Annotated in this window: 37 protein-coding genes and 1 riboswitch (1 of these 38 running past the window's edge); of the genes, 20 read left to right on the plus strand and 17 right to left on the minus strand. The window is 37.5% G+C overall.

Translation table 11 applies throughout. The annotated features are described in order from the left end of the window. From IE155_RS14420 to recG, 8 genes are all read left to right on the plus strand, one after another. Positions 1 to 2,112 carry the final stretch of an ATP-binding hybrid sensor histidine kinase/response regulator gene (locus IE155_RS14420; protein ID WP_189378950.1) on the plus strand. 4,551 nt of this gene lie to the left of the window's left edge, so the window shows 2,112 of its 6,663 coding nt (coding positions 4,552–6,663); its start codon lies off the left edge, out of view; its stop codon occupies positions 2,110 to 2,112. A gap of 32 nt (positions 2,113 to 2,144) precedes the next feature. Then, positions 2,145 to 3,107 carry a GGDEF domain-containing response regulator gene (locus IE155_RS14425; RefSeq protein WP_189378951.1) on the plus strand — a complete coding sequence of 321 codons (963 nt, stop codon included), beginning with the start codon at positions 2,145 to 2,147 and terminating at the stop codon, positions 3,105 to 3,107. Between the two features lie 221 nt (positions 3,108 to 3,328). Beyond that, the gene (gene gmk / locus IE155_RS14430; RefSeq protein WP_189378952.1) at positions 3,329 to 3,958 is read left to right on the plus strand and encodes a guanylate kinase; all 630 of its coding nucleotides are present in this window, start codon (positions 3,329 to 3,331) and stop codon (positions 3,956 to 3,958) included. 53 nt (positions 3,959 to 4,011) lie between these two features. Beyond that, positions 4,012 to 4,290, plus strand: a complete 279-nt coding sequence (rpoZ, locus tag IE155_RS14435; RefSeq protein ID WP_189378953.1) for a DNA-directed RNA polymerase subunit omega — start codon at positions 4,012 to 4,014, stop codon at positions 4,288 to 4,290. Positions 4,291 to 4,475: 185 nt separating this feature from the next. Continuing rightward, positions 4,476 to 6,584 (plus strand): bifunctional GTP diphosphokinase/guanosine-3',5'-bis pyrophosphate 3'-pyrophosphohydrolase, encoded by a 2,109-nt coding sequence (gene spoT, locus IE155_RS14440; RefSeq protein WP_189378954.1) that lies wholly within the window; start codon positions 4,476 to 4,478, stop codon positions 6,582 to 6,584. 35 nt (positions 6,585 to 6,619) lie between these two features. Then, complete coding sequence (ridA, locus tag IE155_RS14445; protein ID WP_189378955.1) at positions 6,620 to 7,009, plus strand: deaminase RidA; 390 nt, start codon at positions 6,620 to 6,622, stop codon at positions 7,007 to 7,009. A 94-nt stretch (positions 7,010 to 7,103) separates the two neighbouring features. After that, a complete protein-coding gene (gene trmH, locus IE155_RS14450; protein ID WP_189378956.1) occupies positions 7,104 to 7,811 on the plus strand; it encodes a tRNA (guanosine(18)-2'-O)-methyltransferase TrmH in 708 nt (235 codons plus the stop codon). A 30-nt stretch (positions 7,812 to 7,841) separates the two neighbouring features. Further along, positions 7,842 to 9,938, plus strand: a complete 2,097-nt coding sequence (gene recG, locus IE155_RS14455; protein WP_189378957.1) for an ATP-dependent DNA helicase RecG — start codon at positions 7,842 to 7,844, stop codon at positions 9,936 to 9,938. Positions 9,939 to 9,987: 49 nt separating this feature from the next. On the opposite strand, the gene IE155_RS14460 is transcribed toward recG, so the two are convergent. The 3 genes from IE155_RS14460 to IE155_RS14470 form a co-directional block, all read right to left on the minus strand. Next, a complete protein-coding gene (locus tag IE155_RS14460) occupies positions 9,988 to 12,984 on the minus strand; it encodes a M6 family metalloprotease domain-containing protein (RefSeq protein ID WP_189378958.1) in 2,997 nt (998 codons plus the stop codon). Positions 12,985 to 12,986: 2 nt separating this feature from the next. After that, the gene (locus IE155_RS14465; RefSeq protein ID WP_189378959.1) at positions 12,987 to 13,322 is read right to left on the minus strand and encodes a hypothetical protein; all 336 of its coding nucleotides are present in this window, start codon (positions 13,320 to 13,322) and stop codon (positions 12,987 to 12,989) included. Positions 13,323 to 13,389: 67 nt separating this feature from the next. Continuing rightward, positions 13,390 to 13,614, minus strand: a complete 225-nt coding sequence (locus IE155_RS14470; protein WP_189378960.1) for a hypothetical protein — start codon at positions 13,612 to 13,614, stop codon at positions 13,390 to 13,392. Between the two features lie 134 nt (positions 13,615 to 13,748). Here IE155_RS14470 and ubiE point away from each other — a divergent pair, with 134 nt between their 5' ends. From ubiE to IE155_RS14495, 5 genes are all read left to right on the plus strand, one after another. Next, positions 13,749 to 14,537: a bifunctional demethylmenaquinone methyltransferase/2-methoxy-6-polyprenyl-1,4-benzoquinol methylase UbiE gene (ubiE, locus tag IE155_RS14475; RefSeq protein WP_189378961.1), complete on the plus strand. Its 789-nt coding sequence runs from the start codon at positions 13,749 to 13,751 to the stop codon at positions 14,535 to 14,537. A 3-nt stretch (positions 14,538 to 14,540) separates the two neighbouring features. Then, a complete protein-coding gene (locus IE155_RS14480) occupies positions 14,541 to 15,185 on the plus strand; it encodes a ubiquinone biosynthesis accessory factor UbiJ (RefSeq protein WP_229817334.1) in 645 nt (214 codons plus the stop codon). 5 nt (positions 15,186 to 15,190) lie between these two features. Next, a complete protein-coding gene (ubiB, locus tag IE155_RS14485; protein WP_189378963.1) occupies positions 15,191 to 16,756 on the plus strand; it encodes a ubiquinone biosynthesis regulatory protein kinase UbiB in 1,566 nt (521 codons plus the stop codon). A 26-nt stretch (positions 16,757 to 16,782) separates the two neighbouring features. Further along, positions 16,783 to 17,556, plus strand: coding sequence for a sulfite exporter TauE/SafE family protein (locus IE155_RS14490; protein ID WP_189378964.1), 774 nt, complete (start codon positions 16,783 to 16,785; stop codon positions 17,554 to 17,556). Positions 17,557 to 17,661: 105 nt separating this feature from the next. Continuing rightward, the gene (locus IE155_RS14495; RefSeq protein ID WP_189378965.1) at positions 17,662 to 18,042 is read left to right on the plus strand and encodes a hypothetical protein; all 381 of its coding nucleotides are present in this window, start codon (positions 17,662 to 17,664) and stop codon (positions 18,040 to 18,042) included. Positions 18,043 to 18,053: 11 nt separating this feature from the next. Here the strand turns inward: IE155_RS14495 and IE155_RS14500 are convergent, their stop codons facing one another. From IE155_RS14500 to IE155_RS14530, 7 genes are all read right to left on the minus strand, one after another. Next, a complete protein-coding gene (locus IE155_RS14500; protein WP_189378966.1) occupies positions 18,054 to 18,800 on the minus strand; it encodes a HesA/MoeB/ThiF family protein in 747 nt (248 codons plus the stop codon). After that, the gene (thiE, locus tag IE155_RS14505; RefSeq protein WP_189378967.1) at positions 18,791 to 20,320 is read right to left on the minus strand and encodes a thiamine phosphate synthase; all 1,530 of its coding nucleotides are present in this window, start codon (positions 20,318 to 20,320) and stop codon (positions 18,791 to 18,793) included. Before thiE ends, IE155_RS14500 begins: the two co-directional genes overlap by 10 nt. Before the next feature lie 22 nt (positions 20,321 to 20,342). Further along, entirely contained in the window at positions 20,343 to 21,137 is a 795-nt protein-coding gene (locus tag IE155_RS14510) for a thiazole synthase (RefSeq protein ID WP_189378968.1), read from the minus strand. 12 nt (positions 21,138 to 21,149) lie between these two features. Next, positions 21,150 to 21,344 (minus strand): sulfur carrier protein ThiS, encoded by a 195-nt coding sequence (gene thiS / locus IE155_RS14515; protein ID WP_189378969.1) that lies wholly within the window; start codon positions 21,342 to 21,344, stop codon positions 21,150 to 21,152. Further along, complete coding sequence (locus tag IE155_RS14520; protein ID WP_189378970.1) at positions 21,325 to 22,518, minus strand: FAD-dependent oxidoreductase; 1,194 nt, start codon at positions 22,516 to 22,518, stop codon at positions 21,325 to 21,327. Before IE155_RS14520 ends, thiS begins: the two co-directional genes overlap by 20 nt. 8 nt (positions 22,519 to 22,526) lie before the next feature. Continuing rightward, a complete protein-coding gene (gene thiC / locus IE155_RS14525; RefSeq protein ID WP_189378971.1) occupies positions 22,527 to 24,476 on the minus strand; it encodes a phosphomethylpyrimidine synthase ThiC in 1,950 nt (649 codons plus the stop codon). A 75-nt stretch (positions 24,477 to 24,551) separates the two neighbouring features. Further along, positions 24,552 to 24,651, minus strand: a riboswitch (TPP riboswitch). A 91-nt stretch (positions 24,652 to 24,742) separates the two neighbouring features. Next, on the minus strand, positions 24,743 to 24,979 hold the full coding sequence (locus IE155_RS14530) for an RNA recognition motif domain-containing protein (RefSeq protein ID WP_189378972.1): 237 nt from the start codon (positions 24,977 to 24,979) through the stop codon (positions 24,743 to 24,745). A gap of 316 nt (positions 24,980 to 25,295) precedes the next feature. Here IE155_RS14530 and IE155_RS14535 point away from each other — a divergent pair, with 316 nt between their 5' ends. After that, complete coding sequence (locus tag IE155_RS14535; RefSeq protein WP_189378973.1) at positions 25,296 to 27,077, plus strand: putative bifunctional diguanylate cyclase/phosphodiesterase; 1,782 nt, start codon at positions 25,296 to 25,298, stop codon at positions 27,075 to 27,077. A 60-nt stretch (positions 27,078 to 27,137) separates the two neighbouring features. Here IE155_RS14535 and IE155_RS14540 read toward each other — a convergent pair whose 3' ends face one another. Next, positions 27,138 to 28,988, minus strand: a complete 1,851-nt coding sequence (locus tag IE155_RS14540) for a choice-of-anchor I family protein (RefSeq protein ID WP_189378974.1) — start codon at positions 28,986 to 28,988, stop codon at positions 27,138 to 27,140. A gap of 183 nt (positions 28,989 to 29,171) precedes the next feature. On the opposite strand from IE155_RS14540, the gene IE155_RS14545 reads away from it, so the two are divergent. Continuing rightward, positions 29,172 to 30,575 carry an alanine/glycine:cation symporter family protein gene (locus IE155_RS14545; protein ID WP_189378975.1) on the plus strand — a complete coding sequence of 468 codons (1,404 nt, stop codon included), beginning with the start codon at positions 29,172 to 29,174 and terminating at the stop codon, positions 30,573 to 30,575. On the opposite strand, the gene IE155_RS14550 is transcribed toward IE155_RS14545, so the two are convergent. Continuing rightward, positions 30,545 to 31,384: a PE-PPE domain-containing protein gene (locus tag IE155_RS14550; protein WP_189378976.1), complete on the minus strand. Its 840-nt coding sequence runs from the start codon at positions 31,382 to 31,384 to the stop codon at positions 30,545 to 30,547. The two genes, IE155_RS14545 and IE155_RS14550, sit on opposite strands and share 31 nt — an antisense overlap. A gap of 59 nt (positions 31,385 to 31,443) precedes the next feature. Next, positions 31,444 to 31,866, minus strand: coding sequence for a nuclear transport factor 2 family protein (locus IE155_RS14555; RefSeq protein ID WP_189378977.1), 423 nt, complete (start codon positions 31,864 to 31,866; stop codon positions 31,444 to 31,446). Positions 31,867 to 32,013: 147 nt separating this feature from the next. Here IE155_RS14555 and IE155_RS14560 point away from each other — a divergent pair, with 147 nt between their 5' ends. Beyond that, positions 32,014 to 32,247, plus strand: a complete 234-nt coding sequence (locus tag IE155_RS14560; RefSeq protein WP_229817335.1) for a cysteine-rich CWC family protein — start codon at positions 32,014 to 32,016, stop codon at positions 32,245 to 32,247. Between the two features lie 15 nt (positions 32,248 to 32,262). On the opposite strand, the gene IE155_RS14565 is transcribed toward IE155_RS14560, so the two are convergent. Continuing rightward, positions 32,263 to 33,045, minus strand: a complete 783-nt coding sequence (locus IE155_RS14565) for an AraC family transcriptional regulator (protein ID WP_189378978.1) — start codon at positions 33,043 to 33,045, stop codon at positions 32,263 to 32,265. A 222-nt stretch (positions 33,046 to 33,267) separates the two neighbouring features. Here IE155_RS14565 and IE155_RS14570 point away from each other — a divergent pair, with 222 nt between their 5' ends. Continuing rightward, positions 33,268 to 36,138 (plus strand): insulinase family protein, encoded by a 2,871-nt coding sequence (locus tag IE155_RS14570; protein WP_189378979.1) that lies wholly within the window; start codon positions 33,268 to 33,270, stop codon positions 36,136 to 36,138. Positions 36,139 to 36,235: 97 nt separating this feature from the next. On the opposite strand, the gene IE155_RS14575 is transcribed toward IE155_RS14570, so the two are convergent. Further along, entirely contained in the window at positions 36,236 to 37,081 is an 846-nt protein-coding gene (locus IE155_RS14575) for a pirin family protein (RefSeq protein WP_189378980.1), read from the minus strand. A 63-nt stretch (positions 37,082 to 37,144) separates the two neighbouring features. Then, complete coding sequence (locus IE155_RS14580; RefSeq protein ID WP_229817336.1) at positions 37,145 to 37,570, minus strand: DoxX family protein; 426 nt, start codon at positions 37,568 to 37,570, stop codon at positions 37,145 to 37,147. Positions 37,571 to 37,685: 115 nt separating this feature from the next. On the opposite strand from IE155_RS14580, the gene IE155_RS14585 reads away from it, so the two are divergent. The 3 genes from IE155_RS14585 to IE155_RS14595 all read left to right on the plus strand — a co-directional run bounded on the left by IE155_RS14585 (position 37,686) and on the right by IE155_RS14595 (position 41,133). Then, positions 37,686 to 38,582 (plus strand): LysR family transcriptional regulator, encoded by an 897-nt coding sequence (locus IE155_RS14585; protein WP_189378981.1) that lies wholly within the window; start codon positions 37,686 to 37,688, stop codon positions 38,580 to 38,582. 136 nt (positions 38,583 to 38,718) lie between these two features. After that, positions 38,719 to 40,563 carry a M61 family metallopeptidase gene (locus IE155_RS14590; protein ID WP_189378982.1) on the plus strand — a complete coding sequence of 615 codons (1,845 nt, stop codon included), beginning with the start codon at positions 38,719 to 38,721 and terminating at the stop codon, positions 40,561 to 40,563. 135 nt (positions 40,564 to 40,698) lie between these two features. Next, positions 40,699 to 41,133 (plus strand): hypothetical protein, encoded by a 435-nt coding sequence (locus tag IE155_RS14595; protein ID WP_189378983.1) that lies wholly within the window; start codon positions 40,699 to 40,701, stop codon positions 41,131 to 41,133. A 16-nt stretch (positions 41,134 to 41,149) separates the two neighbouring features. On the opposite strand, the gene IE155_RS14600 is transcribed toward IE155_RS14595, so the two are convergent. After that, positions 41,150 to 41,344: hypothetical protein (locus tag IE155_RS14600; RefSeq protein ID WP_189378984.1), on the minus strand; the 195-nt coding region annotated here is incomplete at its 5' end.

A 41,344-nucleotide genomic window follows, 5' to 3' on the forward strand; every position in this document is an offset into this window, starting at 1 on the left:
CGTACAAATTTAAATGGTGCTCAAAAGGATTATTTAGAAAAAATCCAAGATTCATCAAAATCTTTGCTTGAGTTAATTAATGACATTCTAGACTTTTCAAAAATTGAAGCTCAAAAAATGAGCCTAGAACGAGTAACATTTTCACTCTCTGATATATTACAACGCGTGGTAAATGTATGTACGTATAAAGTACATGAAAAAGGTTTAGAGTTTGTAATTGATATTAACAATAACGTCCCTCAAACTTTAATTGGCGACCCTTTAAGACTGCAACAAATAATTATTAACCTTGCCAATAACGCCATTAAATTCACTAATGAAGGTTCAATCCACATTCATATTGAAAAATTAAACAGTAATAAAGTCATCACAGAATTAAAATTCTCTGTACACGATACCGGCATAGGCATGACGGATGAACAAACAAAGCGTTTATTTGAATCATTTTCTCAGGCCGATGACTCTGTTACCCGAAAATATGGTGGCACTGGCTTAGGCTTAGCAATCAGCAAACAATTAGCTGAATTAATGGATGGAAAAATTTGGGTAGTTAGTGAGCATAATAAAGGCTCTAGTTTCAGCTTTACTGCAAAATTTGAGCAGTGCTCTCAGCAAAGCAATGCTAAGTTAACTTTCAATAGACAAGCGCTTTCTAGCCTAAAAGTACTTGTTGCTGATGATATTGATATTACTCGCAAAGTACTATTAAACGCCCTTTCACACATAGGCATTCAAGCTGACGGTGTAAATGATGGACAGCATGCGCTTGAGCAAGTACTATCTGCCGAAAAATTAGCCCAGCCTTATGATTTAGTGCTTATGGATTGGAAAATGCCGATAATGGATGGCATTGAAGCGGCAAGAAAGATACAACAACAAGCACAAGGCAAGCCCCCACATATTTTGATGGTTTCTGCATATGACAAAGACGAAGCTAAACGCTTTGCAAAAGATGTTGAAATTGAAAAATTCATAGAAAAACCAATCGAACAATCCGTTTTAGTTGACTCTATTATTGAGCTATTAAGCAAAGAAAGTCAGCCAATTCAAGCGCTCGATGTTGAACACCAAGTCATTATTCCTGATTTAAGTGATTTCAAAGTGTTACTTGTTGAAGATAACCTAATTAATCAACAAGTCGCTAAAGAATTTTTAGCAGATACTGGCATTTCTATTGAATGCGCTGAAAATGGCGTAATTGCCTTAGAAAAGTTAGCGATAGCCCCTTTTGATATTGTGTTAATGGATATTCAAATGCCTGAAATGGATGGATTGACGGCGGCAACTGAAATACGTAATACACTTAAATTAATAGACCTTCCTATTATTGCAATGACAGCCCATGCTATGGAGGGAGATGTTGAAAAAAGTATTATTGCGGGCATGAATCAGCATTTAACTAAGCCGATAGAACCTGAATTGCTATATCAAACCTTAACGCATTATTTAATTGCAAATAAATTATCAGCTAAAAACAGTGATGAAAAACCAGAAATTGCAAAAGACATGCATAAGTTACAGCTACTTAAAGATAATACGACCCTACATGTTGATGAGGCCGTAAAGAAAATTCAAGGAAAACGCGCCTTATACCTCCAATTAGTAAAAGACTTTTGGCATAAATATCAAACATTAGCACATGATATAAGTGAGCTTTATAAAGCCCATCAACAAGAAGAATTTTATCGCAGAATTCACTCCTTAAAATCCACAGCCCAATATATTGGAGCTTACGAACTATCACAATCAGCTAATATGCTAGAGAGTGAATTAAAAAAACAAGGTGTACATATTGAACTGAAATTGAACGAAGTCTGCACTCATATTGAATATCTTATTGCACAATTAAATCGTGTTTATCAACAGGAAAAACGTCCTGAAGCGACTGAAATACTTAATACAAGTCAAGCTAAAGTATTTATAGAGCAATTAAAACCGTTACTAAATAATGCCGATATAATTGCTGAAGAGGTTTCACAGCAACTTTATCAGTTAGCTGAAAGAACAGAATATCATAGTGAGATAGCTCACCTTCATGCATTAATTAATGATTACGACTTTGGGGAAGCCATGGATGCTTTAATTCAAATTGAAAAATCTTTAAGTAATTAACAACTTAACAATATCGCATAAAAGAGATTAATATGACTCAAGGACAGGATAAAGTAGGCCAAAGACGCGCCGTTGATAAACATTTCACAATACTGTGTATTGATGACGAAAGTGTAAATCTGAAAATTCTCGCCTCAATTTTTAAAGAGCATTATAAAGTTGTAGCTTGTAAAAGTGCACATCAAGGACTGAAAATAGCCTTAGATATTATTCCTGATTTGATTTTACTCGATGTATTAATGCCAGAAGAAAATGGTTTTGAGTTAATTCAATCAATAAAACAAGAGGACAAAATAAAACACATTCCTGTTATTTTTATTACGGGATTACAAAGTGCTGAAGATGAAGAAAAAGGTTTAACACTTGGGGCTTGCGATTACATTCAGAAACCCTTTAATTATGGCATTGTTCGCGCAAGAGTAAACACTCACCTCGAAATCATAAGACAACGTGAATTACTGGAGCGGTTTGCAAATTTTGACAGCTTAACTGAACTGCCCAATCGGCGAAAATGGGAAAAAGATATAAAAGAGCAATGGATATTTGCTATTGAAGCCAAGCAAGGCATTGTCATTGGAATAGCTGATGTTGATTGTTTTAAACTATATAATGACACTTACGGCCATCAAATGGGTGATATTGTCTTACGTAAGGTTGCTAATGCTCTTCGTCGAGTGCTTTACGAATACCATGGTGATATATATCGCTGTGGCGGAGAAGAATTCTACTTTTACTTACCTGTTAACAAAAAAAATAATATTCAAACTATTTTAGCTGAATGTATTGAACAGGTGCATTTACTCAATATTCAGCACTCAACCTCTATTGCCTGCTCACAAATTTCAGTGAGCATTGGCGCAGCACAAATATCACCAACCTACAACACAGCATTAGAAAGCGTTATTAAAAAAGCAGATGATAAACTTTACCAAGTAAAAAACAGCACACGTAACGCCATTGCTTTTACCGAAATAACATCAGATATGACAGAATAGAAAACAGACTAATCTGTGGTTCGAAATTAATGACTTAGAGCCTATCGATTTTTTGTGGATGAATTTTGCTTGAAAAAACGTTTAGGTGCACCAAACAAGGCGTGGTCTAGTCAATTTGCTAAAATTTCAGTATAGTGCGCGACTTGTTTATTATTGATTAAAGATTATATTCAGTTATCTATTTCTTTGAATATAATACATATGCCGTTAGGAGAAACATCGTGGCCACCCCTGGTAATTTATTCATACTGTCAGCCCCTAGTGGTGCGGGTAAATCGAGTCTGATCACTGCTTTATTAAAACAACCGAATAAACGAAAGCTACAAGTATCTGTTTCTCATACCACAAGAGAACCAAGACCAGGTGAAATCAATGGCGAACACTACCACTTTGTTTCAGTAGAAGATTTTAAGAAAAGCATTGAACAGAAGCATTTTTATGAATGGGCTGAAGTATTTGATAATTACTACGGTACCTCAGAAGTAGCTATTGATGAGCAACTAGCAAAAGGAATTGATGTTTTCCTTGATATTGATTGGCAAGGTGCGCAACAGGTTCGAATGAAAAAACCTGACGTTACCACTATTTTTATCAGTCCCCCATCAAGAGCCACCCTGGAAGATAGGTTGCGTAAACGAGGTCAAGACAGTGAAGAAGTCATTGCACAACGTATGGCACAAGCACAATCTGAATGTTCTCATTTTCAAGAATTTGATTACATCATTATCAATGATGAATTCGAACAAGCTTTAGCTGATTTAGTGACTATTGTCGAAAATCAACGCTTAAAACGTAGTCAACAAGTAGAAAATCATAAAGATTTATTCAAAGATCTATTGGCTAACGATTAAGCACATAGTAAACTACGCAACTATTTTATAAAAATTGAAGTTGGAGTGACCAAATGGCTCGCGTAACTGTTGAAGATGCCGTAGATAAAATCGGTAATCGTTTTGACTTGGTGTTGGTAGCATCTCGTCGTGCTCGTCAAATTGCAACGGGTGGTAAAGATCCATTGGTTGAAAGAGAAAACGATAAGCCAACCGTACTAGCATTAAGAGAAATTGAAGAAGGGTTAATAACGTCTTCAGTGATGGATGTTTCTGATCGTCATGAGCAAGTGCAACAAGAATCAGCTGAATTAGCTGCTGTTGCGGCTATTGTTGGTGGAAACAGCCAATAATTTAGTGATGCAGAAAACCAATAAACGCGTAATTTACCTATAAGTAATTGCGCGTTTTTTATTTTAACTATTTAAATAACCGTAATATACCCGCTAATTGATTCATTCAGGATCTTTAAAATATTGGCTTTCTATTTAAATACACGTATTCTTTAATTAAAACTACCCTCATCAAGGAAAAGCTGGTGTACCTTTTTGAACCATTGAAAGAAATTGTTTCAAGTTACTTGTCAAAAGTACAAGTCGACTTATTAAAACAAGCCTACATTGTGGCAAGAGATGCCCATGAAGGGCAAATGCGTTCAAGTGGTGAACCTTATATTACCCATCCGGTCGCTGTTGCACATAATCTAGCTAAAATGAATCTTGACCATGAAACGCTCATGGCTGCCCTTTTACATGATGTTATTGAAGATACACCTGTCACTAAAGACGAACTTGCAGAATTATTTGGTCACACAGTAGCAGAGCTAGTAGAGGGTGTAAGTAAACTTGATAAACTCAAGTTTGATAACAAAGAAGAAATGCAAGCAGAAAACTTTCGTAAAATGATCCTTGCCATGGTGCAAGATATACGGGTTATTCTGATCAAATTAGCTGACCGTACTCATAATATGAGAACTTTAGAGTCGTTAAGACCTGATAAACGTCGCCGTATCGCACGTGAAACCCTAGATATTTACGCACCCATTGCTAATCGCCTTGGTATACACGACATAAAAAATGAACTAGAAGTCCTCGGGTTTGAAGCGCTTTACCCTATGCGCGCGCGCGCACTAAAATCCGCAATTAAGCAAGCACGTGGTAATCGAAAAGAAATCATTAACAACATCCGTGAAGAAATTGAAGCGAGATTAGAAGAAAGTGGCATTTCTTCTCAAGTCATTGGTCGTGAAAAACATTTGTTTTCTATTTATCGAAAAATGCTAAATAAAGAATTAATGTTTAATGAAGTTATGGATATTTACGCTTTTCGTGTCATTGTTGGCGATAAAATTGACGACTGCTACCGCGCATTAGGAGCAGTGCACAACTTATTTAAACCAATTGAAACTCGCTTTAAAGATTATATTGCTATCCCTAAAACTAACGGTTATCAATCTTTACACACTTCGTTAGTTGGCCCTCATGGTATTCCGGTAGAAATTCAAATTCGCACCCATGATATGGATCAAATGGCTGACAAAGGAGTGGCGGCACATTGGTTATATAAACAAGATGGTGATGACAGCGGCACCACAGCTCAAATGAAAGCACGCCGTTGGATGCAAAGTTTATTAGAGCTCCAACAAAGTGCCGGTAGCTCTTTTGAATTCATAGAAAATGTAAAATCTGATTTATTTCCTGAAGAAATATATGTTTTTACGCCTGACGGGAAAATTATTGAATTACCCATGGGAGCCACTTCGGTAGATTTTGCTTACGCTGTACATACAGATGTTGGTAATTCCTGTGTTGGTGTGAAAGTCGATAGAAAACCTTTTCCTCTTAATCAACCTATTGATTCGGGTCAAACAATTGAAGTAATAACCTCGCCTTCAGCTCGACCAAATGCCACTTGGCTCAACTTTGTTGTTACAGCCAAAGCCCGTTTGCAAATTCGTACCTATTTACGTTCACAAGAACAAAATGAATCTCTTGCTCTAGGTCGACGATTGTTAAGCCACGCGTTAGGTAAAGTAAAAATAACCGAAATCAGTCAGGAGAAGATTGATCAAGTTGTACGTGAAACCAGTAATAAATCGTTTGACGAACTGCTTGTTAATATTGGTTTAGGAAACGCCCTAAGTATCGGTATTGCCCGTCGACTAACGGATGAGTTTACCGAAGACAATATTTTAAACCACTCAACCAGTAAAAATAAAATGCCAATCAAAGGCACTGAAGGCATGCTCGTCACTTACGGTAAATGCTGTCGCCCTATTCCTGGTGATGCCATTTTAGCTTATTTGAGCCCTGGAAAAGGCTTGATAGTACATCAGCAAGGTTGTCGCAATATTAAAGGTCATCAAGAAGGCCAACTGTTTCCAGTGAAATGGGATACTGATATCGAACGTGAATTTATTGCAAAACTTCGCATTGAAATTGTAAATCATCAAGGTGCATTGGCAAAATTAACCAATGTTGTCGCTAAGGCAGGCTCAAATGTACACACGCTAAATTCAGGTGAAAAAGATTCTGGTATTTATGCCGTTGATATGGAACTTACCTGCTTAAACCGTGTACATTTAGCGGGCATCATTCGAAAAATCAAAGTAATGATTGACGTTCAACGCGTCGTTCGTAATAAATAACTCATCAAAGATAAGATACGGAAGTAAGGGTATTAATGAAAACGATTATTAAAACGAATAAAGCACCTAGTGCTATTGGCACTTATAGCCAAGCCGTCAAAGTAACCAATACGGTTTATTTATCAGGCCAAATTCCACTAATTCCAGAAACCATGGAAGTTATCGAAGGCGACTTTGCCGCACAAGCTGATCAGGTATTTAAAAATCTTGTTGCGGTTTGTAATGCTGCTGGTGGCGATATTAACGATATGGTTAAAGTAAACATATTTATGACTGACCTATCAAACTTTGCCACTGTTAACGAAGTTATGAGTCAATACTTTAAAGAACCGTATCCGGCACGCGCTGCTATTCAAGTATCAAGACTGCCGAAAGATGTCGCTATTGAAATCGACGGTATCATGGAAGTACCAAACGTTAGCTAAACCAATATACACAACGTAGACTCAATTAAAAAAGTAACATCAATACGTCAAAGATACTTTGGCGTTAACGCATACTAACGAAAGCGAACAATTTATGACACCAGAACGACTGCAACGAATAAACACCATGCTAGATCATCGTCAACCCGATCTAACGGTATGTATGGAAGGTGTTCATAAAACGCATAATTTAGCTGCCGTTGTTCGAACTGCCGATGCAATAGGCGTTAGTGATGTTCATGCTGTCTGGAAAAATGAACGTATGCGCGTTTCAGGTGGCAGTGCTGCGGGTAGTCAAAACTGGATTGATGTTCACAATTATACCAAAACAGAAGATGCCATCGCCCAGCTAAAAGCGCAGAATATGCAAGTATTAGTGACTAACTTGTCTGACACCGCGGTTGATTTTAGAGAAATAGACTACACCAAACCTACTGCCATTATATTAGGTCAAGAGAAGTTTGGCGCTTCAGAAACAGCGCTGGCTTTAGCTGATCAGGATATTGTGATCCCTATGGTCGGTATGGTTCAGTCACTTAACGTGTCTGTAGCGTGTTCTGTCGTTCTTTACGAAGCCCAACGTCAGAGACAACTGGCGGGCCTTTACAATGAACCACGCATTAGCGAAGCACGTCGTCAACGTTTTCTATTTGAAGGTGGACACCCTATTTTTGCCCAAGCTTGTAAACGTAAAGGGCTTCCTTACCCTCAAATAGATGAAAATGGACAAATTATTGCTTCTGATGACTGGTGGAAAAAAATGCAGATGACCAAAGAAACTTGGCAAGATTTAGACAATTAACACTATTGGACTCTTTTTAAGGACGCTAAAGTGAATGAGCTAGAAGGATTAAATAATCTCGCTCGAATTTCTATTTCAACACTCAAAGGTGTTGGACCAAGTATGGCCACAAAGTTAGAAAAAGTAGGCTTGTATTCGGTACAAGATTTGCTTTTTCATTTACCTCTGCGCTATGAAGATCGTACTCGAATAACCACCATTAGAGATTGTATCCCTGGTATTTTTACTAATATTATTGGTGAAATTACTAATAACCAAATTATTCAGGGTAAACGTAGGATGATGCTGGTTACCATTAACGATGGTACAGGTATTGTCAATTTACGATTCTTTCACTTTTCAGCCGCTCAACGAAATAATTTAGCTGTTGGTATGCAGATTCGCTGCTATGGTGAAATAAACCGCGGCGCGCGGAGCTTAGAAATTGTTCACCCCGAATATAAACCTTTAGATCAAGATCAACCCTTAACCCCAGTGGAAGAAACACTGACACCTGTATATTCAACGACAGAAGGGCTTCGGCAAATCTCATTGCGTAATTTAACCGAACAAGCGTTAAAGAGGTTAGCACGTGGTGATATTGAAGAGCTCTTGCCCAATGAAATGCTTTTTGAAAGTTATTCCCTTAAGCAAGCATTAGCACTAATTCATCGCCCTCCTCCTGATACCTCAGTTATTTTATTAGAGCAAGGCAGACACCCAGCACAATTACGCTTAATAAAAGAGGAGTTATTAGCACACAACTTAAGTATGCTAAAGCTCAGACACAATAGTGATATTCATCAAGCCGTCTCATTAAGTGTGAATATTACATTAGAACAGCAATTTTTAGCTGCTTTACCTTTTACACCGACTAACGCACAAAACCGAGTAGTATCGGAAATAAGACACGATTTAGCTAAAAATATGCCTATGATGCGATTAGTTCAGGGTGATGTAGGATCAGGGAAAACGTTAGTAGCGGCTTTAGCCGCTATAACAGCTATCAGCCAGAATACGCAGGTAGCGTTAATGGCACCCACAGAAATACTAGCTGAGCAGCACGCTATTAATTTCCAACTCTGGTTCCAACCCCTTGGTATTACTGTTGGCTGGCTTGCAGGGAAAACTAAAACTAAAGCCCGCAATATGGCACTTGAACAGCTAGCCAAGGGGGAAATTCAATTATTAGTTGGCACTCATGCCTTGTTTCAAGAACAAGTTAACTTTAAAAACCTAGCCTTAATAATTATTGATGAACAACATCGTTTTGGGGTTCACCAACGCCTATCATTACGTGAAAAAGGTGCTTTTGACGGTAATTATCCGCATCAGTTAATTATGACCGCAACCCCCATCCCTAGAACCTTAGCAATGACAGCCTATGCAGATCTGGATACTTCGGTTATTGATGAATTACCGCCGGGAAGAACACCGATAACCACAGTTGCACTACCTGACAGTCGCCGTGAAGACGTTATAGCACGTATACATCAAAGTTGTTTAAACGAAGAACGCCAAGCCTATTGGGTATGTACGTTAATTGAAGAGTCTGAAGTATTGCAATGCCAAGCAGCAGAAGACGCTGCGATTTACTTACAGGAAAGTTTACCCGAACTTGCTATTGGTTTAGTACATGGCAGAATGAAAGCTGTTGAAAAGCAAGAGGTTATGGAAAAATTTAAACGGGGTGAGTTACATTTACTGGTAGCAACAACCGTTATCGAGGTTGGCGTTGATGTGCCCAATGCAAGTTTAATGGTTATTGAGAACCCTGAACGCCTAGGCCTAGCTCAATTACATCAGCTACGTGGTCGTGTAGGTAGAGGCTCGGTTGCCTCTCATTGTGTTTTAATGTACAAATCTCCTTTATCTAAAACTGCGACTAAACGCTTAGCGGTATTGCGCGAAAGTAACGATGGTTTTGTTATTGCACAAAAAGATTTAGAAATTAGGGGCCCAGGAGAGTTACTTGGTACTAAACAAACAGGCTTAGCAGATCTTAAAATTGCCGATTTAGTAAGAGATGCAGACCTAATTCCCCAGATACAGCAAAACGCATACCTGTTATGGAAACAGCATCCAGATCAAGCCATAAAATTAATCAATCGATGGCTTGCAAATAAAGAACATTACAGTAACGCTTAATACAAAAATGGCTACCTTAAAGTAGCCATTTTATACACATTCAACCGTGTTATTTCCGTATTTTTAAACGTACACCTAACAACAATGCCATTAAAGAAAAAATACCTAAACTTCCACCGCCTGACGACGATGTATCAGTTTTTACTGGTGGAACAACAACCGGCGCTGCAGTTACGGTTACTGATGTAGTACTCTCGACTTCAGTACCTTTATCATCTGTTACTTTTAATATCACGTCATACGTGCCTGCAGAGCTGTAAGTATGATTTGGATTTTGTAGTGAACTCGTTCCCCCATCACCAAAATCCCATAAATAAGATACACTGCCTTCACCGCCAGTTGACGAACCAGTAAAGCTCACTTGTAAATTAGTTTTAGTAAATGAAATTGAAGATGATAATGGCTCTGCTTGAAGGTCTAGATCCATTGTAATAATTTGCGTTACTGATGTTTCATCTACCACTGATAAAGTAACAATGTATTGGCCAAAAGATTCATAAGAATGAGTGATTTCTGAACCGTTAACAATGTCACTACCATCGCCAACATCCCATCGGTATACAAAATCACCTAGACCACCTGATAATTCTGCCGAAAATACAACCGTTGTTCCATTAATTTGTGGCGTGATAGAACCCGTTATTTTTTCAGCTATAGTAACCGTTTTAGTTAATTCTACTGATTCTGATGCTCGCATATAGGCAACACTAATATCAAATCTACCATCACTTGCATAAGTGTGAGTAACTTCCTGGCCAGTCAAGGTTGTACCGTCACCTAACTGCCAAGTAATCGAACTATCATTATCAATATTATCAGAAGTTAGGGTTAAGGTAATCTCTCGACCATTACGAATAGTTTCTATAAAGTCAGCATCATTTTTTGCAAATTCAATCGTCGCGCTATTACTATTTTCTTCCATAGTAATCACTTCCATTGATAGGCCTAAAGTAGGTAATTGAATACCTGATTCTGGTTGGAAAGGCGACGAATAATCCAATTTATCATCAAATCTCGAAACGGCTGTTAAATGGCTATCACCATTAAAAGCTGTTTGGTCAAATAAACTAAATGCTGCGTCTCTAATTTGCGTTCCGGTATTACTTATACTTCCGTAGCGTTTTATTGGGTTTTGATCACCATCAACTACACCTATAAAAACCTGCCCAGGGTGTGTATTAACATTATTGTCAGAGACATTACTATCTCGATACCACAGCACAACACCCGTATCATAATTTTCACCCGCTAAATACGTATCGGTCCCCTGATAGTTCCTTAGCTGTGCATAATAATTACGTGCTCCACCTTCTTTGCTCCACTCTTCTGAAATAAAGAATCCTCCAGCGAGAGAAATAGCCTCTTGAACTTCAGCGCCATTATTAAAAAGTTCATTTTCTCCGTTGGTAATTTTAATATCATCGACAACAAAACCATAACCACCAACATATAAGTCGGTAATATAGGAAACTTTAATCTCAACTGATTGATTTTCATAAGCCGATAAGTCAAACGTTAAATCAACCCAACCTAGCTTGCCTTCAGCACTATCGATACTAAGTGAACTACCTGAAATAAAGTTCTTAACTTCATCGTATTGAGAATTATTAACTTTGGTATGGTTACCAGCAATGACCGTATCGTTAACAGTAACTAAAACATAATCCCAATCTTGTTCTATATCCCAATGAGATTTCATTGATAAAACTGAGCTGCCTTCAGGTAAATCTACATTAAACGAAAGTGTACTATTAAGACCATGCCCTTCAGATGAATAAAATTGGTATGTCCCTGTATATGGCTTATACAATGTACTTTCTTTGGGAAGTGATATTTTAATTTGATTAATATTATTAGCTTCATGATTAGAAGCTGCAACTAAGTCAATATTTTCTAACCTTAAATTATCTAATTCTATAACATGTTGGTTGATCCAATTCCCTCCCAACTTATCTTGTAAAAAGTCTTTCGCAAATGGACTAAAACCAGAAGGATGTGAACCACCATCAACCCAGCTTCCTGATGCCATAATGGACCAATCACCTACCGGTGAACCGTAAAATCCACCCGCGGTATCATATTCGTCAGGGTAACCCAAATCATGACCAAATTCATGGGCTATAACACCAATTCTGGCATCAACGGGGGTAACTGTATAGCCGTAAAGTTTGATATTTGAGCCCTCTATGATAGCAGGGGTACCATTGGCTTCTGTAGATACATATCGATGTGACCAAATGGCATCTGCTCCGATAGAACCACCACCAGCTTCCTCTCCTGTAGCTGAATGAAATACCATAACATGGTCAATAATTCCGTCATTATCTAAATCATAATCACTTAAATTAAGACCCGCTGCAACCGCCTTAGTCACGGCTTCTTTGATCAGCTCGGGGACTGCTTTATCATCATCATTTTCATCATTACCCCCATAATACGCGGCATTATTGTCAGCCATTAACCAAGTAGCATTAGGCCAGTCATTAACTTTTCCATCAAAGTTAAATGAACCACCCGACTCTAAATAATAATATTGACTAGCAGAAGTAATATCTGCATTTAAATTATTAACATCTATTTTATCAAATAAACGTTTCGTATAATGCTCTATTGTATATATGCTTTTATTTGCTTCGTGATCTGGAAATTCAATTAGCAATGCAAGCACATTAACATTGGTGACTTCATTTTCAAGAGCATTGGCTTGTGAACGGGCTTTACTCATCATTTTTGTTGATGGGGAGTCCATTAACTTATAACTCGCGAAGCTTGTTTGTTGCTCTGTCATCATCTTTCTACCAAATGCTCCTGGTAGCGGCTTAGGCTCAAAAGATTTTTTTCCAAGGTATTGATTAAACGCTTGTAGTTTTTCTGCTTCGCTTGCATTAGGCTTTAACTCACCACGTTTTTCAAGCCAATACAAGATACCTTCTTTGTTAATGACTCCAGGATCGGCATGAGATTTTGAGTAATTAGGTAGATCGCTTGAAAAAGCCGAAAGACTTACAGCAGACAATAATAACGTACTAATAATTGTATGTTTCATAATTAACCTTTTTTCCCACAATCGTTAAATGCAGCGTTTTTGTTTCTAATATAGCTATTCACTGCCTTCTCTATTTGCTGCGGGGTCATATCCGCTGTAATTTTTCCAGATTTAAGCAACATCTCTTGTATCTTGCTTTTATCTTTAATCGGAGGTGATTTTTTAATTGAAGATTGGTTTACGCAAGGTAAATTATCAAATGTTTGATCGTTATCATCAGACGCTTTGCTTTCCTCTTTTACCACAGGTTTGCTTTCATGTGTTTCGCTGCTTACGTGAGCCCTATCTTGGCAAGCCGCTAATAAAAGCACCATTAACATTCCACAAAAATACTTCATTACAATCCTTTTTGTTAAAAATATGTTACTAATTTATGGGCAGTATAACCATCATATAAAAAAAATCCTAGTGTAAATTATCCTTATCAACCGACTTGCGAGCTTGCTCATATTCTTGGTAATTTTTCGTATTAAGTTCAGCAAAACACTGTTCCCTTTCTGGTCCTACTTTTGCTCGACAACGCGATTCATTAGTTTCTTGTATCGTGTTATACAATTGCTTATTTGTACAGGCACCCAACAATATTATGCTAAAACATAGTGTAATTTTTAAAACTGAGAAAAGCTGCATAAACATCTCTTAAATTTAAGTTAATTCATTACAATCTAAAAGTATAAAGCCACTTGCTTTATTGATCTAATCGTTTAATTATTCACTCAAAATAAGATAGACTAGTAATAATTTCAACGTTAAGTGAAGAAAACATGTCAGCGCAAGAACAAAGCCCATCATCTCCAGCTCAAAGCAATGAACCAGAAACGACTCATTTTGGTTTTCAAACAGTTGAAACAAAAGAGAAAGAATCTAAAGTAGCGGGTGTTTTTCATTCTGTTGCTCAACAATACGATGTAATGAATGATCTTATGTCTTTTGGCATACATCGCTTATGGAAACGCTTTACCATTGATGCAAGCGGTGTAAGGCCGGGCAACAAGGTACTTGATTTAGCCGGTGGTACCGGCGATTTAACAGCAAAATTTTCTCGTTTAGTTGGCAAAGACGGTAAAGTAGTTTTAGCTGACATAAATAGCTCTATGTTAAAAGTTGGTCGAGATAAATTACGCGATAAAGGCTTAGTACAAAATATAGAGTATGTACAAGCAAATGCCCAATATCTTCCCTTTGAAGATAACTCTTTTGATATTGTAACCATTGCTTTTGGTTTACGAAACGTGACTGATAAAGACATGGCTTTACGCTCTATTTATCGCGTATTAAAACCTGGTGGACGCTTACTAATACTGGAGTTTTCAAAACCGGAACACGAGCTGTTAAATAAAGCGTACGATTTTTATTCTTTTAATATACTCCCCAAAATTGGAGAAATAGTTGCTAAAGATGGTGATAGCTATCAATATCTTGCCGAATCAATTCGTATGCATCCTGCACAAGAGAAATTAAAAAGCATGATGGAGGAAGCAGGATTTGAACAAGCAAACTATAAAAATCTAACCGGTGGTATTGTCGCATTGCATAAAGGTTATAAGTTTTAACTTATGAGCTTTTTAATGCCGCAACAAAAATTATCAATGGCACTTGAATATGTAGTTAATCAAGCATTAACGATTAATAGTGCGCATAAAACCAGCAAGCTCAAATTAACAACTCTTGAACAAAAAACACTCGCGCTGCATTTAACTGAACTTAATTTTCCCTTATGTTTTACCTGCCACCAAGAAAAAATTTTAGTCACCGGCAACATAGACAGCGCTGATTGCACTATAACGACGAGTCTTAAGGCGTTAAAAACAATCAAAGAAAATCATGCCTTAACACAAGCAATTAAAGACGACTTATTAGATATTGAAGGTGATTTAAAAATTGCCCAAGCATTTATGGCCTTGGCTGAGTCTATTGATATTGACTGGCAAAGTGAATTAGCTAAGCATATTGGCGACATTCCGACATATAAATTGACACAATTGGCACATACTATTTCAGATAAATTAATGTTCGCCAGTAAACAAATCAAAGCCGATGCAAGTGAATGGCTTGTACATGAGAAAAGATTATTGGTGACTCATCGCGAATGCCAAAATTTTATTGATGATATTGGTAAAGTTACAGCACAAATCGACAAGTTAAGTCTCCGCATTCAAACACTTGAGCAAATATCAGATAAAACGCAGGAAGAAGTGTAAACCCTATGAGCACTAAGAGAGTTTATAAGATAGTAAAAACCTTTTTAAACTACGGTTTAGACGAATTACTGCCTAAAAAAAGTTTACCTTGGTATGTAAAACTTATTCGCCCGAGTTTGTTTTGGCTACGAAATAAGCACAAAGATAAACCTTTAGCCCTGCGTTTTAGATTAGCAATAGAATCTCTAGGCCCTGTTTTTATCAAGTTTGGGCAAATGCTTTCTACCCGCAAGGATTTACTACCCGAAGACTTTGCTAATGAATTAAGCCTATTACAAGATCAAGTTGGTGCTTTTGACGGTCAACTTGCCAAACAAATTATTATCGATGCTATAGGTCTCGAGACATTCAATTTAGTATTTCAAAATTTTGATTTACAGCCACTGGCCTCAGCTTCAATAGCTCAAGTACATACCGCGACATTAACGACAAACAATGAAGAAAAAGACATTGTTATTAAAGTATTAAGACCTGGCATTGAAAAAACGATTAAAGCCGACTTACAGGTCATGAGTCGTATGGCAAGTGTTATGGCGAGTTGGCTACCTGATGGTAAACGCTTGCGACCTAAAGAAGTTGTTGCAGAATACCGAAAAACTATTTTAGATGAATTAGATCTCAATCGTGAAGCGGCTAATGCGATTCAGCTCAAACGCAATTTTTCTCAAGGAAAAGAACTCGACAATATTTTATATGTGCCCGATATATACAGTGAATATAGCCATAAAAATGTCTTAGTTATGGAACGTATATACGGCATTGGTGTTGGCGAAATTTCAACTCTGAATGATCTAGGCGTTGATATGAAATTGTTAGCAGAGCGTGGTGTTGATGTATTTTTTACTCAAGTATTTCGTGATAGCTTTTTCCATGCCGACATGCACCCCGGTAATGTATTTGTTAATGCTAATGACCCCGCTGATCCAACGTGGATCGCGATTGATTGTGGTATTGTAGGTACATTAAATCGTGAAGATAAACGTTACTTAGCCGAAAATTTTGTCGCTTTCTTTAATCGCGATTACCGTAAAGTGGCTCAATTACACGTTGATTCAGGTTGGGTACCTGCTGGCACTAATGTTGATGAATTTGAATTTGCTATTCGCACTGTTTGTGAACCCATTTTTAATAAACCTTTAGCTGAAATATCTTTTGGTCAAGTATTAGTGAACTTATTTAATACTGCTCGTCGCTTCAATATGGAAGTACAGCCTCAGCTTGTATTGCTACAAAAAACCTTATTATATATTGAGGGATTAGGGCGCCAGTTATATCCACAACTCGATTTATGGCAAACCGCCAAACCATATTTAGAAAATTGGGTAAAAGAGCAAATGGGGTTTAAAGCTGTATTTAATAAAGTAAAAGATAACTTACCTTTTTGGAATGAAAAACTTCCTGAAATTCCCGATTTAATTTACGATTATTTAAAAAAAGATAAGCAGCTTATTCATCAACAACAAGAGATGTTTATACAATTACAATTGCAGCAACAAAAACGTCATAAGCAATTGATACTATCAATTGTATTGGCTACCACTGCAATTAGTGCTGCTATTATTTTTAGCTAACTTAAAAACAACCTGTAATTTAAAATATGCTCAGCTTTATCATCATTGTTGTAGTTAGCTTTCTTGCATCTCTACTCACCTTTTTTTCTGGATTTGGCCTTGGCACCTTGCTTATGCCAATCGTGGCTTTATTTTTCTCTGTCGATGTTGCTATTGCAATTACTGCCATCGTTCACTTGGCAAATAATGCCTTTAAGTTAGTGCTAGTGTGGCATGATATTAATCGTTCAGTATTATTACGCTTTGGTTTGCCAGCTTTGCTTACGGCATTTATCGGGGCATGGATACTGACACACTTTAGCGCTATTAATCTTATTACTCACTACAGCTTTTTTGGATTTCAACGTCAGGTAGCCACTGTTAACTTATTCATTGGCGGCTTAATTATTTTATTACTGATAATTGAATTAACCCCCAAAATATCTCAGCTTAATTTTGATAAAAGATATCTCCCTTTGGGCGGTGCTATTAGCGGTTTTTTAGGTGGACTTTCGGGACATCAAGGCGCATTTCGAAGTATGTTTTTACTTAAAATAGGCTTGACTAAACACGCATATATTGCCACAGGGGTAATGATTGCAGTTTTGGTCGATATCGCCCGCTTATCTATTTATGGATCACATTTTCGCCAAGTAGATGAAATCAATTGGTGGATAGTTGCTAGCGCAGCACTTTCTGCATTTTTAGGTGCGGTTATCGGTAAAAAAGTACTGACGAAAGTTACTGTTCGCTTCATTCAACAACTTGTGTCGGTATTACTATTTACAATAGCCTGTGCTCTAATACTAGGTTTGATATAAACACTTTTTAGCAAGTACCTATTCATTATACAATTGCTAGCTTTTAATAATCTACTTCTGCTATATTTCAAACTATACAGTACAATATTTCCAATGAGTCGTTAAATGTTAGAGCATGGTTACTATACATTAGTAGTTCAAGATAATTTTGTGTTATCACAACTCTTTGGCGCTTGGAATGTTGAACGAACTAAAAATTATGCCGAGCATATGCAAAAAGTCGCATCTGAATTAACAGCAAAGCCTTGGGCTAGAATCGTAAATTTGTCTTCATGGGAAGGCGGAGGTACTGATGTTATTCAACCATTGCAAGACTTACAAAAATGGGCTGAACAAAATAATTGTAAGCATGTAGTATTTATAAATCCGCCTCTTATTCCAAATTATATGCTTCAAAAACACGGTGACCCGTATCATGGTTACAAAATTTTTGAAGATCAAGAAGAAGCCATTAGTTGGGTAAAAGCTGAATTGGACAATCTATAATTGCTCTTATCCTATTCGCCACAACATTCACAGTCTAAATCAGCTTTTAAGCTTATTGACTTAAATTCCATTTTCCATGAGTCAAAACACAATAATTGATTCAGAGTTTGATGTTGATTTAATAGTAACTTAACAACTTCTGCAGCTTGTAAACTCCCCATCACACCAAGCAATGGACTAAACACCCCTAAGCTACTACAACTGCTTTCCACTTGTGTTTTATCAGGTACAAGGCATTGATAGCATGGCGATCGATGTTGTGAAAAATCAAAGCTAATTAACTGTCCCTGCCCCTGAATGGCTGAAGCACTCACTAACTTAGTTTGGGTATTAACACATGCTTGATTAATAAAATGCCGAGCAGAAATATTGTCTGTACAATCAAGCACGACATCAATATTGTTAAGCATCATATTTAAGTTAATATTGAAAACAGATTGGTGAACTGCTTTAACGTTTAGATGTGAATTCATCGCCATTAGTTTTATTTTAGCAACTTCTACTTTGGCACTATGAATATCTTTTTCGGTATATAATATTTGTCGCTGTAAATTACTCAACTCTATTTGATCATGGTCTACTAAAGTTAGCGTACCTACTCCTGCTGCAGCTAAATATTGTGCTGCGGCGCAACCTAGCCCCCCCATTCCCACAATTAATACATGAGCATTCTTTATTGTCGATTGCCCTGATTCACCACATTCATCTAGCATAATATGGCGACTAAAACGCATATATTCTCTATCGGTTAATGACATATTATTAACTCTTGGAAATTTTTAATGGCATCTTCAGGGCTTTCCGCATGGGTAATCGCAGTAACAACGGCAATACTATCTACGCTTGTTGCCAGAACTTCCGATGCATTTTCCAAATTAATTCCGCCAATAGCAACAATAGGAATATCCTCATTCATTTTAACGAGGCGACTTAACGTAGTAATACCCTGTATTTGCCCCGTCATATCCTTTGTTTTAGTCGGAAAAATCGCACCAATAGCAATATAAGAAGGCTGATATTCCAATGCCTGAAAGAATTCGTAATAGCCATGTGTGCTAAGCCCTAAACGCAAGCCTGCGGCTTTAATCTTAGGCAAATCAGCTTTTACAATATCCTCTTGCCCCAAATGAACACCATATGCATGACATTTAATGGCTAACTCCCAGTGATCATTAATAAATACTTGTGCAGTATGTAACTTGCCTAGCTTTACAACTTGTGCAATAGCTTGCTCTAATGAGTAACCTGTTAATTTTTTCTCACGATATTGAATAGTTTGTACGCCAGCAACTAATAAACGTTCAACCCATTCAACCGAATCAACAACGGGATAAAGACCCATTTTTTTCTCATCAATAGATGCAAACTTTTCTGCATAATAACCTATATCAGTGCTAGTGCCTTCCCACTCAAGTTTATTCGCTAAGTTCGAGTTGTTGACTAAAACCTGGGGAAAATACTCAGCATTAGTGGGCCAATTTCCTTGCCAAACCGCCCCATATTGTCCTTTATATTGCTGTGTTCTAGTTAAACCTTGATTAATATAAGCCTTAGCGATCGTTACCGCATCTCGTAATAAATAACCTTGCGCTAAGCAAGCGCTGAGCGCTGAGGCATAGGTACAACCCGTACCATGATCTTGAGTATTACTAATGCGCTTACTCGATAACCAGTAATGGTGTTCACCATCAGTACAATAATCAACACAGCAACTAGTGTCGATGTCAATATGTCCCCCTTTAATCACAACACTACCAACGCCTAAGTCTAATAACGCTTGTGCGGCTCTTTCTAAACACTGCCAAGAAAAGGCATAAACACCCGATAAGTTCTGCATTTCTTTGTTATTGGGTGTTAATACATCAACTAACGGTAAAAGCTTGGTTTTGATCGCCACTAAAATATCTTCTTCCGTTAAATGGTCGCCACTTGACGCAATAGCCACTGGGTCATAAACAACAACGGGGGATTGCTGCCAGTTGCCTTTATAAAAAGCTAACATGTCAGCGATTTGTTCAACTTGTTGAATATTAGTTAATAACCCAATTTTAATAACCTGAGCAGGTAACTCTTGTGCTAACGCGTTAAGTTGGCTCGCCAAAACCTCACTACTCACTGAATTAATTTCTAATACACCTGAAGAATTTTGCGCCGTTACCGCAGTAATAACCGTACATGCTTGCACACCTAAGTTATGTAATGTTTTACAGTCTGCCTGAATCCCCGCGCCACCTGTGCAATCAGACCCAGCAATTGTCCATACAATGGAGTTGTTCATAAAATAATCTTATTCAGTATGTTTAATCTTGATGCCAAAATGGCATCCCCATAATTGGCGTACTCGGCTGAGCTACTTGCCGTTCAGGCATTCGACCCGCTAAATATCCTGCTCGGCCTGCTTTGCATGCATACGAAAATGCACTGGCCATTGTGATAGGATCTGTCGCTTGCGCAATAGCAGAATTTAATAGAATCGCGTCATAGCCCAGTTCAAATGCATGTACTGCATGCGAAGGTAAGCCTAAGCCCGCATCAATAATGAGTGTCGTATCTGGCAAACGATGACGTATCGCAGATAATGCTTGTGGATTAGCTAAGCCTTGCCCTGTACCTATCGGAGACCCCCAAGGCATAATCACTTCACAACCACAGTCTGCAAGTCGACGGCATATCACCAAATCATCAGTACAATAAGGAAGCACTTTAAAGCCGTCTTTTAACAGAATATCAGCCGCAGCAACTAAATTCATTGGATCGGGTTGTAAATTATATTCATCGCCAATTAATTCGAGCTTGATCCAATCGGTTTGAAATAACTCCCGTGACATTTTCGCCAAATTTACAACTTCTTTCATACTATGACAGCCAGCAGTATTTGGTAATAAAGTTAATCCCAGCGACTGTAGTTCTTGCCAAAAAATATTGCCACCATTGTTCTCAGGATTTTGCCTGCGTAATGACACCGTCACAATTTCACTTTCGCTTTTTACTATTGCAGCTTTCATAACATCAAGAGATGGGTAGAGCGCACTGCCAATTAACAAACGACTTGAAAATTCTTGTCCATAAATAATTAACTTATTGCTATTTTTCATTATAAGTCCACATTACCCACCAAAAATAGGCGAAACAATATCAACTAAGTCGTCGGGTTGAACCTGCGTCGTTGCGTAATTTGATTTCGCGACAAACTCACCATTAATAGCAACGGCAAATGGTGCTTTTGCCCCATATTGCTTTATTATTTCAACGAGTTCACTATTATCAACAAGATGCTCAATGTTATTGATCATTATGCGCATACTCATTTCCTCCATTAAAGACAGTAATTAACTTGTGGTCGAATCCGCTATCAGTGACAACATCATCTATTGAAAATTCACTACTTATTTCAGAATAAACCTGCCATTGATCTGCACAAAACGAGTCAAATGAACGCAACAATTGCAAGACTTGTTCGAGAATATAGGGTGTTAGCAAATAGCCGTGGCGATACAAGCCATTAATTTGTATTGATTTATTTAGAACGGTTATTGACGGTTCATTATCAAGTAATGTCGGTCTTAATCCTGTTTGCATAGCTAAAACCTCAGCTTCTGCAAATCCAGAATGCACACTATAAGCGGCTGAAAGCAACTCAAGCACGGAACGAACACTGATAGCTTGTTCGCTGTCAGATTCAATTTCTGTTGCACCAATCACATACTCATTATTTCCTTTAGGTACGATATACAGGGGATAGCGAGGGTGCATTACACGAATAGGATGCAAAAGCTTAACCTGCGGTGCTCGTACTCTAACAACCTCGCCCCTAACCCCTCGCAATGTTGCTTTTGGATCGATCAATTGCTGAGATGCGCCCAACCCTCGACAATCAATCACCCAATCAAACACCTGCTTTTCACCGCTTGGTAAATGAATTGTGTTATCAATTATTCTAGTTGCCGTGTGTTCGAAAAGATTAATGTCGCTCTCTTGAATTTGCTGCGCACTTTGTCGGTACAATGCTTGATTATCAACATGACCTTCAGAGGGTAGAAAAAGCCCTTGATTAAATTGTTGTGCTAGTTCAGGTTCAAGTGCGATTAAATCATCTGCATTCATCTCGGCACTATCAGCTTCATTGTTAGACTTTAGACGTTGTTGGAAATGCGTTAAATTTGACATATCTTGTCGATGAGCGACTACAATCGTGCCTAACTGCCACCAAGCCTGTTTGATTGCCAAGCAAGAAAGGAGTTTAGGCCATAGCGCTAAAGAGCGCTGACCCATCACCGTAATATGTTCACTTGCGGTGACTGACTCAGCTACAGGTGATACCATTGCTGCAGCTATAAGCCCTGTACTTTCAGGGGTTAATAGCGCATTTTTCTCAAATAAACTGACGTTACTCACCACAGTTTTATTTTGCTGGATAAGGAGTAACGCCAACAACCGGCCAACAAGCCCACTACCTACAACCGCAATATTACTCATAACGGCTCCTATTGCGCCGTATGGTATAATTCACTGCCTTTGGCTTTAAACTCTGCCGATTTGTCTTGCATTCCTTGCGTTGCTTGTTGTTCAAGCTCACGGTGATCAAACTCAGCTTTCACATCAACCATTTGAATCTGAATGTCGCCTTCCTGTTTAGCCGCGTACTCTCTAACTTCTTGGCTAATCTTCATAGAGCAAAACTTTGGCCCACACATTGAACAAAAGTGTGCTACTTTTCCTGATTCTTGCGGTAAGGTTTCATCATGGTATTCTCTCGCCCGCTCAGGATCTAACCCTAAATTAAACTGATCATGCCAACGAAATTCGAAACGTGCTTTAGACAAGGCATTGTCTCGAATTTGCGCCCCGGGATGACCTTTTGCTAAGTCGCCAGCATGGGCGGCTATTTTATAAGTAATTAATCCTTCTTTAACGTCCTCTTTATTGGGTAGCCCTAAATGCTCTTTAGGTGTGACATAGCACAACATAGCGCAGCCATACCAACCAATATTAGCGGCACCGATACCTGAGGTAATATGATCATAGCCTGGCGCAATATCGGTTGTTAAAGGCCCTAATGTATAAAAAGGCGCTTCATCACAATGTTTAAGTTGTTCTTCCATATTTTCTTTAATCATATGTAAAGGTACATGCCCAGGACCTTCAATCATCACTTGCACATCATGTTGCCAAGCAATTTTTGTTAATTCCCCTAAAGTACGTAATTCGCTAAATTGGGCTTCATCATTAGCATCGGCAATAGAGCCTGGGCGTAAGCCATCACCTAATGAAAATGACACATCATAGGCTTTGCAAATTTCACAAATATCTTCAAAGTGGGTGTATAAAAAGTTTTCTTTATGATGCGATAAACACCATTTAGCCATAATAGAACCGCCTCGCGATACGATACCTGTTACACGTTTTGCCGTCATCGGCACATAACGTAATAACACACCTGCATGAATGGTAAAGTAATCAACTCCTTGCTCGGCTTGTTCTATTAATGTATCGCGAAAAATTTCCCAAGTTAGATCTTCTGCAACACCATTTACTTTTTCTAAGGCTTGATAAATAGGCACGGTACCTATAGGCACCGGCGAATTACGAATGATCCATTCACGAGTTTCATGTATATAGCGCCCTGTCGATAAATCCATAACCGTATCAGCCCCCCATAAGGTTGACCAAACAAGCTTTTCAACTTCTTCTTCTATTGAAGATGATACGGCTGAATTACCAATATTTGCATTAACCTTAATAAGAAAATTACGGCCAATAATCATAGGTTCGGCTTCAGGATGATTAATGTTTGCAGGGATAATTGCTCGCCCTGCTGCAACTTCTTGACGCACAAATTCCGGCGTAATTTGTTTAGGGATCGCTGCGCCAAAACTATTTCCTGGATGTTGTTGATGTAAAGCGTCCTCCTTAAACTGTTGACGTTTAAAGTTTTCACGAATCGCAATATATTCCATTTCAGGGGTAATAATTCCACGTCTAGCATAATGCATTTGCGTAACATTAGCGTTTTCTTTAGCGCGTCGAACTTTCGGCAAATTTTCAAAGCGTATATGCTCCAGTCCTTCATCTGCTAGTCGTTGTTGGCTGTATCGAGAGCTAATATTGGCGAGTTCATCAGTATCATCTCTTCCTTCAATCCATGATTGACGTAATTTGGGTAAGCCTTTTTGCACATCAACATTTACATTTGGATCGGTATATGGTCCTGAAGTATCGTATATTTCAATAGGCTCGTTAGGCACCAGAATAGGTTTATCTTTAGTGCCGCCAATAAGCGAACCTGATAATGAGACTTTTCTCATCCCTATACTGATGGGATGTAACTGGCCTGATACATATACTTTTTCGGAGTTAGGGAAGCTTTGATTGGCACAATTATCAAGAAATTGTTGTGCCGCTTGGCGATTTTCTTTACGAGTTGGTTTAGTCATTTTCAGCCTTTCAATATTATCTAGGCTATGCAACGCATAGCAAAATATAAAAGACGGAGTGTAGATCTCAGGTAGGGTAACTTTTACCTTGTTTCCTTCGCAGATATTAGTCTGAATCAGGTTCTACGGATCCCGCTTACGCGATCTCAGCCATATGGCACTCCGACAAGAGCCTCAAATGGTAATATAGAACCATCAACACTAGCAAGTGAAATTCTACGGTTATTCAGGTATATGCTATAAACAGTATTGCTAAAACATTTAGGTTATTGTGCGATTTTGACTCTAATTCTATTTTTAGCCACTCGGGTTTCATGTAAAGCGGTAAGGGCACTATTAGCCTCACTTTCATTAGGCATTACAACAAAAGCAAAGCCTTTAGACTTACCTGTTGTTTGATCAAGTACTAGTGTACATTCATTAACAGTGCCGTGAGCGGTAAATAATAAACGAATTTCTTGCTCTGTTGTTGAGCGTGATAAATTACGAACTAAAAGTTTCATATATAGCCATATGTTGTGATTACAGCCTAAATTGTCTCACACTTTGCCAATTGACCAAGCTATTTGTCTATATTTCCTAATATTTCTACTTTATGTAAACACTTTGTAAAGTTTTTTATACCAACGAAACTGACGCTGTCATTCGTTTTGCGAGGGCTTTATTCTATTCTCTTACTTTTCATTTACTTAATTAATTAAAACTCACATCAATGCAATTATGACAAAATGATTGATATTTAACCAATAAGCTTTACAATGCAGTTCCTATTTTCTGAAACTAATCGTCATAGTTTCATAATTGTTGTTAGGTAGTAGTGTGAGTTCTTCAAAAAATCTGGAGCAGCCATGGATTATGGCTATTCAAGAAATAATAGGACTAACTAAGGATGGAAAGTCAACGCAAATCAAGCTCCAAGAGAGAAAAAGTCAGCTAAATTCGACTTTTTCTAGATTGGTGAACTCACTTGATCAAGCAATTATTTTAACGGATATTGATGGTTTTATTGTTGAAATCAGCGATAAAGCTTCTGCATTACTACGCTATACTAGTGAAGATCTCAAAGGCGAAAGCTTACAAAAGCTATATTGTTCCTTGCACAATAAACAGTTTTTCAAAAATACTTGGGCTCATATTAAAAGCACTGAACACACTGAAACTGAACTGTGGTATCAAAATAATGACGCCCAGCTTATTCCGGTTATGCAAACATCTATTCGCCTCGCATCAGTCGCTAACAATATTGATTATTTCATTCATGCTATTGATGATATTTCAGCCAACATTGCCACTCAGAGTAAAATGCAAAAGTTGGCCATGTGTGATCATCTAACTAACTTACCCAATAGACTCAATATATTACAAAAGTTGCGTGATGAAGTTGCACTTTTAACCACAACACAACAAAAGTGTGCCGTGATATTTATTGATTTAGACGGTTTTAGAAAAGTTAATGATGTGTATGATCACGTCACTGGTGATCAATTAATGTTAGCCGGAGTAAAACGCTTACAATCTGTTATTACCAATACATTTTTAGGACGCTTAGGTGGCGATGAGTTTGTCATTATCTACCCATTTGATGATGTACAAAAACTAAACACCTTACTTGATAATATTTTAGCCAGTTTCATCGACCCCTTCGCAGTACAGGACCATGAATTATTTTTAGGTATTAATATTGGCGTATCCATCGCTCCCAACAATAGTAGCGATCCTGAAGAATTAATTAACCAAGCGGATATGGCATTACATGCAATTAAAGCAGGCGAAAAACGCATACAATTTTATACGGCTGACTTTTTACAATGCATGCAACGACAGTTAAAAATTGAACATTGCCTAAAACAAGCAATTGAAACCCAAGAATTAAAAGTTTTTTTCCAACCTAAATATGATCTAACTAATAATAAAATTGTTGGTATGGAAGCTCTACTGCGATGGACCCATCACGAGTTAGGACCAATACCACCTGATGAGTTCATTGCCATTGCCGAAAATGCGGGACTTATTGTTAATATTGGTCGTTATGTATTAAATGCCTGCGCTCAACTCATTAGTAAATTACAAGCAGAAAATAAATTCTGCGTACCTATTGCCGTGAACATTTCTGGCCATCACTTTTCACAAGCAAATGTATTTAAAGATGTTCAACAGGCTTTATTATTATTCAATATTGCACCTGAATATATTGAAATTGAAATTACCGAAAATGTTGTGATGATGGACTATGACATAGTTATTGACCAACTCACTCAGCTAAAAGCATTAGGGGTACAAATTTCAATTGATGACTTTGGCACCGGCCACTCTTCACTAGAGCGACTTGCTAAATTACCGATTGATTCGTTAAAAATAGACCGTTCTTTTGTACTCAATTTAAATGAACAGCCACAAACACAAGCCATTATAAAAGCCGTATTATCTTTGTCTGCCGCCTTAGGTTTAAAGTCTGTTGCCGAAGGTATTGAAACAATAAGCCAAGAACAATTTTTACGCTCCAATGAATGCACCTTAGGACAAGGCTTCTTATTTGCAAAACCCATAGCCGAAGATGAAATGATTGCTTTGTTAAACACGCAGAGTGACATTAAAGACTGAGCTTAAAAATGAAAAACGAAAACCAGCATAGCTATTGGTTTTCGTTTAGTGTTGTTGAATTTACTGCTCTTTAATTTGCCATACGGCGACTGAACCAGAAATTTCATTACCAATAATCAATAATGCTTCGTTGGTTGGGCTTTGCTCTGCTGAGATAAACTTCATACCTTCAGGTGCTAAGTCACCAGTTATATCGGCACCAGCAACTAAGCCTCTATTATAAAAATATTCAACAAAATTAACATTATATGGGTTAGTAACGTTATAAACTAAAATACCACCCATACGCTCTAAACCAATAAAGGCATAGGTTTGAGTACCTATTTTTCCGATAGCTAACGCTTCAGGTTCTGGACCTTTTGCATCTGAGCGTGTGTCACCTTCATTTTCATCTTCATTATTGTTAAATGATTCTCCATGAATTGAAGCAGTAACTCGCTCAATATCGTCACCTGAATCAAATACTTTTAAACCATTATTATCCCAAATGGTAAATGAACGGGCACCATAGGTATAAAGCTTGCTGTATTCATCTTGTTCATTTTTACCTAAAGCATTGGTAACAACTAATCGACCTAAACCATCGTTGCCGCCATTTGCTGATATATAGGCATCTAAATCAGCGCTTACCACACCATAATCTTCTAGATCTTTTGCGCGTACTTCATCAGTAAATGCGATACAAATTTCTTCGCCATCATCCCAGTCATAACTCCCTTGTGGGAAGTCACTTTCACAGGTAGCTTTCCCTGCATCTTCTTCAGCATCACCTTCGAATGCGATATATTCACGACCATCGCCTTCGTTAGCTGATATTGCAAAATTAGCACCCTTCCATGAATAGCTCACGATAGTGTCGGGTTGGTACATACCAAACAAATTCTGGTAGCTTGAAAAATTAATACCACCATCTTTATCTGATACATCCAGTTTGTGTTGGCTCCAATCTTTAAAGCCAAGCCCTTTTATTTGCAACGTATTATCAGCTAGGTTAACAATTGCTATCGCATTATTTTCTTGTAAAGTCACATAGGCAGTAGTGTCGTCTTCAGATATAGCGATATACTCAGGTTCAAGATCTTGAGCAACCGTGTAATTTCTCAGCTCACCTTTAATCATTTGCCCTGATGGGTTTGAAAATTTCATTCCTTGCGCTTCAAGCTCAGATTGCATCTCATTATATTGTGTAAATTCAATACTTATCGCTGTATCAGCTGGTACGCCTGAAGTAATATCAATAACAGAAATAGAACCTTCAGGGTCAATTACATAATCATTTGAAGGCTCACCTTCATTTGCCACTAATACTTTAGTACCCGCATGATTAAAAGTCACATTATCAGGTAAATCACCTACAACAACATTTTTTAAGAAAGCAGGGGTCGCTCCAGAAATATCATAGAACGCTATATGCCCATTAATGCCAGGTGTACCTGAGGCTATGGCAACAGCTAACAATTCATTATTATTATCAATAGCTATGCTATTGGCATCACCATTTAACCCTGCAGTTTCAGGTAAATTTAATGTGTAGATTGACGCTAAGTTTGTTCCTGAAATAATACCTTCACTATCTGCTGCAAGCGCATCGGCATCCAATACATTGGCATCAATCACTTCAACAACCGCCGGCTTAACAGAGCTATTAACTGCATAAATCCAATTTTTAGAGGTTTGGTAAGTGACTATTTCAGCCGCGCCTTCAGGATCATCAGCATTGAGCACTGCGCGTCCTACCAGAGAAATAGCTAAACCTGTTGGAGCATTATTACCATCAATACCGTCAACGCCATTTTGACCATTGCTTCCATCAGCACCATTCATTCCTGCTGCGCCGTCGTCACCATCAAGCGTACATGCTGATACCAACCCCATCAATGACATTGCAATTAATAACTTACTTAATTTCATTCTCTTACCTATTTAATTGTACTAATGATTAATAAAATAGAGGATAGTCAAACAGCTTTTTATGATGATTTAATGACAATAAAATGTCGTTGCGATGACAAACGTAATGCGTTGTAAACTAAATGTTATTGCACTACTATCTAACTATTATCCTAAATACAAACACTGCAATGAGATAATTTAATGGTAATAACTGCTGTCAACCATGTAAATCAATGGCTTTGGGGATCTGGGCAGATACTTATTTATCTTTTAGTGATTGCGGGTTTCTGGTTTTCATTAAAATTAAAGTTCATACAAATACGCCACTTCAAACACATGTTCAGTGTGATGAAAGGCAGTAGTAGAAGTGATACATCAGGGATAAGTTCATTTCAAGCGCTCTGCACCGGACTTTCTGCCCGCGTCGGCACAGGAAATTTAGCAGGTGTTTCTATGGCCATTTCTTTAGGTGGCAGTGGCGCTGTTTTTTGGATGTGGGTTATTGCTCTATTAGGTATGGCAACAGGCTTTGCTGAAAGTATTTTAGGACAGCTTTATAAGATACGCGACGATAAAAAAGAGTTCCGTGGCGGGCCTGCATATTATATTCAAATGGGCTTAAATAATCGTCCGTTTGCAATTTTATTTGCACTTTGTTTATTTCTTGGTTATGGCTTCAGTTTTAGTGCAATGCAAGCCAATACAATTACCGATGCACTCAATCATGCTTTTGAAATTCCAACATTTTATTCAGGTTTAATGATTACTCTACTCGCAGGCAGCATTGTTGTCGGTGGGTTAAAAGGTATTGCCCGCTTTGCTGAATTAGTTGTGCCTTTTATGGGCGTTGCATTTATCGCTACCACTCTAGTTATTACCCTAATAAATATTAGCGCAGTTCCGGCTATGCTAGTCGATATTTTTAGTTCTGCTTTTGGTTTACAGGAAGCGGGTGCTGGTGCCCTTGGCGCAGCCATTAAAAATGGGATTCAACGAGGCTTATATTCCAACGAGGCGGGTGCTGGTAGTGTACCTCATGCATCAGCAAGTGCATCCCCTAATCCTAATCACCCGGTAACCCAAGGTTATGTACAAATGCTGGGCGTCTTTTTAGATACCATAGTGCTTTGTACTTGTACCGCAGTTGTTGTGCTTTTGGCTGATTTACCCATTTCTGGAGAGATGGAAGGCATAAGGTTAACTCAAGATGCTATGACAACCCATTTAGGCGCTGGTGGTGTTTACTTTGTTGCCGCTGCCATTTCACTGTTTGCATTTACTTCTGTTGTTGCAAATTACGCGTATGCCGAAAGTAATTTACATTTATTTAAACTCGACAATACGTTGGGCCGTACTCTTTATACCTGCGCTTATTTAAGCATGGTACTTTGGGGCTCAAGTGCGACATTAAAGCAAGTATGGGCAATGGCAGATATGGCATTAGGCTTAATGACGTTAGTAAATATTACTGCAATAATTTTACTCACCCCCACGATCGTAGCTTTAACAAAAGATTACCAAACTAAATTAGCCGCGAAAAAGTCGCTCGTATTTAAACAAAGCGATATTAAATATCAAGGTAAGACTGAAGATGGCGTTTGGTGATCACTAAGGTGAATTTGTTTTTCAAACCATGAATCACCATAAGTAGCGCCATTCATCATAGGAATTAAGTAATCAGCAATGAGAAAGTGGCCCTTTGCTTGTCTGATAAAAAGCTCGCCGCTATATGGAAAATCTATGTGTTGTAAACCCAACCAAGTAACAGGGTCATCACTATTTGCGAAATGTTCACAATAGATATGTGTCGATAAAACACTGGTTTTAAAACCTGCGCCAAAGGTAATATAGCGAATACGTGACAAATCTTCTTCTGTTGCATTTTTTGCGAGCTCAATTAACGCCGATGTAGAAATTATTGCACCTTGTGAATAAGCCACAATGGTTAATTCTCCCTCTTCTAACAATTGTGCTTCAATCGCCTCAAGCATTCGCTGTGCCACATCAGTTAATACACCAGAGCGTCCTTGATTACATTCAAGTAAATCTTGAAATAGCCCATCAGTTTCATTATAAATTAACGCAACATCCTGCCTAATTGCTTTATTTAAAATATCCGCTTGATGCTTAGCAACAGAATAAGGCGTAACAATACCGTTAATAAAGAGCACTCGCGGTTTTTTATCACTTTTACTCTGTTCAGTCGCTAAGGTAGGTAACTTAGAGGAAACAACAGCTTTTACTTTTTGAACGATTAACTGTTTGCGAAAATTAATTTCACTTTCAGGGTGACGGATAGTCTTAGTATTAAGTAGATCAAGCAAATTAATACCACTATCAAGCACTAAGCGTAAATCATCAAGCAAAGTAGAGCCAAAAGCTTTATCTAAATATTTTTCTATTATCTTATTCATTTACATCTTTTCAATAAAGCAATTAGCAGTTTATCTAGTAAGCCTAATTATTACAGTATTTACTTTTGCACTACTGTATATATTTTATTAACAATCTTCCACTCATCACCAAATTTTAATAATGAAAGATAATCAACATATTTCCAAGTCCCCATATCCCATTCAGCCCTTACTGATGCAGCAGTATTTTCTATATCTACAGCGATAATACTCGTGATGTGTGTCCCAGGCTTATCTTTACTGAAAAACCCTAAAAATTGTTCCAATTCATAAGTTTTAAGCGCCCCGTCTTTAACTCCCTGAATTTTAGCTGTTTCATGGAAGGCTTTAGCAACAATATCAGGATCCCCTAACTTGCTACCGTCTAAATAATAATTAACCGCCTTTTCAACCGATTGCGTTTGCGATATCTCTCCAGAAAGTGTCTTTTCAGCAAAAACATTAAAGCTAAAACAAACAAATAACAGTGCTATAAATTTCATGAATATTCCTTTCAGTAAGACCATTTTATTGATTATAGACACAACTTAATGACTACAATTCTTTTGCAATAAAATAATAGACTAGATTACTCAATATACTATCATTAATCTTTACATTAATGATTACTCTCAAAAAAGGCTTGGCTTATGAGTGATATGTCTCAAAATAGTGATAAAGAAATTGATGACACAACTTGCCCTCTTTGTCGTAACAAAAACTTATGTCAGGCTCATCAACCTGGAGAGTGCTGGTGTTATTCAGCTGAAATACCTCAAGACGTAATTGATATGGTAGAACCACAATTCAAACGAAAAAGCTGTATTTGCCAAAGTTGCATCGAAAGATATAATCTAGCACTCGCTGTCGATGCCTATAAATAGCTAACAACTCAATTATTAACAAATATTTAGATAATTATTGGGCGTAACACCCACTTGTTTTTTAAACATATAAATAAAAGCAGAGCTCGATTCATAACCCAGCATTTTAGCTATTTCATTTATGCTATCGCCAAGCACAATATGCTTTATCGCTATTTGAACATTTAAGCGTTGACGCCAATCACTATACGTCATCCCCGTTTCAATTTTAAATCGACGTGTAAGTGTGCGTGATGATGCACTAACAAACTTACCCCAAGCAATTAAATCGCTTTTAATTGCCGGATGCTTTTGTAGTCGTTCAACAATCAATTTTAAGCGTTCATCTTGAGGATAAGGCAAATAGGTATCTAACCAATCAGCCTGACAAATTCGATCTCTTATCAGCCTTAACAATCGTCCGTCACTTCCTTTCCAAGTGTAATCATTAGATATTGTGCTTGCTTCTAAAGCAATCGCGCTAAAGAAAGCATACCCTTGAAGGGTTACACACTGCTCAGGCGTATTTTCACATTGCTCAGGAGCCAAATAAAAATGAATTAATTGCGTATCTGTTTTAGCGATAACTTCATGTTCTTGTCCCATTGGTACCCAGACTCCCTGATTAGGAGCCGCAATATAACGGCCTTGTGAAGTAATTATCGCAATCACGCCTTTTTGAACAAAATAAAGCTGCCCACGTTTATGCTTATGCAAAGGTATACCCGCTAAACTAGGTATTTCTCGTTTAATAACGACAATTGGAGATTCTTTTTCAGAAACTGAACCGCTTTCATTTTTCCGTAAATTCTCTGGCATATCTTCAACGCTTTTTTAATAAGTGATGATTAACTACATTAAGTGTTAGCCATATTTGCTTAAAATTCAAACTATGACGATTTTTTTGCATTTCGTAGTTCAAACCTTTAAATTTACCGGTTAATTAATTGTTACAAATAGCCCATTCATATTAAAGCGCAATTCACTACACTAGTAGAATTAACTGCCTTTAGTAATAGCATAAATAATAAGTGAATATTGATGAAACCATTTAAACCCACTGCCATTTCCCTCGCTCTACTTTTTTCCTTGGCCGCTTGTCAAAATACGCCTAGTGTTGATAACTCTCCAAATCAATCAATAAGCAGCGAACAAATAATAAAAAGCCAATCAGATCAACGTCAATATCAATATATGTTATTAGACAATGGCTTGAAGGTTTTAATGATTTCAGATCCAACCACCGAAAAATCGGCCGCGGCTATGGATATATCAGTAGGTGCATTTCATTCGCCGGAAGGCCGTGAAGGACTTTTACATTTTCTTGAACATATGTTGTTTTTGGGCACTGAGAAATACCCTGATGCTGGTGAATATAATAAATTTTTGAAAGAAAACGGCGGTTCATCAAATGCCTACACAGCCCCTGAAGATACTAATTACTTTTTTGATGTGAAAAATGAAGCCTTTGACGAAGCTCTTGACCGTTTTGCCCAATTTTTCATTGCACCAACAATGGAACGTAGCTTTGTTGAACGCGAAAAAAATGCCGTAGACTCTGAATATTCAGTCAAAATAAAAGAAGACAGCAGACGTATTCGCGAAGCTAGCCGCCAAGCAGTTAACAATGCGCATCCATACAGTAAATTTAGTGTAGGTAACTTAAACACTTTAGCAGATCGCGAAGATGAAGACGTTTACGATGCATTACTAAAAGCATACAACGAGCATTATTCTGCGCACCGTATGTCATTGGTAGTATTAAGCAACAGTCCTCTTAGCGAAGTCGAAACTATGGTACGTAGTAAATTTTCGGCAGTTAAAAATAATGGTAAAGCTAAACCAGTACTAACTCGGGAATTATTAACAGAAAAAGAAAAAGCGACGCGTGTAACCATCGAACCTTTACGAGAAATGCGCTTATTAACACTCACTTTTCCTATTTCAGACACTCATCAATATCGCGCTAAAAAGCCTTTAGCTATTGTTTCTCATTTATTAGGGCATGAAGGTGAGAACTCATTATATTCTCGATTAAATAAACAAGGGCTTATTGAGTCACTGTCAGCTTACAAAAGTGACTCAGAAGCAATGGATGTTTTTAAAATCAGTGTTGAATTAACACCCTCAGGCATAAAAGATGTTGATGGTATTACCGAACAAATTTTTCAGTATATTGATTTAATTAAACAAAAAGGTGTTACCCAAGCCTATTACAACGAAATAAAAGACATCGCAAAACTTGACTTTACCTTTCAAGAAAAAGGTAACCCAATGTCGACGGTGTACCAATTAGCACCCGTATTACAAAATACCCCACCACGTAACTTGCTAAATACCGACTACCAATTTCAAGCCTTTGATGCCGAACTGACTCACAAGTTTTTAACGCAATTATCACCCTACAATATGCAGCAAACTCTTGTAAGCCCTAATGTAGAAACAGATCAACACGAGCCATTATATGATGTTGGTTATGCAATTAACAAAATAGCACCTGCCACACTAGAACAATGGCAAAATGCAAGTGCTGATGCAACCATGCAACTACCCGCTTTAAACCCATTTATCGCAGAAGATATTTCAGTTAGAAGTGCAAATATTGATACGAAACCTGAAATCATCGTCAAAGAGTCAGGTTTAACTTTATGGCACTACCAAGACACTAGCTTCAATATGCCTAAATCAAGCGTTTATATGCGAATAGAATCTCCATTTGCAGGTGATAATGTCAAAAATCGAGCACAAATAGCATTAGCGGACCGTTTGATCGAAGATAAATTAAATGCTTATGGCTATAACGCTAAACTTGCAGGGTTAAGTTACGGCTTATTCAGTTCAAATAAAGGCTTAGGCTATACCATCAGCGGCTATAACGATAAGCAACTTGAACTAATTAAAGCAATAAATAAAGCCATTATCGATTTTGATATCAACCAAGATAAGTTTGACATGATCAAAGAAAGTTTAGTTCGTGATTGGAAAAACTCAGCGTTAAACCGACCGATTAACCAAGTTTTTTCACGTTCTCGTCGAGAATTTGGTATAGATCCTTATTCTAATGCTGAATTAGCTGATGCCTTAGAGCCCATTCACCTTGCTGATTTAAAGCGCTATATGAATACATTGTTAAGTGATATTTCTATCAAAGTCTTAACGCACGGGAATACTAGTAAAAATGAAGCAATCTCTATCGCAAGCAACTTACGACAAAGCTTTATCCGCGATAACAATATTAGCGAGGGTTTTAAAGCCCATATCCGTCAAATGGACTCGAACGAAAATGAGGTGGTGGAACTAGACATAGCTCATGATGACTCTGCGATTGTTGTCTCTTACCCAATGCAAAGTAATATGCAAAATATCGCAAAAACACAAATTCTTGGGCAAGTATTAAGTGCGGCTTTTTTCAATGAATTACGTACTAAACAACAATTAGGCTACATAGTGGGCGCTTCAGGCAGTAGCACAGAAAACCTACCAACCCTTAACTTTTATGTGCAATCGTCAAAAGTTGGTCCCGTAGAGCTAGAAAAACGCATCAATAAATTTATTGAGTCACAGTACCAAGTACTCGCCGATATGTCTGACGCTGATTTTGAGAAAAACATAGATAGTTTATTAACCAATATCAATAAAAAAGATAAAAACCTACTCAGCAGAACATCGCGCTTATGGGGGGAATTAGCCACTGGCTATACCGACTTTAATAGACGGGAATTATTGTCAGAGGCTGTTACCTCATTAACTAAAGATGACTTGGTACATACCTATAAAGTGTTACTTATTGACAACAGATCTCCACGATTAGTTACCAGAAATTTTGGTCAAGCGCATAGAGAAGAAAATTACACCAATGCGCTACAAGATACTACAGTATGTCGAGAAGAACTTTGCTGGGATAAAAAATAAATTATCTAGATAAACATCAATAAATGTTGATCAAAGTAAAAAACCTGCTTCGGCAGGTTTTTTAATAATTTAAATAACCCCAACCTGGGTAAATAGCTTACTTTATAAAGCAATTATTACGATAATCGCTAAACGCTTGTTCAACTTCAGCCTGTGTATTCATGACAAACGGCCCCCCTCTTGCTATCGGCTCATTAAGTGGTAATGCTGATAAAAAAATAAACCTCGCCTGTTGACTTGCAATAACAAGCACCTTTTCTCCTTTACTTAACACTCCCAGATGTTTAGCTGATAATTTTTTTTGTTTCTCTCCAATAAGTACTTCACCAGAAATGACATATACCAAGCTATTTTCTTCCGCCAGAACAGTTTGAGTAAACATTTCTGATATTGGCAAATCTACATCCATATAGCTTGGACGAACATAATCATTTTTAATTACGCCTTGCGTTGCGTTATCTGTGATACCGGCAATAACTTTAACGATAGAACCGCTAGAGCTTTTTTCATGTGCAATATCTTTAGCATCATACTCTTGATAGTTTGGTGCTGACATTTTAGCCACTTTAGGTAAATTAACCCACAGTTGAAAACCCTGCATCATGCCTGATTCTTGCTCTGGCATTTCAGAATGAATAATACCGCTACCTGCGGTCATCCACTGAACTCCGCCATTCGATATTACTCCTTCATTTCCCGCACTATCTTTATGTCTCATTTTACCTTCAAGCATATAAGTAACGGTTTCAAAACCCCTGTGAGGGTGAGGTGGAAAGCCGGCTAAATAATCATCAGCACTACTTGATTCAAACGAATCTAGCAGTAAAAAAGGATCAAGCAAATTTAAATCAGGGCTTCCGATAAGTCTTGTTAACTTAACCCCCGCACCATCAGATGCTGCCATACCTTTAGTTATAGCAATTAATTCACGAGTGATTGCCATACAATACCTCCGATTGATTCTTTACAATATATACATATTTTTTAAATATGTTGAAAAATAGCACTACGCCTGTTGTCTATTATCAAGTGACATTGCACCACCACCATGTACAACAAGCATAAGAAAACCGCCAGCAATCGCAATATTTTTCATAAAACTAATCATCTGTAACTGGTCAGAAAAATCAGCATGAAACATAAGAGCAGATAACACAGTAAAACCCGCTAATAACAACGCTGAAATTCTCACTTGGTAACCAATTATAATAAATATGCCAGCCACAACTTCTAAAGCAATAACCAAAGGAAGCAAAAATCCAGGTACCCCCATCATATCCATATAAGCTTGAGTAGCTGAATATTGAGATATTTTATTCATTCCTGACATTACAAAAATTAAGGCTATGAATATTCTCCCTAAAGGCGCTAGCATAAATGCTGCTTTCTGAGCATAACGCTCTGATAGTCTAAGTTTAGTTACTGCGGTCATGGATATTCCTAAATTGTATTAAAAAAGTTAACCAAATTTTAATAGTTGCACTTTAGTTAATAAACATTAAATATATGAAATTATAATTCTCATTTTGGAAACTATTGGGTGTTTTATGGGCCAATTAGAAGATATGGCAATTTTTGCACGTGTTATTGAAGCAGGTAGTATCACTCTTGCTGCGGAACAGTTAGGACTAGCGAAGTCGGCAGTCAGTAAACGTTTGTCCGCTTTGGAGCAAAAATTAGGGCTCAAGCTCATTTCACGAACAACACGAAAATCAAGCATAACCGAAGCAGGTAAGCAATATTATCAACGAAGTAAACTTATTCTTGATGAAGTGGATGAACTTAATAATATTACTTCGAGTGATACGCTAGCCCTTTCTGGCCCTTTAAAAATAACGGTCCCTTTATCATTCGGTCTAATGTACTTATCTGAACCGTTTGACCTATTTATACAAAAAAATCCTGATATTCAATTACAAGTTCACTTTTCAGATCATCGTGTCGATTTAATAGAATCAGGTATGGACCTTGCAATTCGTATTGGCGAATTAGCTAATTCAAACTTACAAGCAAAAAAATTAATAGAAATTAAGCAGTTAATTTGCGCAAGTCCAGAATATCTTCTAGAACATGGAACCCCAAAAAATCCAGAAGAACTTAAGCACCATAAATTATTAAAGTATGAAAATAACCCTTTCCAAAGCATCTCGTTCCTTGATAGTAATGGCACAAGGATTACCGGACAACCTAAAATACATTGTGTTGCTAACAATGGAGAATTTTTACAAAAAATGGCTTTATCAAGTCATGGAATAATTCAAACACCTCACTTTTTTGTTTGGAAGAACATTCAAGATCACAGCTTAACGCCAATTCTCACCGACTTTCAATTAACCAGCCTTAATGCTTATGCTGTTTATCCAGCAAATAGACACTTACCCTCAAAAGTAAGAACACTTATTGATTTTCTCTTAGAACATCTACAAGACTTACCTTTTATCTAAAATAAAACAATAAAACCAATTGGTTATGACGAATCTCATAGGTATTACTAAAAATGTATACAATTTTTACTTGTATTCACACACCATTAATCACTACACTTTACCCCTTTAAAATTGATCACTCATAGGATGGACAATGAGAAAATTACTCACCCTTGCCATATTTTTCATTAGCTCTTGGGCTTTTGCCTCTAACGAAACTTTATATCAGGTTTCATTTGATAATGCAGAGCATCACGAAGCACAAATATCAGCAACATTTAGTAATATTCAAACGCCTGTACTTGAAGTACAAATGAGCCGTTCATCTCCGGGGAGATACGCACTACATGAATTTGCAAAAAATGTTTACAACGTAAGTGCAGTAAACAGTCAAGGGCAACCATTAGTTGTTACTCGCCCAAATCCCTATCAATGGCATATCAATGGCCATGATGGTGAAGCGACTGTAACTTATACTTTATTTGGTGATAGGGGCGATGGCACATACACACAAATTGATCGCACCCATGCACATTTAAATATGCCTGCCACTTTTATGTGGGCAACAGGCCATGAAAATACTCCCATAAGTATTGAGTTCAAACCATTTAATGTAAACTGGAAAGTTGCCACTCAATTACCAAAAGGTGATAGTAAATATCAATTTACCGCACCAGACCTTGCCTATTTTTTAGATAGCCCAACAGAATTGAGTAACCATCAAGTACGCTCATGGCAATTAAGCTCTGATGGACGTACTCAAACAATCAAACTCGCAATACATCATGACGGTACAGAAGAAGACATTGATAAGTTTACCGAAATGGCAAAAAATGTGGTAAACGAACAAATAAAAGTATTTGGCGAGCTACCAAAATTTGACTACGGTGAGTATATATTTATAGCTGATTACTTACCGCATGTTAATCGTGATGGTATGGAGCATAGGAATTCAACTATTATCACTAATCCCAACTCTTTAGATGAAGCTGAATTTAGTCAGCTTGGTACACTTTCTCATGAATTTTTTCATATATGGAATGTTGAGCGTATTCGACCTAAAGAATTAGAGCCTTTTAATTTTAGTGGTGCGAATATGACTCCTAGTCTATGGTTCGCTGAGGGCTTTACTACCTATTATCACGACCTATTAATACGTAGAGCTAACGAAATGACTATTGACGAATACCTAGAAACGGCATCAGGTATTGTTAATCAAGCGTACCAAGTTCCTGGACGACTTTATTTTACGCCTGAAGGGGCAAGTATGTTTGCCACCTTTACTGATGCAGGTACTTCAATTGATAAAACCAATTTTAGCAATATATTCTTTAGTTATTATAGTTATGGGCGCGCGCGTGCACTGGCATTAGATTTAACCATCCGCGCTCAATTTCCAGATAAAACACTTGATGACTTAATGAAAGCTATGTGGCTAAAATTTGGAAAAATTGAAAAACCTTATAGCCGCGAAGATTTACAAGCGACCTTGGCTGAAGTAGTTAATGATGCAAAATTTGCAGAAGAGTTTTTTAACCAATATATTTATGGCCAAGAAACTCCAGACTATTATACTTTATTAGAAAGTGCAGGATTAGAAGCCAAGCAAATTGACGATACAAGTGCTTACTTAGGTAGAGTCAATTTTGACTTTCGTGGACAGGATGCGTTAATTAGCAATAATATCCCGGTAAATACTCCACTCTATAAAGCTGGCATTGAGCGTGGCGATCAAATTGTTAAATTAGGTCGTAGAACAATCCGATCTGAAAAGTTATGGCAGAAAGCTTTAGCACAATTTGAAGCTGGAGAAACCACAACCATTGAATATATTCAACGCGGTGAAACCATAACTAAGCAAATCACTTTTATTACTGATCCTGAACTAAGCATCAGTAAATTAGCCGATGATAAAATTACAGAACAACACACTCAGTTTTTACATGCTTGGCTAGGTAAAGATGAAGAAGAAAAAGAGAAAGAGAAAAGTGAAAAATAATATTGCGGCCCTTTTCTAAGGTGTTGAAAACGCTAAGGGTAAGTTTTTCTTGCCCTTTTTTAATCACTATGTAACATTAAAGAAATAGAGTAAGTATAAATTAAATAGAATAAGAACAATAAACTAACTTCTAATATGAATTTTTCACAACAGCAAATAGAACACCACACACAACTACTCAGAGATACATTGCGCAGCGATCTTATCTGGCAGTGGGATGACCGATTATCTGTACTTTTAACAGAATTCGCTCAAAATAAGTCAGAAGACGTAATCACCATATTACGTGATGTGTTTGCTCATGAATGGGATAAAAAAAATATTAAAAAAGCGCCAAAAGATTTAAAAAATCAACTCGGTGACTTAATAACACTAAATAAAGAACAAAAGATATTTACACTACCCGCTACTGACAGTGTTAAGCCTACAATGGTAGCAATATGGTGGCCATGGGGACATGGCAGTACTTACTCATTACGTTTAATGCTATTAAACGAAGCCTACGAATTTCATCTTCCTGAAAACTCTAGATCAAATGTATTCAGCTTTTTTAAAAGGTTATTTTCATAACCCTTTTTTGAAAACTTTATTCTTGATTGTTTAAACTATGTATCACAGGTCTGTTAATGTAATGCTTTGACGGTAAATAGCAGGCGATAAAAGTAATGCTGACAATCGCTAAAATAGTTACTAAAGCAACAACAATTAATTGCACGCTGATAAATTGCGATAAATACTGACTAAAACCAAGATAAAGCGCTATTAAGCAAATTACGGCAAC

It is taken from the genome of Thalassotalea profundi, from assembly GCF_014653195.1.
GTDB lineage: Bacteria > Pseudomonadota > Gammaproteobacteria > Enterobacterales > Alteromonadaceae > Thalassotalea_B > Thalassotalea_B profundi.

Excerpts from the sequence above, each read along its gene's own strand:
- IE155_RS14425 (WP_189378951.1), top strand. The coding sequence starts at position 2,145 with ATGACTCAAGGACAGGATAAAGTAGGCCAAAGACGCGCCGTTGATAAA.
- rpoZ (WP_189378953.1), top strand. The coding sequence starts at position 4,012 with ATGGCTCGCGTAACTGTTGAAGATGCCGTAGATAAAATCGGTAATCGT.
- ridA (WP_189378955.1), top strand. The coding sequence starts at position 6,620 with ATGAAAACGATTATTAAAACGAATAAAGCACCTAGTGCTATTGGCACT.
- trmH (WP_189378956.1), top strand. The coding sequence starts at position 7,104 with ATGACACCAGAACGACTGCAACGAATAAACACCATGCTAGATCATCGT.
- IE155_RS14460 (WP_189378958.1), bottom strand. The coding sequence starts at position 12,984 with ATGAAACATACAATTATTAGTACGTTATTATTGTCTGCTGTAAGTCTT.
- IE155_RS14465 (WP_189378959.1), bottom strand. The coding sequence starts at position 13,322 with ATGAAGTATTTTTGTGGAATGTTAATGGTGCTTTTATTAGCGGCTTGC.
- IE155_RS14470 (WP_189378960.1), bottom strand. The coding sequence starts at position 13,614 with ATGCAGCTTTTCTCAGTTTTAAAAATTACACTATGTTTTAGCATAATA.
- ubiE (WP_189378961.1), top strand. The coding sequence starts at position 13,749 with ATGTCAGCGCAAGAACAAAGCCCATCATCTCCAGCTCAAAGCAATGAA.
- IE155_RS14480 (WP_229817334.1), top strand. The coding sequence starts at position 14,541 with ATGAGCTTTTTAATGCCGCAACAAAAATTATCAATGGCACTTGAATAT.
- ubiB (WP_189378963.1), top strand. The coding sequence starts at position 15,191 with ATGAGCACTAAGAGAGTTTATAAGATAGTAAAAACCTTTTTAAACTAC.
- IE155_RS14490 (WP_189378964.1), top strand. The coding sequence starts at position 16,783 with ATGCTCAGCTTTATCATCATTGTTGTAGTTAGCTTTCTTGCATCTCTA.
- IE155_RS14495 (WP_189378965.1), top strand. The coding sequence starts at position 17,662 with ATGTTAGAGCATGGTTACTATACATTAGTAGTTCAAGATAATTTTGTG.
- IE155_RS14500 (WP_189378966.1), bottom strand. The coding sequence starts at position 18,800 with ATGTCATTAACCGATAGAGAATATATGCGTTTTAGTCGCCATATTATG.
- thiE (WP_189378967.1), bottom strand. The coding sequence starts at position 20,320 with ATGAACAACTCCATTGTATGGACAATTGCTGGGTCTGATTGCACAGGT.
- IE155_RS14510 (WP_189378968.1), bottom strand. The coding sequence starts at position 21,137 with ATGAAAAATAGCAATAAGTTAATTATTTATGGACAAGAATTTTCAAGT.
- thiS (WP_189378969.1), bottom strand. The coding sequence starts at position 21,344 with ATGCGCATAATGATCAATAACATTGAGCATCTTGTTGATAATAGTGAA.
- IE155_RS14520 (WP_189378970.1), bottom strand. The coding sequence starts at position 22,518 with ATGAGTAATATTGCGGTTGTAGGTAGTGGGCTTGTTGGCCGGTTGTTG.
- thiC (WP_189378971.1), bottom strand. The coding sequence starts at position 24,476 with ATGACTAAACCAACTCGTAAAGAAAATCGCCAAGCGGCACAACAATTT.
- IE155_RS14530 (WP_189378972.1), bottom strand. The coding sequence starts at position 24,979 with ATGAAACTTTTAGTTCGTAATTTATCACGCTCAACAACAGAGCAAGAA.
- IE155_RS14540 (WP_189378974.1), bottom strand. The coding sequence starts at position 28,988 with ATGAAATTAAGTAAGTTATTAATTGCAATGTCATTGATGGGGTTGGTA.
- IE155_RS14545 (WP_189378975.1), top strand. The coding sequence starts at position 29,172 with ATGGTAATAACTGCTGTCAACCATGTAAATCAATGGCTTTGGGGATCT.
- IE155_RS14550 (WP_189378976.1), bottom strand. The coding sequence starts at position 31,384 with ATGAATAAGATAATAGAAAAATATTTAGATAAAGCTTTTGGCTCTACT.
- IE155_RS14555 (WP_189378977.1), bottom strand. The coding sequence starts at position 31,866 with ATGAAATTTATAGCACTGTTATTTGTTTGTTTTAGCTTTAATGTTTTT.
- IE155_RS14560 (WP_229817335.1), top strand. The coding sequence starts at position 32,014 with ATGAGTGATATGTCTCAAAATAGTGATAAAGAAATTGATGACACAACT.
- IE155_RS14565 (WP_189378978.1), bottom strand. The coding sequence starts at position 33,045 with ATGCCAGAGAATTTACGGAAAAATGAAAGCGGTTCAGTTTCTGAAAAA.
- IE155_RS14570 (WP_189378979.1), top strand. The coding sequence starts at position 33,268 with ATGAAACCATTTAAACCCACTGCCATTTCCCTCGCTCTACTTTTTTCC.
- IE155_RS14575 (WP_189378980.1), bottom strand. The coding sequence starts at position 37,081 with ATGGCAATCACTCGTGAATTAATTGCTATAACTAAAGGTATGGCAGCA.
- IE155_RS14580 (WP_229817336.1), bottom strand. The coding sequence starts at position 37,570 with ATGACCGCAGTAACTAAACTTAGACTATCAGAGCGTTATGCTCAGAAA.
- IE155_RS14585 (WP_189378981.1), top strand. The coding sequence starts at position 37,686 with ATGGGCCAATTAGAAGATATGGCAATTTTTGCACGTGTTATTGAAGCA.
- IE155_RS14590 (WP_189378982.1), top strand. The coding sequence starts at position 38,719 with ATGAGAAAATTACTCACCCTTGCCATATTTTTCATTAGCTCTTGGGCT.
- IE155_RS14595 (WP_189378983.1), top strand. The coding sequence starts at position 40,699 with ATGAATTTTTCACAACAGCAAATAGAACACCACACACAACTACTCAGA.